Genomic DNA, 57218 nt, shown 5'->3' with positions numbered 1-57218 from the left:
GCGGCCCGATGGGCGTGAAGCCGTCCCCGCTCTTGGAGCGGACGTTCGAGCCCTTGTCGTTGGCCCGCAGGTCGTAGAGCCCCAGGTCGTTGGCGGCGGTGACCCACGCGACGTGGTCCCACGCGGTCTCGAGCGGCACGCGGCGGGCCGGGGCGCCGATGATGAGCGCGATCTCGCCCTCGAAGGCCAGCAGCTCGGTGCCGGCGGGGCGCTCCACCGTGCCACCGGAGGCGGCGACCGAGCTCGATGCCTTAAGGAAGTACGAGGGGGATGCCGGGCGGCGCCCGCGCTGTGCGGCGCGCGCGTCGTAGCTCAGGTGCACGGCGACGATCTTGCCGGGGCGGGCGGGCAGACCCGCGAAGCGGGCATCCGTCTCGGTCGGCTGGGTGCTGTCGGTGGTCATGAGCTCCCTCGCTCTTGCGTCGTATCTGAAATCGTATATGATCATCGGGAGGCGGGCAAGTGATCCTTCGATCCCGGTCCAGCCGCACCCCGACGAAGCCGTCGTCGCCCACTGACACTGGAGTCATGACATGAGCACACCTTCCGTCCGCGCCGGCGGGTTCACCCCGACCGGCACGATCGCCAGCCACACCGATCGTCGCCGCGTGGTCTTCGCCACGGTCGTCGGCACGACCGTCGAGTGGTACGACTTCTTCATCTACGCCACGGCCGTCGGCCTCGTCTTCGGCGAGCTGTTCTTCGCGCCGCTCGGCGCCAACAGCGCCCTCGTCGCTTTCGCGACCGTCGGCATCAGCTTCCTGTTCCGCCCGCTCGGCGCGTTCCTGGCCGGCCACCTCGGCGACAAGTACGGCCGCAAGCCGGTGCTGATGTGGACGCTCATCATGATGGGTGTCGCGACGGCGCTCATCGGTGTGCTGCCCACGTACGACGCCATCGGCATCGCCGCGCCCGTGCTGCTCGTGCTGCTGCGCATCGTGCAGGGGATCTCTGCCGGCGGCGAGTGGGGCGGCGCGGTGCTCATGGCCGTCGAGCACGCGCCCCGGCCCCGCCGCGGCGCCTTCGGCGCGTCGCCGCAGATCGGCGTGCCGCTGGGCCTGCTCCTCGCCTCCGGCGTCATGGCGCTCATGACGCTCCTCGCGCCCGGTGACCAGTTCCTCACGTGGGGCTGGCGCATTCCCTTCCTGCTGTCGGTCGTGCTCATCCTCGTCGGCTACTACGTGCGCCGCCGCGTCGAGGAGAGCCCCGTCTTCGCCGAGCTCGCCGAGCGCAAGGAGGAGACGAAGATGCCGATCGTGCAGCTGTTCCGTCGCCACGCGCTGCTCGTGATCATCGCCGCGCTCGTGTTCGCCGGCAACAACGCCGTCGGCTACATGACCACCGGCGGCTACATCCAGGGCTATGCGACGAATCCCGAAGGGCCGCTCGCCCTCGAGCGCGGTCCGGTGCTGTGGGCCGTGACCGGCTCCGCCGTCACGTGGCTGCTGTCGACGCTCGCCGCCGGATTCATCTCCGACCGCATCGGCCGCCGCACGACCTACATCATCGGGTGGATCCTGCAGCTGGTCGGTGTGTTCACCCTCTTCCCGCTCGTGAACACCGGCGACATCGGGCTGCTGTTCCTGGGACTCGCGATCCTCACGATCGGCCTCGGCTTCACCTACGGACCGCAGGCGGCGCTGTATGCGGAGCTGTTCCCGGCATCCATCCGTTTCTCGGGCGTCTCCATCTCGTACGCGATCGGGGCGATCCTCGGCGGTGCGTTCGCCCCCACCATCGCGACGGCGCTCGTGCAGGCCACCGGAACGACGATGTCGGTGACGTGGTACCTCGCCGGCATGACCGTGCTCGGCCTCATCGCGACGCTGCTGCTGCGTGACCGCAGCGGCATCCCCCTCGGCCCCGACCACGAGGCCGAGCAGTCGGTGAGCCCCATCCGGGGCATGGCCAAGGCCTGAGCCGGTCACCGCGAAGGAGTCGACGACGATGCAGTTCCACCACCACGGCTACGTGTCCGCAGACCCGCGCATCCAGCCGGCCGCCGGCACCGGGATCGACCGGCCGACGGAGGTTCCCGACGAGGTCGACGTGCTCATCGTCGGGTCGGGACCGGCGGGGATGCTGCTGGCGGCGCAGCTGTCGCAGTACCCCGACGTCACGACGCGGCTCATCGAGAAGCGCGAGGGGCGGCTCGTGCTCGGGCAGGCCGACGGCATCCAGCCGCGGAGCGTCGAGACCTTCCAGGCTTTCGGGTTCGCGGAGCGCATCGTCGCCGAGGCGTACAACATCGGCTGGATGAACTTCTGGGGGCCCGATCCGGCCGACCCGACGCGGATCGTGCGGCGCTCTCGGACCGCTGACTACGCGTACGACATCAGCGAGTTCCCGCACCTCATCGTCAACCAGGCGCGCGTGCTCGACTACTTCGCCGAGGCGGCAGCGCACGGCCCGGGCCGCATTGCGCCGGACTACGGCGTGGAGTTCCTCGGGCTCACCGTGCCGGGCGACGACGCCCTCCCGGTCGACGTGCGCCTGAGGGATGCCACGGGCGCCGAGCGCACCGTCCGCGCCCGCTACGTCGTGGGCTGCGACGGCGCGCGCAGTCGCGTGCGTGCGGAGATCGGACGCGTGCACGTCGGCGACATCTCGCAGCATGCGTGGGGCGTCATGGACGTCCTGGTGGAGACCGACTTCCCCGACTGGCGCATCAAGTGCGCCATCAACGCGGAGGCGGGGAACATCCTGCACATCCCGCGCGAAGGCGGCTACCTCAGCCGGGTCTACGTCGATCTCGGCGCGGTCGCCGCCGATGACGACCACCGCGTGCGGCAGACGCCGATCGAGGAGATCATCCGCCGCGCGAACGAGATCCTCCACCCGTACACGCTCGACGTGCAGAAGGTCGCCTGGCACAGTGTCTACGAGGTCGGGCACCGCGTGACCGATGGCTTCGACGACGCGCACGGAACCGACCGCGCGCCGCGGGTGTTCCTCACCGGCGACGCCTGCCACACGCACAGCGCCAAGGCCGGTCAGGGCATGAACGTCTCGATGCAGGACGGCTTCAACCTGGGCTGGAAGCTCGGGTCGGTGCTGACCGGGTTGAGCCCGGCATCCCTCCTGTCGACCTACGGCACCGAGCGGCGCCCCGTCGCGCAGCAGCTGATCGACTTCGACAAGGAGTGGTCCTCGCTCATGGCGCGCAAGCCCGAGGAGATCAGCGACCCGGGCGATCTCGCGACCTATTACCTCGCGACGGCCGAGTTCCCGTCGGGGTTCATGACGCAGTACGAGCCCGGCACGGGCGTCGTCGCGCGCGACGCGCACCAGGAGCTCGCGACCGGGTTCCCGCTCGGCAAGCGGTTCAAGAGTGCGCCGGTGACCCTCGCCGCCGACGGCAACGTCGTGCACCTCGGTCACCACGCGAAGGCCGACGGGCGGTGGCGGATCTACGCCTTCGCCGATGCTGCGGGGCTCGCGCCCGGCTCGGCGCTGACCCGTTTCGCCGAGTGGCTTGGCGCGGCGCCCGACTCGCCGGTGCGTCGCTACACGCCGGCGGATGCCGACGTCGACGCCGTCTTCGACGTGAAGGCGATCGTGCAGGGCGGCTACGACGAGGTCGACGTCACGAGTGTGCCGGAGATCTTCCGGCCCGAGAGTGGGCCGCTGGGCCTGATGGACTGGGAGAAGGTCTTCGCTGCGGCGCCCACGCGCTGGAACGAGACCGACATCTTCGACGCGCGCGGTCTGTCTCGGGGTGGTGTCGTCGTGGTGGTGCGCGCCGACCAGTACGTCGCGCACATCCTGCCGTTGGACGCCACCGACGCGCTCGCCGCGTTCTTCGACCGCTGGATGCTGCCGCAGCGCTGACGCGTCAGTCGAGCTGCTCGATGCCGCTCAGCCGCATCTCTTCGAGGTCGAGGTGGGCCTCGATGCGGCGCACGACGAGGTCGTCGATCGTGCCCTCGCGCCGCATCCGGTGCAGGACGGCGCGCTTGCGATCCAGCAGGGCGAGCCTGAGGCGCGTCGCCTCCTCGTACTTCTGGATGGGCGAGCGCTGCGTGAGGTCGATCCCGTCGCTCGTCGCGAGCATCTGCAGAGCGGATGCCGCGGCCGTGCCGCCGCCCGCGGACCCGACCGTTGTGGTGCGCGGCGGTACCTCGCCGATCTCCGGGACGGGGCCCGTGTCGGCGGCATCCGGTTCATCGAGCATCGTCTCGAGCTCGGCGATGTGCGCGTCGTCGGTCTGCCGCTGCCGCGCGTAGGCGCGTGCGTTGGCGAGCTCGAGCATCTCGTAGCCCTCGCGCCGAGCGCGGTCGCGCACATCGGCGCTGATGCCGTGCTCGGCGGCGATGTCGTCGAGCGCCGCGAGCGCCGCACCTGAGATCGCCCGCTGGGCGAGCTCGTACTCTTCCTCCGCGGCGGCGTCTTCGGGCAGACGCGCCCAGCGTACGATCGCGGGGAGCAGCGGCCCCTGCACGAGCAGGCTCAGCAGGATCACCCCGGCCGTCACGAACACGATCGCGTCGCGACCCGACAGGTCGCCCGGCCCGTTGACGGTCACGGGCACCGACAGGGCGATCGCGAGCGAGACGGCTCCGCGGAAGCCGGCCATCGTGTTCACGATGCGCGCCCGGTTGTCACCGAACAGCTGACCTCCGGCGGGACGCGAGAACGGCGCGAACAACAGCAAGAACAGGTAGCGCACGACGATCAGTGCGATCCACGCCGCGACCGAGACGAGCAGCAGGGTGCCGATGAGCCGCCCCGGGATGTCGTTGACGACGTACTGCACTTCGAGGCCGATGAGCACGAACAGGGCCCCGTTGAGCAGGTAGACCCCGAACGGCCACGCCGCGTTGGCCTGACGGCGCGAGGCGGCCGTCGTGATGCGCGAGTGCGTCCACGCGACGATGAGTCCGGCGAAGACGACCGCGAGAACGCCCGAGGCTTCCACCAACTCGGCCAGCAGGAACGCCAGGAACGGCACGATCAGCAGGGTGATGTTGATGACGAGCGTCGAGCGGGTGCTGCGCAGTGCGAGATAGGCGAGGGCCGCGACGGCGATGCCGGCGGCCGCGCCGCCGAGGTACGAGATCAGCACGCTCGCCGTGATCGACCACCCGGTGACGTTCTCGCCGAGCGCGAGCGACAGGGCGATCGCGTAGACGACGAGCGCGGTGCCGTCATTGGTGAGGCTCTCGGCCTTGAGCTTCATGAACATCCGCTGGGGCAGCAGGTGCCCGAGGGCGGCGACGGCGGTCGCGTCGGGCGGGGCGACGGCGGCGCCCAGCAGCAGGCCCGTCTGCCACGGCATCCCGAACAGTGTCGCGATCCACGCGACGCCGAAGGCCGACGCGACGACCAGCAGTGTGCTCATCGGCACGATGTAGCGCAGGGCAAGGCGGATCGTGCGCAACGACGTCGTGAGGCTCTCCCAGAAGAGCATGACGGGCAGGAACAGCAGCAGCACCGTCTCGGGCGGCAACTGGATCTCGCGCAGCTGCGGCACCAAGCCGAGCGCGAGGCCGATGATGACCAGGAGCAACGGTGTTGCGATCCGCAGCTTCGGCGCGAGCGCCGTGCCGGCGAGTATCGCGAGCCCGAGCAGGACCGTGACTTCGAGACCTTCCATGGCATCCTCCTCGCGCTCTCGCACTCAGTGTGCGCTGAGGTTCCAGCGCGGCGCCAGGCCCTGGCATTCCCTGTCTCGCGCCGACCCCGGGGCCGCGAGTTCGCCGGTTCGTTCGTGAGTTCGCCGGTTCGTGCGCGAGTTCGCCGGCGAACTCGGCGGGGAAGTGGCGAACTCGGCGGGGAAGTGGCGAACTCGGCGGGGAAGTGGCGAACTCGGCGGGGAAGTGGCGAACTCGGCGGATGGGGGTCAGGAGTTCACGCGGATGATCTCGTGCTGGTACGGCGCGATGATGTCGCCCGAGATGCGGCAGTCGAGCAGCAGGAACGGGCGAGCGGATGCCGGGGTGCGCGCCCACTCCGCCAGCGCGTCGAGGTCGGCGAGTTCGCGGACGACGACGCCGCGCGCACCGACCGATGCCGCCAGCCCCGCGAAATCGACCTCGGGGATGAGCATCGGCTCGTGGGCGAGGCCCTGCAGGCCGTACAGGTTGACCTCCGCCCCATACGCGGCGTCGTTCCAGACCACCGCGAGGCCGCGGCCCGCGGCGACCCGCACGGCGGATTCGAGATCGGCGAGGGCCATGAGGCCGCCGCCGTCGCCGGTCGAGAGCACGACCGTGGCATCCGGCTTCGCGAGGGCGGCGCCCGGCACCGAGGGGAAGCCGAGGCCGATCGACTGGTACGCCGTGCCGACCATCATCATGCGGTCGGGTGAGGCGACGGGCCAGTACATGTTCGCCCACCCGAGGAAGTGACCGCCGTCGGTCACGACGACCCGGTCGCGCGTCGAGGGCGCGCTTTCGAGCATCTCGGCGATGCGGATCGCCACCGCACGCGGGTCGAGACGTCCGTCCGGGGCGAGTTCGTCGCCCGCGTCTCGGGCACACAGCGCGGCGATGTCCACGTGCTCGCGCCAGCCGCTCGGGCGCGCCCCGGCATCCGTCAGTTCTGCGAGCTCGGCGAGGAGCGCCTCGGCGACCAGCCGCGCGTCGCCGCGGATGAAGCCGCTCACATGCGGGTGGGTGGCCGCCGGGGCGATGTCGACCTGCACGACGCGCGTGCCGGGGGAGAAGAGCGAGCCGAAGCGCATCGTGAACTGGTTGAGGCCCGCGCCGAAGACGACAGCGACGTCGGCCGTGCCGATGAGCTCCATCGCCGCTTCGGCGCCGAACCCGCCGGTGACGCCGAGGTCGAACTCCGCGCGCGGGAAGACGCCGCGGCCGAGCGCGGTCGTCGCGGTCACGGCCCCCGTCGCGTCGGCGAGGCGGCCGAGGGCGTCACCCGCGCCGGCGAGCCAGGCACCGCGGCCGGCCAGCAGCACGGGGCGTTCGGCCTCGGCGAGGGCGCGGGCGAGGTCGGCGATCGCCGCCCGGGCGAAGGGGGATGCCGGTTCCAGCGGTCCGGGCAGGGTGGGCTGCGGTGCGGCGGGGACGGGCCCGGCCTCGAGCTTCGCGACGTCGTACGGGATCGCGAGCACGGTCGGCACGCGGTACGACAGGGCGTGCTCGATCGCGATGACGGTCGTGGCCGCGGCATCCGCCCGCCCGACCGTGTACGTGCGGGCGCCGACGGCGGAGGCGAGGGCGATCTGGTCGACGTCCCACGGGCGCGGGCCGCTCGTCGGCTCGTCGCCGACGACGAGGATGAGCGGGACGTGCGCCTGGACGGACTCGGCGAGGGCCGTCAGCGTGTTGGTGAACCCGGCGCCGTAGGTCGCGGTGGCGGCGGCGAGCCGTCCGCTCGCCCGGTGATAGGCGTCGGCGGCGACGACGCCGCCCGCCTCGTGCCGGACGGCCGTGTAGTGCACCTGGGTCGAGCGCTCGAGCGCATCGAGGAAGTAGGCGTTGCCGTTGCCCATGACCCCGAAGACGTGGTCGATGTGGTGGGCGAGGGTCTGGGCGACGTGGGCGGAGACGGTGGGCATGACGATGCCTTTCGAGACGGGACGGAGGAAGGCCGTATGTGTCTCGCGTGCCCCTTTTTCGAGCACCGGCTCGCGTCATCGCGTGCCGGACGAGTCGATTATACGGGCGCCGGATGCCGCGGCCCGCGGTCCCGCCAGGCTTCTCGGGCGCTCGGTGTCCGCCGAGCAGGGTCACGGCAGCGAGCGATCGTATACGATTGCTGGAGAGATGTCATGCCGCATCCGACGACGAAGGAGTCCCCATGAGCGCTGAGCGTGAGACCGAACTGCTGGACCGCGTACCCGACGGCCTGTTCATCGGCGGGAGCTGGCGCGGCGCCGAGAACGGCGCGACGCTGACGGTCGCCGACCCCGCGACCGGCGACGTCGTCAAGACGATCGCGAGCGCCTCGGTCGCCGACGGCATCGCCGCCCTCGACGCGGCGGTCGCGGCGCAGGACGCGTGGGCGGCGACGCCCGCCCGCGAGCGCGCCGAGCTGCTGCGCCGCGCGTTCGACCTGCTGCAGGAGCGCAAGGAGGACTTCGCCCTGCTCATGACGATCGAGATGGGCAAGCCCCTCGCCGAGGCCCGCGGCGAGGTCGCGTACGGCGGCGAGTTCCTCCGCTGGTTCAGTGAGGAGACCGCCCACCTGCAGGGTCGCTATGGCGCGAACCCCGAAGGCACCGGCCGGATGATCGTCACGCACCACCCGGTCGGGCCGTGCTTCCTCATCACGCCGTGGAACTTCCCGCTCGCGATGGCCACCCGCAAGATCGCTCCGGCGCTCGCCGCCGGCTGCACCGTCGTCGTCAAGCCCGCTGCGCTGACGCCGCTGACGACGCTCGCGTTCGCCCAGCTGCTGCAGGACGCGGGACTGCCCGACGGTGTCGTGAACGTCATCACCACCTCGACGTCGGGGCCGGTCTCCGACGCCATCATCGCCGACCCGCGGCTGCGGAAGCTCTCCTTCACCGGGTCCACCCCGGTCGGCCAGCAGCTGCTGCAGAAGGCCGCGGCCGGGGTGCTGCGCACCTCGATGGAGCTCGGCGGCAACGCGCCCTTCGTCGTGTTCGACGACGCCGACCTCGACAAGGCCGTCGACGGCGCCATCGCTGCGAAGTTCCGCAACATCGGCCAGGCGTGCACCGCGGCCAACCGGTTCATCGTGCACCGCGACGTCGCCGACGAGTTCGCGCGCCGTGTCACCGAGCGCGTCGAGGCGTTCCGCACCGGACGCGGCACCGAGGAGGGCGTCACGATCGGCCCGCTCATCGACGACAAGGCGGTCGCGAAGGCCGATGAGCTCGTGCGAGACGCGGTGACCCGCGGCGCGACGTTGCGCACCGGCGGATCCGCGATCGAGGGCGCGGGATCGTTCTACCAGGCGACGGTGCTCAGCGACGTGCAGGCGGGAAGCGACATCCTCCGCGAGGAGATCTTCGGGCCCGTGCTCGCCATCGTCCCGTTCGACGACGAGGACGACGCGGTCCGCCTCGCCAACGACACCGAGTACGGCCTCGTCTCCTACGTCTACACCGAATCGCTCAGCCGCGGGCAGCGGATGATCGAGCGGCTGGCGACGGGCATGATGGGCCTCAACGTCGGCGTCGTCTCCAACGCCGCCGCCCCGTTCGGCGGCTGGAAGCTCTCCGGTCTCGGCCGCGAGGGTGGCGCCGAGGGCATCCACGAGTACCTGCAGACGAAGTACACGCTCACCGCGAACCCGTTCGGGTAGCAGGCACCGCGGGCGGATGCCGCGGCATCCGCCCGCGGTCGAAAAGCACACGGCAGGATGGCCCCATGGACATCCTCCGGCTGCGCGCCGAGCGGCTGCGCTCGCACCGTCTGAGCGCGCCCGCGGCGACCATCGCCGATGCCGCCTCGCACATGATGGCGACCCAGGGTCAGGAGTTCTGCACCGTGCCGTGCGCGCCGGAGTTCCTCGCGGCGATCGGGCCCACCGCGAACGGCATCGTGCGGCCGATCCTCGTCGCGGGCGGGGAGATCATCGGCGTGTGGTCGCACTCGGTCGCCGTCGGCAAACACCACCTCCTCCCGCAGCACGAGGTGTTCGACGCGGCTGTCGATCCGGCATCCGTCGACGCCGCCCTCGCCCGCTACGCGCGCTTCATCCGCGGCTGAGCCCGCGGCGGCGGTGCGGCCGGAGCCGTCGCGCGTTCCGAAAGCAGGCTGAATCGACCCGCGGAGCGCGATTCGGCCCCGCCGGGGTCAGTTCAGCCTGCTTTCGCGACGCCGAACCGGCCATCCCGCCGCCACGCCCACGCCGCCGCCCACGCCGACGCCGAACCGGCCGCACCTGCACCGCACCCGCGCCGATCACCCGCACCCCGCGCCGACCCCGCCGCCGCGCCGCGCCCCGCCTCAGGTCACGACTCGGCGTGACGGTCCAGGAACGCGTACACCTCGCCGTCGTCGACACCCGGGAAGGCCCCCCGCGGCAGGGGCGAGAACATCTGCATGTGCACGCGCGCGCTCGGCCAGGCCTTGCCCTGCCAGCGGCCGGTCAACTCGGCATCCGGCCGACGGCAGCACGACTCGTCCGGGCAGGTCGAGGTCGCGCGCTTCTGCGTCTCGCGGCCACGGAACCAGCGCGCATCGTCGAACGGCACGCCGACGGTGATGGAGAACTCGCCGTCGGAGGTCCGCCCGGTCTGACTCGAGCACCAGAACGTTCCGGCGGGGGTGTCGGTGTACTGGTAGTGCTCGACGGTGCGGTTCTGCTCCGAGAAGGCGGCACGCGCCGCGAAGCGGCGGCACACCACCTGCCCCTCGACCGACCCCGTGACGTCCATCGGCAGCGGCAGGTCGTCGTTCTCGTACGCGCGCGTGATCGCGCCCGCGCCGTCCACGCGCAGGAAGTGCAGGCGGATGCCGATGTGCTGCGTCAGCAGGTTCGTCAGCCGCATCCCCGCCGCCTCGTGCGTCACACCGAACGCGTCACGGAAGTCCTCGACGGCGAGATTCCGGTCCTTCTTCGCCTGCGCGAGAAACGCGACCGATGCCGTCTCGGGCATGAGGCAGCACGCCGCGTAGTAGTTGATCTCCAGCCGCTGCTGCAGGAAGTCGGCGTAGTCGGTCGGCGGCGTGTGGCCGAGGAGCCGGTGCGCCATGGCCTGTAGTGCCATCGACCGCAGTCCGTGCCCGCCGGGGATGGATGCCGGGGGGAGATAGATCCGGCCGTTCTCCAGATCGGTGACCGAGCGCGCCGAGTGCGGTAGATCGTCGACGTAGATCAGCTCGAACCCGAGTTGCGCGGCCATGATGCTCACGGTCCGGTGGGTGAGGGCGCCGGAGGTGTGCCCCGCCGCCTTCAGCTGCTTCTCCGCCAGCTTCTCGATGTCGGGCAGGTAGTTGCCCTTCTCGCGCATGAGCAGCCGCAGCTCGGTGTTCGCCCGGCGCGCCTCCTCCGGCGTCGCGATGGCTTCGCGCTCGCGACGCTGCAGTTCGTGATGCAGGCCCAGGATCGACTCGATGGTCTCGTCGCTCGTCGCCTTCGTGACCCGCACCGGAGGGATGCCGAGGCGCCGGAACACGGGTGAGGTCTGGGCGCGCTCGAGTTCGAGCTCGAGCGCGGCACGGCGGTTGGGGGGTTCGGAGGAGAGGAGGTCGGTGACGTCGGTTCCGGTCGCGCTGGCGATCGCCTGCAGCAGCGACAGCTTCGGCTCGCGCTTGCCGTTCTCGATCAGGCTCAGCTGGCTGCCGGCGACGCCGACCTTCGCCCCCAGTTCGTCCAGCGTCAACCCGTGGGAGACGCGCTGATGACGGATGCGGTGGCCCAGTGTGGACAGCTCGAGGGACGATGCCATTCCTTGAGCATATCGAAAGAAATCCAGTTCTTGACGCGGAGATCCTTGGCAAGCGCGGCGATTCACGACGCAGAGTGGAAGAGCAGCACAACAACGCCGCATCCGCTGAAGGAGCTGACATGGCCATCGCCGACCTCTTCACCCGCCCGACCGCCGTCGCAGCCCCGGGCGGTTCCGCCCCGGCATCCCGCGCCTTCGGCTCTCGCCCGGTCCTCGCCGGCACCGGCCTCGAGGAGCTGTTCGCCTGGGTCGACGAGATTGCCGCCCTGACGAAGCCCGACCGCATCCACTGGGTCGACGGCTCGCGCGCCGAGAACGAGGCGCTGCTGCGCGAGCAGGTCGCCGAGGGCAAGCTCATCAAGCTCAACCCGGAGTGGCGTCCGGGCTCCTACCTCGCCCGCTCGCATCCGAGCGATGTCGCCCGCACCGAGGCGCGCACGTTCATCGCGTCGGAGCGCGAAGCGGATGCCGGCCCCACCAACAACTGGGCACAGCCCGACCAGATCCGCGCCACGATCACGCCGCTGTTCGAGGGCTCCATGCGGGGCCGCACGATGTACGTCGTGCCGTTCTCAATGGGTGCCGTGGGCGGTCCCCTCTCGCACATCGGCGTGCAGGTGACCGACTCGGCCTACGCCGTCACCTCGATCGGCATCATGACCCGCGTCGGCACCTCGGTGCTCGAGCAGATCGCCGCCGGCAAGCCGTGGGTCAAGACCGTGCACTCGGTCGGCGCCCCGCTCGAGCCGGGACAGGCCGACGTCGCATGGCCCTGCAACGACGAGAAGTACATCGTCCACTTCCCCGAGACGCTCGAGGTGTGGTCGTACGGCTCGGGCTACGGCGGCAACGCGATCCTCGCGAAGAAGTGCTTCGCGCTGCGCATCGCCTCGGTCATCGGGCGCGATGAGGGCTGGCTCGCCGAGCACATGCTCCTCATCCGCGTCGTCTCGCCGGAGGGGCGGAAGTTCCACCTCGCGGCCGCGTTCCCGTCGGCGTGCGGCAAGACCAACCTCGCGATGCTGCGCCCCACGATCCCCGGCTGGCGCGTCGAGACCCTCGGCGACGACATCGCATGGCTCCGCCCCGGCGACGACGGGCGGCTGTGGGCGATCAACCCCGAGGCGGGGTTCTTCGGGGTGGCCCCCGGCACCGGCGAGTCGACCAACGTGGCCGCCGTGGAGACGCTGTGGGGCAACACGATCTTCACGAACGTGGCGCTGCGCCCCGACGGCGACGTCTGGTGGGAGGGGCTCACCGACGAGGTCCCCGCCGAGCTCACCGACTGGGAGGGCAAGCCGTGGACCCCGGCCTCCGGTCGCCCCGCGGCGCACCCCAACTCGCGCTTCACCGTGAGCGCCGCGCAGTGCCCGCAGATCGCCCCGGACTGGGACGCGCCCGAGGGTGTGCCGCTGGACGGCATCCTCTTCGGCGGTCGTCGCGCGACGAACGTCCCGCTCGTCGTCGAGGCGACCGACTGGACGCACGGCGTCTTCCTCGGCTCGAACATCTCGTCCGAGCGGACGGCCGCCGCCGAGGGCACCGTCGGGGAGCTGCGTCGCGACCCGTTCGCGATGCTGCCGTTCTGCGGATACAACATGGCCGACTACTTCGGCCACTGGCTGCAGGTCGGGCAGAAGCTGCGCTTCGACCGCGCGCCGCGCATCTTCCAGGTGAACTGGTTCCGCAAGGGCTCGGACGGCCGGTTCCTGTGGCCGGGCTTCGGTGACAACGCGCGCGTGATCGACTGGATCATCCGCCGCATCGAGGGCGCCGTTCCGGCCGTCGACAGCGCGATCGGTCGGCTGCCCGAGACGTCGGACCTCAACCTCGACGGCATCGAGGTCCCGGCATCCGACCTCGACGCGCTCTTCGAGGTCGACCCGGACCTCTGGCTGCAGGAGGCCGCCCTCACGGAGGAGTTCTACCGCACCTTCGACGGCAAGGTCCCTGCCGCGCTCTACGCCGAGCTCGCCGCCCTCCGCTACCGCCTGAAGCTCGCCCAGCGGGCCTGAGCCGCGTGTCGTCTCGCTCTGCTCGCTCAACGACCAGCGGGGAGTCCGGCCCCATGACCGGTCGCCCCGCGAGGGAGCGCCAGCGACCGAGACGAAACGCCCGAAACGACCGGACGAGCCTCCACCGGGCGACGCGCACTCAGACGAGCAGCTGATGCCGCGCGAGGTCCCGGTACAGCGGCACGGTTTCGACGAGCTCGGCGTGCGTCCCCTGCCCGACGACCTCGCCGCGGTCGAGGACGACGATGAGGTCGCTGTCGACGACGGTCGACAGCCGGTGGGCGATCACGACGAGGGTGCGGCCGGCGGCGACCGCGTCGATCGCCTCCCGCATCCGCTGCTCGTTGAGGCCGTCGAGCGATGACGTCGACTCGTCCAGCAGCAGGATCGGGGGAGCGGCCAGCAGCGCCCGCGCGATCGCGAGGCGCTGGCGTTCGCCGCCCGACAGCATCACGCCGGCTTCGCCGACCGGCGCCTGAAGGCCGAGTGGTGACCGCTCGAGCACGTCGCCGAGGTTCACGGCCCGCAGCACCCGCTCGCAGGCGGCGTCGGATGCCGTGGGCGAGGCGAGCCGCAGATTGTCGGCGATCGTTCCCGCGAGGGTCGGCGCGTCCTGCTCGACGTACCCGAGTTGCGCGCGCAGCCGCGTGCGGTCGATCGCGCGGACATCGACTCCGTCGAGGAGAATGGCCCCGGCCGTCGGGTCGTAGAACCGCTCGATGAGGGCCAGGGTCGTGGACTTTCCGGCTCCCGACGGGCCGACCAGCGCGACCCGCGCCCCGCGCGGAACCCGGAACGACACCCCGCGCAGCACCTCCCCCTCCGCGTCGGCGACCGCGACGGTGTCGGCGTGCGCCTCGGCGAGGAGCGCCGCCGCCTCGGTCTCCGTGCGGCGCCGCGCCTGCACGACGGCATCCGGATACGCGAAGTGCACGTCGCGGAACTCGATGGCGGCGGCATCCTGAGCCGCGGCATCCGTCACCGCGATGGGGGAGGTCGCCGGGGCGAGGGATGCCGCGACCTCCGCGTCGCACGCCGTCTCGGTCCGCAGGTCCAGCACCTCCTGGATGCGTCCCAGGGCGCCGAGGGCCTGGTTCACCGAGGTGATGGCGCCGAAGAACGACCCGAGCGGCTGCACGAGGAAGAACAGGAACATCACGAACGTCACGAGCTGCGCGATCGTGATCGCCCCCGAGGCGACGCGGAACCCGCCGACGCCGAGCACGACCAGCAGCGACAGCTGCAGCGCGATGCCGGCGATCGGCACGATGAACGCCGACGCCTTCGCGACCTGCACGCCCGCGTCGTAGGCACCGCGCGCGGTGGCCTCGATCGCGGTGCGCTCGCGGTCGGCGGCGCCCGCGGCGCGGATGGTCCGGATCGACCCGACGGCGCGCTCGACACCGGAGGCCAGTTCGCCCACGCGTTCCTGCTGCAGCGTGGTGGCGCGGCGGATCCGGCCGCTGAGCGCGCCCACGACGGCGATCGAAGCGCCCACGACCACGAGGATCAGCAGCAGCAGGACGGGGTCGATGAGGAGCATCGCGACGACGGCGCCGACGAAGATCAGCGCGTTGCCGATCGAGTCGGCGAGGCCCTGCGTCAGCACGGCGTACAGCAGCGTGGTGTCGGTCCCGACGCGCGAGACGAGGTCGCCGGTGCGCCGCGCGTCGTACTCCCGCACCGGCAGGTGCAGCAGCTGGGCGATCAGCCGGCGGCGGCTCGAATACACGACCGCGGTTCCCATGCGCTGCAGCAGGAAGTGCTGGATTCCGCTGATCACCGATCCCACCACGACGAGACCCACGAGCAGCCAGATGAGGATGCCGAGGGGAGCGCTCGTCTGCACCCGCTCGATCAGCTGCCCCACGACGAGGGGCTGGGCGAGGGTGAACGCCGCGGCGAGGATGCTCAGGATCGCGACGACGAGGAGCACGCCCTTCTGCTCGAACACGAACGGGAGCAGCTGGCGGAGGCTCGCGCGGGGGCCGTCGTCCTTGTGACTCCTGCCGGGGCGGGCGGGGCGGCGCGAAGGGGTGCGCGGTGTGGACATGGTGGTGCGTCCTCGTGATTCGGGTTCGGAGGCGACGATGCCGCTTCTATCTTCGTCCGTATTTCTTGTGCACAGCCTGACGGCTGACGCCCAGGGCGTCGGCGATCGCGACCCACGAGAAGCCGAGGGCGCGCGCGCGGCGCACCTGCTCGGCTTCGGCGCGCGCGAGGTCGGCGTGCAGCGCGCGCAGCCGGCGGAGTTCGGGGAGGGGGTCGCCGCCGTCGGCCGCGGCGATCGCGGTGCGGATCTGATCGCTCATGCCGTCAACCGTAGTTGACGTCACGGCATCCTGTCAATCAAGGTTGACACTGGTCGCGTTCCTGCGGAGATCTGCACTTCTGCGGACCGATCTCCGCCCTGGCCTCCGAAGAACGGCAGATCTCCGCAGAAGTGGGGGGACGGTCCGCGGATGCCCGGGGTGCCGATGTCCCTGCCCCGCGCTAGTGTGAACCGGTGCCCGCTCCTGTGATCGCCGCCCAGAGCCTCGTGAAGACGTACAAGGTCAAGGGCAAGCCTGACTTCGTGGCTGTCGACGGGCTGAGCTTCGAGGTCGCGCCGGGCGAGTCGTTCGGCCTCCTCGGCCCGAACGGCGCCGGCAAGTCCACGACCATGAAGATGATCGGCGCGGTGTCGACCCGCAGCGGCGGCGACCTGCAGATCCTCGGCCTCGATCCTGACCGGTACGGCCCCGAGATCCGCTCGCGCCTCGGCGTCGTGCCGCAGCAGGACAACCTCGACGGAGAGCTCAACGCCCGCGAGAACCTCTACATCTACGGTCGGTACTTCGGCCTCCCCGGCAAGGTCTGCCACCGCAAGGCCGACGAGCTCCTCGCCTTCGCCCAGCTCGAGGACAAGGCGACGAGCAAGGTCGACCAGCTCTCCGGCGGCATGAAACGGCGTCTGACGATCGCGCGGGGCCTCATCAACGATCCGCGCATCCTGCTCCTCGATGAGCCCACGACCGGTCTCGATCCGCAGGCGCGCCACGTGCTGTGGGATCGGCTGTTCCGCCTCAAGGAGCGCGGCACGACCCTCGTCCTCACGACGCATTACATGGACGAGGCCGAGCAGCTGTGCGACCGGCTCATCGTCGTCGACAAGGGCCGCATCATGGCCGAGGGCACCCCGGCATCCCTCATCCGCGAGCATTCCAGCCGTGAGGTGCTCGAGGTGCGCTTCGGCTCCGACCGCAACGCGCAGGTCGCCGAGCGCCTGCAGGGCATCGGCGATCGCCTCGAGGTGCTGCCCGACCGCATCCTCATCTACACGCACGACGGCGAGACGGCGCTCGAGCGCATCACGGCCGCGGGGCTCGAGCCGATCACCTCGCTCGTGCGGCGCTCGTCGCTCGAGGACGTCTTCCTGCGCCTGACCGGACGGTCGCTGATCGAATGACCCTTCGACAGGCTCAGGGACCGGGCGATCAGGGAGCGGATGCCGGGACCCACCCCACCCTCGACGAGCTGCGCGCCGAGGCGATGGCGTGGGGACGCAAGCCCCGCCGCCGCGGCAGCTGGTACGTCACCGAGCACATGGTGCGGGCCATGCGCGCCTACGGGTGGACCATCATCGTGGGCGCGGTCGGGCAGCCGATCCTCTACCTGCTGGGCCTCGCGGTGGGCCTCGCGGCCCTCATCACGGTTCCGATCGTCGATCACGGGCAGGAGGTCAGCTACCTCATGTTCGTCGCGCCGGCGCTCCTCGCGACAGCGACGATCTCGGTCGCGAGCGAGGAGATGACCTACCCGGTCATGGCGGGCTTCAAGTGGCGCCGCTACTTCTACGGCTTCAACGCGTCGCCGCTGTCGAGCCCGCAGATCGCCAACGGCGTCATCGCCGGCGCGACGGCGCGCATGCTCCTCGCCTCCGCGGCGTACTACCTCATCGTGTGGCTGCTGCCGTTCGGCGCGGTCCCGCATCCCGAGACCGGGTGGCTCGCGATCTTCGCCGGCGTGCTCGCGGGCGTGGCGTTCGGCATCCCGCTGATGGCCTACGCCGGGTCGATCGAGGACGACAAGGGGCAGTTCGCGCTCGTGCAGCGGTTCATCTTCATGCCGATGTTCCTCTTCTCCGGCACGTTCTATCCGCTCGACACCCTGCCATGGTGGCTGCAGTGGATCGGCTGGATCTCCCCGCTGTGGCACGGCGCCGAACTCGGCCGGGTCGCCACCTACGGGGCGCAGATCCCGCCCGCGATGATCGCCGTGCACCTCGCGTACCTCGTCGTCCTCTCCGCGGTCGGCTACCTGTGGGGCCGGCGCGTCTTCAGCGAGAGGCTCGCGCGATGACCGTTCGACAGGCTCAGGGACCGCGACCGGAGGCCGAGACGCCGACGGTCGCGCGCCGCGGCGGCGTCCGCGCGCTGTGGGCGGGCAATCCCGGCGCCGTCGTGCAGCGCGGCCTCATCGCGGCGCGCTCGTCGAGCTGGGTGGTCGTGCTGTCGGGCTTCTTCGAGCCGGTGTTCTTCCTGCTGTCGATGGGCATCGGGCTCGGCGCCTTCATCGGCGACGTGCAGGTCACGCAGGGCGTGACGGTGCCCTACGCCGCGTTCATCGCGCCGGCGCTGCTGGCGGTCTCGGCGATGAACGGCGCGATCTACGACTCGACGTGGAACGTCTTCTTCAAGCTGAACTACGGCAAGCTCTACGAGGGGATGCTGTCGACCTCGCTCGGTCCGCTCGACGTCGCCCTCGGCGAGATCCTCTACGCGCTGCTGCGCGGCCTCGCCTACGCCACCGGCTTCATGATCGTCATGCAGCTGATCGGGCTGAATCTGTCGTGGACGGCGCTGCTGGCCCTTCCCGCGGTCGTCCTGATCGCCTTCGGGTTCGCGAGCCTCGGGATGGCGATCACGAGCTACATGAAGACGTTCCAGCAGATGGACTGGATCAACTTCGTCATGCTCCCGATGTTCCTCTTCTCGGCGACGTTCTACCCGATCTCGGTCTACCCCGGCTGGGTGCAGCAGATCGTGATGGCGCTCCCGCTCTGGCATGGCGTCGAGCTCATCCGCGGGCTCACCACCGGCATTCTCTCTGCGGGCATGCTCTGGCACGTCCTCTACTACGTCGTCATGATCGCGGTCGGCCTCGTCTTCACGACCAAGCGGCTGCGGGCGCTGTTCCTGGACTGACCCCGCAGAACGACGGATGCCGCGGAGCAGCGCCCCGCGGCATCCGTCGTTCTCGGTGATTACAGCGAGGCGGTCTCGCCGAGCCCGATGTTGGTGTCGTAGTCGACGTCCTTCGTCTCCTTCGACAGCCACAGCGCGATGAGCGTGAGGACCGCCGAGCCGGTGAGGTAGACGCCGACGAGCCACGGCGATCCGCCGGCGGCAGCCCACAGCGCCGTCGCGACGATGGGCGCGAGCGCTGCGCCGAGGATCGACGACACGTTGTACGAGACGGCCGAGCCGGTGTAGCGGACGTTCGTCGGGAAGAGCTCCGGCAGGAGCGCCCCCATCGGGCCGAACGTCGCGCCCATGAGCATGAAGCCGAACACGAGGAACGCCTGCGTGAGCGCGCCGGTGAACTTCGGGTCGGCCTGCGGCAGCAGGAACACGTTGAACAGCAGGCCGAACACACCGATGCCGACCGTGATCCAGATGAGCAGCTTCCGGCGTCCGACGGAGTCGGCGACGGGGCCCGAGAGCAGCGTGAAGATGCCGAAGAACACGACGCCGACGATCTGCATGATGACGAAGTCGGTGTAGCCGAACCCGAGGCCGGGCACGGGGGCATCCGCCGCCTTCGTGCCGTACGCGAGGGTGAAGCTCGTCATGAGGTAGAACAGCACGTACGTCGCCAGCATGATGAACGTGCCGAGGATGAGGTTCTTCCAGTTGCTGCGGATGACCTCGCCCAGCGGGAAGCGGCGCAGCGCGCCCTTCTTCTCGGCGGCCGAGAAGGTCTCCGACTCGACGAGCTTCAGCCGCACCCACAGACCGACGATGACCATGACGGCCGAGAAGAGGAACGGCACGCGCCATCCCCACGCGAGGAAGGCCTCGGACTGCAGGCCCGCGCCGTCCGGGTGCGGCAGCGCGAAGTAGATCACGAGGAACACCGTGTTGGCGATGATGAAGCCGATCGGGGCGCCCAGCTGCGGGAACGTGCCGTACCAGGCGCGCTTGCCCTTCGGGGCGTTCTCGGTGGCCACGAGCGCCGCGCCCGACCACTCCCCGCCGAGGGCGAAGCCCTGGAACAGGCGCAGGATCAACAGCAGCAGCGCCGCCCACCAGCCGATGTCGTGGAAGGTCGGGAGGCAGCCGATGAGGAAGGTCGCGACGCCCATCGTGAGCAATGACCCGACGAGGGTCGCCTTGCGACCGAAGCGGTCACCGAAGTGGCCGAAGATGACGGCGCCGATCGGGCGGGCGACCATCGCGGCGCCGAAGACGGCGAACGACGACAGCAGCGACGTGGTGTCGTTGCCGGTCGGGAAGAACAGGACGGGGAAGACGAGGACAGCGGCGGTCGCGTAGACGTAGAAGTCGTAGAACTCGATCGTCGTGCCGATGAGGCTCGCGGTGATGACGCGCGAGCGGGGGTTGGCGGGGGCGGTGGGAGCCGCGGATGCTGTGGACATAGGGGGAGGGGCTGCCTGTCGATGAATCGTCGAGGGTCCTCGTGGGACGCGCCGGTGGGCGGCGTCCGGGGCAGGGGTTGTGCGACGGGCGCCACGGCTGTGGGGGCACCGGGGGCGCCGGCGGTGTCCCGGCGCACAACCGTCTACTCTACGCCCGCGACGGGGGCGCCGGCGGCGTCGGGGTGACGCCGGGGTGGCGATGAGCGGCGCCGGGGTGGCGCGGTTGCGGCGCCGGGGTGGCGCTGTTCAGCGCCACAGCACCGCGAGTGCCGCGTTCAGCAGGGTCAGGATGCCGATGAGCCAGAAGATCGCGGGAGCCACCGTGCCGCTCTTGCGCTGACGTGCCGAGCCGATGCCGAGCAGGGCGCCGATGATGAGCAGCACGACGAGCTTCACACCGATCTTGGTGTAGTTCAGGTCGTACGAGATCCCCCACGGCGCGGCCAGCGCGAGGCCCGCGACGGCGGCGATGACCATGCCCAGCGTCTGCAGACGCGTGATGCGCCGCTGGCCGACGGCTTCGACGACCCACGCCCCGAACAGGATCGCGAATCCGACGAGGTGGACGAGCAGGACGGCGTGGCGCAGGATCTCCATGCCTTCAGCCTACCTGATGGTGACCGAGACGGCGAGACGGCGGTGGCGGATGCCGAGACGCGGTCTGTGCACCGAGACACGGGTGCACCGCCGTGGTCTCGGTGCACGATCCGTGTCTCGCTGTGGGCCCGGCCGGCCGCCGTACGGGGTCAGGCGCGCAGGCGGGGGCCGGTCGGGCGGCGGACGCCGTGACGGGGTCAGGCGCGCAGGCGGCGAAGGAGCAGGGCGGTGCGCAGGGCCGCGTCGGCGGCCTCGGCGCCCTTGTCCTCCTTCGAGCCGGCGAGCCCGGCGCGGTCGAGGCCCTGCTGCTCGTCGTCGAGGGTCAGCACGCCGAAGCCGACCGGCTTGCCGGTGTCGAGAGCCACCCGGGTGAGGCCATCGGTGGCGGCGGAGGAGACGAACTCGAAGTGCGGCGTGCCGCCGCGGATGATGACACCGAGGGCCACGACGGCGTCGGCGCCGGCATCCAGCGCCGCCTTCGCGGCGACGGGCAGCTCGAACGACCCCGGCACGCGCTCGAGCCGCCACGAAGCGCCGGAGGCGTCGAGCACGCGCTGCGCGCCGGCGATGAGGCCGTCGGTGATCACGTCGTGCCACGAGCCCGCGACGACGACGACCTGCAGGCCGGCGGCGTCGATCGGCTCGGTCTGGGGGGCTCCGTGGCCGCTCATGCGTGCTCCTCCGGGTGGGTGCTGTGGGCGAGGGCTTCCTCGAGTTCGTCGGCGCCGATGATGTGGCCCATGCGGTCGCGCTTGGTGGCCAGGTACTGGTGGTTGTTCGCGCCGACGCCGACCAGCAGCGGCACCTGCTCGACGATGTCGAGGCCGAGCGATCGCAGCTGGGCGACCTTGTCGGTGTTGTTGGTGAGCAGGCGCAGCTTGTCGACGCCGAGGTCGGCGAGGATGCCGGCCGCCGCCGCGTAGTCGCGGGCATCCGCCGGGAGGCCCAGGGCCAGGTTCGCGTCGACGGTGTCCAGGCCCCGCTCCTGCAGGCTGTAGGCCCGCAGCTTGTTGATGAGCCCGATGCCGCGGCCCTCGTGCCCGCGCATGTAGACGACGACGCCGCCGTCCTGCTCGATGGCGTCCAGCGCGGCGTCCAGCTGCGGACCGCACTCGCACTTGAGCGACCCGAAGGCCTCGCCGGTGAGGCACTCCGAGTGCACCCGCACGAGCGGCGCCTCCTCGGTGAGATCGCCCGAGACGACGGCGATGTGGTCGGTGCCGGTCACGCGGTCCTTGTACGCGAGGAACCGGAAGGTGCCGTGCGAGGTCGGCACCTGCGCCTCGGCGCGCAGGCTCACGCGGCGGCGCGGCGCGTGCTCGGAGGTCGCCGCCGCGGGGGCCTGACCGTCCAGGTGCGCGATGAGCTGCTCGATCGTGATGACCGGGATGCCCTCGCGCTCGCCCATCTCGAGCAGCCCCGGCATCCGCATCATCGAGCCGTCTTCCGCGACGACCTCGCCGATCGCGGCGACCGGCTGCAGGCCCGCGAGCTTCATGAGCTCGACGCCCGCCTCGGTGTGCCCGGCGCGCTCGCGCACGCCGCCGTCGACGGCGCGGAGCGGCAGGATGTGTCCCGGTCGGATGACCGAGGAGGGGGTGGATGCCGGGTCGGCCAGCACGTTCAGGGTGTGCGACCGGTCGGCGGCGCTGATGCCCGTGGAGACGCGGTCGGCGGCATCCACACTCACGGTGTACGCGGTGCCGCGGGAGTCCTCGTTGACGGCGACCATCGGCGGCAGGTCGAGCCGATCGGCCCATTCGGCGGGCATGGGCGCGCACAGGAATCCGCTGGACCAGCGGATGGTCCACGCGAGCCACTCGGGCGTCGCGAGCTCGGCGGACAGGATGATGTCGCCCTCGTTCTCTCGGTTCTCATCGTCCGCGACGATGACGGGCCGCCCGGCGCGCAGTGCGTCGAGGGCGTCGGGGATGGTGGAAAGGCTCATCGGGAGCCTCCTTCGGTGGTGGGGGTCTGCGGGGCGGTGAAGGCGAGCAGTCGCTGCACGTGGCGCGCGAGGATGTCGGTCTCGAGGTTCACGCGGTCGCCGACCGTGCGGGCGCCGAGGGTCGTGACCTGGAGGGTCTCGGGGATGAGCGACACCTCGAACCACGGGTCGGCCTCGTCGGCGGCGGACACCGCGCTGACGGTGAGGGAGACGCCCTCGACCGTGATCGAGCCCTTGTCCACGACGAGGGGAGCAAGCTCACGCGGCATCCGGAACCGGATCACCTGCCACTGCGCACCGGGCCGCACCTCGAGCACCTCGCCGGTGCCGTCGACGTGCCCCTGCACGATGTGGCCGCCGAGCCGGGTGTGCGTCGCGACGGCGCGTTCGAGGTTGACCGGGGATCCCGGCGTCAGCGCGCCGAGCGTCGACATGTCCAGCGACTGGCGCATGACGTCGGCGGTGAACCAGTCCTCGCCCTGGTCGACGACGGTGAGGCACACGCCGCTGACGGCGATCGAGTCGCCCTGGTGCGCGTCGGAGACGACGAGCGGTCCCTGCACGGTGAGGCGGACCCCGTCGCCCGAGGGCGCGACGGCGGTGACGGTGCCGCGTTCTTCGATGATTCCGGTGAACATGTCAGGGTGTCCCTTCCGGGGTGGCGACGACGAGGAGATCCTCGCCCAGTCGCTCGATCGTGGTGATGGTCAGGCGCCGCTGGTCGGTGATCGTCGCGACGCCGAGGTCGCCGGTCGCCAGGCGCGGGCCGCCGAGCAGGGTCGGCGCGAGGTAGACGAGCAGTTCGTCGGCGAGGCCGGCGCGGACGAACGACGACGCCAGGGTCGGTCCGCCTTCGACGAACACGCGGTGGGCGCCGAGCTCCCGCAGTCGGTCGAGCAGATCGGGCAGGTCATCGCCCTCGTCCTGCAGGAACGGCAGCGGATGCCGTCGGATCCGCGCTTCCTGCGGCGTCGCCCGCGTGCCGATGACGACCGGGCGCGGCTGGTGCTCGTAGAGCGTCCCGTCCGGCCGGCGCGCGGTCAGCGCTGGGTCGTCGGCGAGGAGGGTCCCGGTGCCCACGACGATCGCGTCGGCGTCGCTGCGACGGCGGTGCACGTCGGCGCGTGCGTCCGGTCCGGTGATCCACTGGCTGGTGCCGTCGGATGCCGCGGCGCGCCCGTCGAGTGACTGCGCCCACTTGACGGTGACGTGCGGGCGCCCGAGGCGCTGGACGGTGAGCCACGAGTCGAGCAGCTCCTCGCCCTCCGCAGCGAGGACACCGCCAACGACGTCGACGCCAGCGCTGCGCAAGCGCTCCGCGCCACCCGCCGACAGAGCGCCGGGATCGGCGACGGCGTAGACGACGCGCGCGACGCCGGCGGCGATGAGCGCTTCGCTGCACGGCCCCGTGCGCCCCGTGTGGTTGCATGGCTCGAGGGTGACCACGGCGGTCGCGCCGACCGCGGCATCCGCCCCCTTCTCCTCGGCCAGCCGGGTCAGCGCGTCGACCTCGGCGTGCGCCGTGCCGGCGCCGCGGTGCCAGCCCTCGGCCAGGGTCTCGCCGGTGGGGGACAGCAGGACGGCGCCGACCTGCGGATTGACTCCGCGGGGGCCGCGACGGGCGAGGAGCAGCGCCTGGCGCATCGCCTGCGCTTCGCGATCTGTCGCGGCCATCGGGTCGTCCTCCGTCGAGGCTCCGGGGGCGCGGATGCGCGGGAGAATTCACCGGCGGCGCCCATCGCGGGACGTCGTCGTGTGCTGCCTCCCATCCGGACTAGCGCGCGCCTCCCTGGGGAGGAACGTCGCATCACCGTCGGTTCCGGATTTCCACCGGATCAACCCTCGACCAAGGTCTCAGGCTCGCGGACTGTCACCGCCGGTTCGGATTCTCACCGACCCCGGAGCACGTTTCTGCTCACGATCCTACTCAACGCGCCCGAGCCGGTTTCATTCCGTGACGCCCGGGTCCGCACGAGACGCGTGAATGATCCCGAATCGCGCGGATGGAGAGCCTTTTGCGCTTCGCGCACCTGCGGGCGCCTAGCCTGGAGTCGGGAGAGCATCATGACCGACACTGCACGCCGAACGACCCAGACCCTCGCGGAGCGCCCCTACGCGGACGTGCTGATCATCGGCGGCGGCATCAACGGGCTCGCGACGCTGCGCGACCTGGCGCTGCAGGGCGTCGATGTCGCCCTCGTCGAGCGGGGCGATTTCGTCAGTGGGGCATCGGCGGCGTCGAGCCACATGATCCACGGCGGCATCCGCTACCTGGAGAACGGCGAGTTCCGGCTCGTGCACGAAGCGGTGACCGAGCGCAACGCCCTGCTGAAGACCGCGCCGCACTACGTCCGCCCGCTGCAGACGACGATCCCGATCTACTCGACGTTCTCGGGCGTGCTCTCGGCGCCGTTGCGCTTCCTGCGTCACAGTGCGGGACAGCACCGCGAGCGCGGCGCCGCGCTCATCAAGATCGGCCTCGTGATCTACGACTCCTTCTCCCGCGGCGGCGGACTGCTCGGCAAGGGCACGGTGCCGCGCCACGCGTTCCACGGTCGCAAGAGGTCGCTCGAGCAGCTGCCGCAGCTGAACCCGGGCGTGCGGTACACCGCGACGTACTGGGACGCCTCCCTGCGCGACCCGGAGCGTCTGGCGCTCGACGTCCTCCGCGACGGCCTCGCCGCCGGCGGCGACCGCGCCCGCGCCGCCAACTACACCGAGGCCGTCGGCGCGGACGGGGGCAAGGTGACGCTGCGCGACGGCGTCACCGGCGAGGAGTTCGCGTTCACGGCATCCGTCGTCGTCAATGCCTCCGGGCCGTGGACCGACCTCACCAACCTCGCCCTCGGCGACCCGACCCACTACATGGGCGGCACGAAGGGATCGCACATCGTGCTCGAGCACGAGGAGCTGCTGGCGGCCACCGGCGGGTGTGAGCTGTTCTTCGAACACTCCGACGGCCGCATCGTGCTCATCTATCCGCTGAAGGGCCGCGTGCTCGTGGGCACCACCGACCTCGAGCACGACATGCGCGAGCCCATCGTGTGCACCGAGGCCGAGATCGACTACTTCTTCGAGCTCATCGCGCACGTCTTCCCGGGCATCGCCGTCGACCGTTCGCAGATCGTCTACCGCTTCGCGGGCGTGCGCCCGCTGCCGGGCCACGGCGACCTCGCCCCCGGATTCGTCTCGCGCGACTATCGCATCGAGGCCGAGCGGCTGCCCGGCGCCGACGCGCCCACCGTGCTGAGCCTCGTCGGGGGCAAGTGGACGACGTTCCGCGCGTCGGCGGCGCACCTCACCGACCGCGTCCTGGAGTTGCTGGCGCGCCCGCGCCTGCGCAGCACGAAGGGGCTGCCGATCGGCGGCGGTGCGGGCTTCCCGACCTCCGAGCGAGCGCGACGGCAGTGGGTCGCCGCGCACGCCGATCGGGTCGGGTTCGACCGTGCCGCCGTGCTGCTCGACCGCTACGGCACGGGAGCCGCCGAGGTCATCGCCGCGATCGGCGACGACGACACGCCGCTGCGCACCGTGCCGAGCTACAGCCGCGACGAGCTGCGCCACCTCGCCGCCACCGAGCTCGTCGTGCACCTGGCCGACGTTCTCCTGCGCCGCACCGCGATCGCGTTCCTCGGGGCGGCGACCCGCGAGGCGGCCGTCGAGGTCGCCGAGGTGATCGCCCCCGTGCTCGGGTGGGATGCCGGTGCCCAGGCCGCCGAGGTCGACCAGGCCCTGGCCGCCGTGCACGCGGCCGACCCCGCGTCCGGTCCCGCGACCGCGCCCGCCGACGCGGGCGCGCCGAGCCCGGCGCGGTAGCGTGAGAGGCAGGCAGCTCGAGGAGGAGACGACGTGCCAGACCATGTGATCGCGCTCGATCAGGGGACCACGTCCACCCGGGCGATCGTGTTCGACCGCACCGGTGCGAGCGTCGGCTCCGCCCAGCAGGAGCACCAGCAGATCTTCCCCCGTGCCGGCCGGGTCGAGCACGACGCCGCCGAGATCTGGCAGAACACGCGGCACGTCCTCGAGGCGGCGCTGGAATCGTCGGGTCAGGATGCCGCGGCCATCGCCGCGGTGGGCGTCACCAACCAGCGTGAGACCGTGATCGTCTGGGACCGTCGCACCGGGGAGCCGGTGCACAACGCCCTGGTCTGGCAGGACACCCGCACCCAGCCGCGCATCGACCGTCTCATCGCGCAGCGCGGCGTCGACGCCTTCGCCGAACAGACCGGTCTGCCGCTGGCCACCTACTTCTCGGCGTCGAAGATCGCCTGGATCCTCGACAACGTCGAGGGTGCCCGCGAGCGGGCCGCACAGGGCGAGCTGCTGTTCGGCACCCCCGACACCTGGGTCGTCTGGAATCTGACCGGCGGGGCGGACGGCGGCATCCACATCACCGACGTCACCAACGCCAGCCGCACTCTGCTGATGGACCTGCGGACCCTCGACTGGGCCGACGAGCTGCTCGAGGTGTGGAACATCCCGCGGGCGATGCTGCCGGAGATCCGCTCCTCCTCCGAGGTGTTCGGCGAGGTGCGCGAGCCGGCGGCGCTGGCGGGCGTGCCGATCGCGGGGATCCTCGGTGACCAGCAGGCGGCGACGTTCGGTCAGACCGCGTTCGACGCGGGGGAGTCGAAGAACACCTACGGCACCGGCAACTTCCTGCTGGTCGGCACCGGCACCGAGATCGTCCGCTCGCGCGCCGGACTCATCACCACCGTCGCCTATCGCTGCGGCGACGAGCCGCCCCGGTACGCCCTGGAGGGCTCGATCGCCGTCACCGGCTCGCTCATCCAGTGGCTGCGCGACAACCTCGGCATCATCGGCTCCTCGGAAGAGGTCGAGGAACTCGCGGCATCCGTCGACGACAACGGCGGCGCCTACTTCGTGCCCGCCTTCTCCGGACTGTTCGCGCCGTACTGGCGGCCCGAGGCGCGCGGCACCCTCGTGGGGCTCACGCGCTACGTGACGAAGGCGCACATCGCCCGCTCCGCGCTGGAGGCGACGGCCTTCCAGAGCCGGGACGTCATCGAGGCCGTCGTCGCCGACGCCGGGCGCCCCCTGACCGAACTGCGCGTAGACGGCGGCATGACGCGCAACGACCTGCTCATGCAGTTCCAGGCCGACATCCTCGGGATCCCCGTCGTGCGGCCGAAGGTCGTCGAGACGACGGCGCTCGGCGCGGCGTATGCGGCGGGACTCGCCGTCGGACTCTGGTCGGGGCTGGACGAGCTGCGCGGGCACTGGCAGGAGGATGTGCGCTTCGAGCCCCGCATGGGCGCCGACGAGCGCACTCGCCGCTATCGGCAGTGGAAGAAGGCGGTCGGCAAGTCGATCGACTGGGTGGATGACGACGCCCGCATCCTCATGGGCACCGAGGATCCGCCTCCGGTGGTCGAGTAGCCGGAGCGCCAGCGGAGGCGTACCGAGACCAGCCCGCCCTCGGGAACCGGGCGCGCAGCTACTTCAACAGGCGGCTCAGCCGCCGGTCGGCGAGGAGCTTCCCGCCGGTCTGACATGTCGGGCAGTACTCCAGCGAATTGTCGGCGAAGAAGACGCTGCGCACCTCGTCCCCGCACACCGGGCAGGCCTGCCCGCGCCGGCCGTGCACCGCCATGCCGCGGCGTTTGGCGTCCTTGAGGTCTGCCGGAGGCTTGCCAGATGCCGCGGCCACGGCATCCGTGAGCGTCGCCCGCATGGCGTCGTAGAGGTGGGTCACCTCGCCATCGTCGAGACTCGCCGCCAGCGCGTACGGCGACATCCGCGCCGCATGCAGGATCTCGTCGGAGTAGGCGTTGCCGATCCCCGCGATGATCGATTGGTCGCGCAGGACGCCCTTGATCTGCGTGCGGCGGCCGGCGAGCAGCTGCGCGAACTGGTCGCGGGTGAAGGTCGGATCGAGCGGATCGGGGCCGAGCCGGGCGATGCCGGGCACGTCCTGCGGGTCGCGCACGGCGTAGCAGGCCAGAGACTTCTTCGTCCCGGCCTCGGTGAGGTCGAATCCGGAGCCGTCGCCGAAGCCGACACGCAGCGCGATCGGCGTCTTGCCCGGGCGGATGACCGTGGCGGGAAGCTGGTCGTACCAGCGCAGCCAGCCGGCCTTGGCGAGGTGGAAGACGAGGTGGATGCCGGCATCCGCCCCCTGGCTCGACGTCGCCAGGTCGACGAACTTGCCGCGCCGACTCGCGCCGACCCCGGTGGTGCCGGTGAGCGCGTCGATCGGCGGGTCGTAGGTCTTCAGGACGGCGATGCTGGCGACGGTGACCTTCGTGATCTCCAGGCCCGCCGCCCGCCCCGCGAGGAAGTCGACGAGCCCCTGCACCTCCGGCATCTCGGGCATGCCCTCATCCTGTCACGGGGCTCCGACAGCGCGTCAGGGGGTGGCGGGATCCGGCCACGGCTGCGGAGTGCGGTCGTCGTCGGCGAGCAGCCCGGCGACGAGGCCGTCGGCGCGGGCGCCGGCGCCGTTGACCAGCGCGGACCGCAGCCGACCCTCGTACCGGAAGCCCAACCGCTGCGCCACGCGATGCGACGCGGGATTGCCGACCACCGCGCGCCACTCGACGCGCGCCAGGCCGAGCCCCTCGGGGGAGAAGCCCCAGTCGATCACGGCGCGAGCCGCCTCCCCGACGAGCCCCCGCCCGCGCGCCGCCGGCGCCATCCAGTACCCGAGCTCTCCGGAGCCCTTGCCGAGACCGTGAAGCCCGATCATCCCCGCGAGCGTCCCGTCGTGGCGCACCGCCCAGGTGGTTTCCGTCCCGGCATCCCACCATTCGGCGGCTTTCGCGACGAACCCCTCGGCGTGCGACTTCTCGTACGGTGACGGCACCGTCGTGAAGCGCTGGATCAGCTCATCCTGGCAGGCCTCGAAGATCGCCTCGACGTCGCTGTCGCGCGGCGGCGAGAGCTCCAGCCGCGCGGTCCGCAGGGTCACCGGTTCCATCCCCCGACCCTATCCGCCCCTGCCCTTCGCCCCCTGCCCGTGCCCCTGCCCGTGCCCGTGCCCTTCGCCCCCGCCCCGTGCCCGCGCCTGTGCCCTTCGCCCCCGCCCCGTGCCTGCCTGTGCGCAACGCCTGTGCTGTGCCCGTGTGCCTAACTCAGTCTCCCTGCGCTCCGCAGAGCGGGCGCACCGCGCCGTGGCGCGGACTCTGCGGTGAGGGCAGCGCGGGCGGACTGAGTTATGCCCGCGGGCGAGGCCGCCCCACGCCGCGCCGCCCCTGTCCCTGCGCCTCCCGGTGCCCGCGCCTGTGCGCAACGCCTGTGCGTGCGCCCGTGTGCCTAACTCAGTCTCCCTGCGCTCCCCACCGCGGGCGCGCCGCGCTGTGACGCCGTCTGTGCGGTGGGGGCAGCGCGGGCGGACTGAGTTGCGCCCGCGGCGACTGCCCCACGACGCGTCGCCGCCTCCTCCACAATCGGGGGTGACGTCCCCTGGGGTGGTGGGTTTTCCGGCAGGGTCGTCGGCGTCGTAGACGTTGGTGAGCCATCGTGCGATGGTCAGTGAGTACCGATCAAAGTCACTCACAGGAAGACACAAACGCACGATGGCTCTTAACCAGTCTGCCCTCCTCGAGCTCCTCGGGGAACTGAAACTCACCGATGTCACCGACCGGATCCGAGTCGCGACCGAGACGCTCTATCAGGAGCTGATCGACGCGGAAGCGGCGGCGTTCATCGGCGCCGCCCCGTATGAGCGCACCGAGGGCCGCGTCGCGGTCCGCAACGGCTCCAGGCCCCGCACCCTGTCGACGACAGCCGGGGATCTGGAGCTGCGGATCCCGAAGCTGCGGGCCGGGTCCTTCTTCCCGTCGCTGCTGGAACGCCGCCGGAGGGTCGATCAGGCGTTGTTCGCGGTCGTGATGGAGGCCTACGTCCACGGCGTCTCGACCCGCAAGGTCGACGACCTCGTCAAGGCGCTGGGCGCGGACACCGGCATCTCCAAGTCGGAGGTGTCGCGGATCTGCGGCAACCTCGACGAGGACGTCGCGGCGTTCCGGGACCGGCCCCTCGCCGACAGCGCCTACCCGTACGTGTTCCTCGACGCGACCTATTGCAAGGCCCGGGTCGGCCGGCGGGTGGTCTCGCAGGCGGTCGTCGTTGCCGTGGGAGTCGCGGCCGACGGGCGGCGGGAGGTGCTCGGCTTCGAGGTCGGAGACACCGAGTCGCAGCCGTTCTGGACCACGTTCCTGCGCTCGTTGAAGGCGCGTGGGCTGGACGGGGTGAAGCTCGTGATCAGCGACGCGCACACCGGGCTGATCGCAGCGATCGAGACCGTGTTCGTCGGCTCCGCCTGGCAACGCTGCCGAGTGCATTTCATGCGGAACGTGCTCGCCAACGTCCCGAAGACGGCTGGCCCGATGGTCGCGTCGATCATCCGCACGATCTTCGCGCAGCCGGACACGGAGCACGTGTTCGCGCAGTTCCACGAGGTCGTCCGCATGCTCGCCAGGTCGCATCCGAAGGTCGCGGACATGCTCGAGGACGCCAAGAACGACATCCTCGCGTTCTGCGGATTCCCGCAGCAGCACTGGCGGCAGATCTGGTCCACGAACCCGCTCGAACGCGTCAACAAGGAGATCAAACGCCGCACCGACGTCGTCGGAACCTTCCCCAACCCCGCCGCGCTACTGCGCCTGGCCGGGCACGTCCTCATCGAGCAACACGACGAATGGGACGGCGCCGACCGCCGCTACTTCAGCGAACACTCCATGAAGCTCCTGCAAGTCGAAGCAGAGGAGGTCGCGATCCCCGAACTCGCTGCGGCATAATCACAGAAGCTGACCCGCACGGTGTCGAGAAACTCCACCAACCAGCGGGACGTCACCCAATCGGGAGATTTCGCGAGCTGTCCACAATTCGGCCCGGCCGCCATCCGCGACGCACGCGGACCGGTGAGTGTCGAGCCATGTGGGACATATGGACGCGGGCAGAACTGCTCGCCACGGGGATGACGAAGCGGGCGCTGGCAGCCGCTGTACAGCAGGGCGAGCTGGTGCGCGCACGGCGCGACAACTATTTGAGTCGGGACGCGCCGCCGTCCCTCATCCAGGCAGTACGTGTCGGCGGACGCCTCGGCTGCCTGTCGCTGCTCGCGGTGCTCGGCGTCTTCGTGTTCGAGGACACCGGTCTTCACGTGCACATGGAGCGCGGCGACAGCCGGATGCGGTCGGCCGAGTCTCGGCGTCGCCCTCTGCCCGGCCGCGCGGGGCGGAAGCGTCTCGTGCTCCATTGGCATCGGTTCATCGCAGAGCCGGGGCGAGGAACGGTGGCCGTCATCGACGCCCTCGTGCAGGCCGTGCGGTGCCAGCAGCCGCGGCACGCGATCGCGACGCTCGACAGTGCCGTGCAGAAGCGGGTCATTGCGCGGGAACAGTTGGCGGAGGTATTCGCCGCGCTCCCGCAGCGCTTCGCCGTGCTGCGGGAGCTCGTCGATGAGCGCGCGCAGTCGGGTCCCGAGACCCTGGTGCGACTGATGCTTGCGAGGCTCGGCTGCGATGTCGACCTCCAGGTCTTCTTCGCGGGGGTCGGATACGTCGACCTGCTGGTCGATGGCTGGCTCGTCATCGAGTGCGACAGCAGGCTCCACCACGGCAGCTGGACGCAGCAGCTGAAGGACTACCGCAGAGACCGCGCGCTGGCGAAGCTCGGCTACTGCGTGCTGCGGCTCGCGGCCGAGGACACCCTCTACGACGAGGATGAGGTCTTCGCCACTCTGCGCACGCTCATGCACTCGCCGAGATGGCGCCGCTGACGGGCGTAACTCAGTCTGCGCCGCGCGCAGCGCGCGGTCGCCTGGCGGAAAGTCGCGGGTAGGCGCGCAGGTGCGGCCGAAGGAGACTGAGTTACGCCCGCGGACAGCTCCCCACCGGTCGGGGCGGGCAGCCCGAACCGGGATCCCCGGGCTCAGCTGCGGCGCAGCAGCCCGACCCGGTCGTACACGTCGGCGAGCGTCGCGTCGGCGACCTCGGCGGCGCGGTCGGCGTTGGCCGCGAGCACCCGGTCGAGTTCGGCCGGGTCATCCAGCAGCTCGAGCGCGCGCTGACGCACGGGGCCGAACTCGTTCACGACGACCTCGGCGAGCCCCTTCTTGAAGTCGCCGTAGCCACGTCCGGCGTACTCGTCCTCGATGGCCGGGATCTGCCGCCCCGTCAGCGCCGCGTAGATCACCAGCAGGTTCGACACCCCGGGCTTGTTCTCGCGGTCGTAGCGCACCGCGCCCTCGCTGTCGGTGACAGCGCGCATGATCTTCTTCGCCGAGACGGCAGGGTCATCCAGCAACCACAGCACACCGGCGTCCGACTCGGCGGACTTGCTCATCTTCGCCGTCGGGTTCTGCAGGTCGTAGATCCGCGCAGTCTCCTTCTGGATGACCGGCATCGGCACGGTGAACGCGGTGCCGTAGCGCGAGTTGAACCGCTCGGCGAGGTCGCGGGTCAGCTCGACGTGCTGCTTCTGGTCGTCGCCGACCGGCACGATGTCGGTCTGGTACAGCAAGATGTCGGCGGCCATGAGCACCGGGTAGGTGAACAGGCCCACGTTCGTCGCGTCGGCGCCGTACCGGGCGGACTTGTCCTTGAACTGCGTCATGCGGCCGGCCTCGCCGAACCCGGTGATCGTCGACAGGACCCACGCGAGCTCGGCGTGCGCGCGCACGTGCGACTGGACATAGAGCGTGGACTTGGACGGCTCGATCCCGGCCGCGATGTACTGCGCCGCGGTGCGGCGGGTCTTCTCGCGCAACTCCGCCGGGTCGTTCGGCTGCGTCAGCGCGTGCAGGTCGACCACGGAGAAGAACGCCTCGTACGCCTCTTGCAGGTCACGCCACTGGAGCAGAGCACCGATGTAGTTGCCGACCTGGAGGGAGTCGGCGGAGGGCTGCATTCCGGAGTAGAGGCGGGGCCTGGTCATCCCTCAAGTCTATTGACCGGATGCCGGGCGTTTCGTCTCGCTGCGCTCGCTCAACGACCGGGTGCTGCGCTCGCTCAACGACCGGGTGCTGCGCTCGCTCAACGACCGGATGCCGGGTCAGAACGCGTAGTCGGCCACCACGGGCGCGTGATCGCTCCAGCGGGTGTCCCACGACGGTGCCCGCACGACCCGGTAGTCCACGACGCGCTCGGCCATCGACGGGGTCGCGAGGTGGTAGTCGATGCGCCAGCCGGTGTCGGTGTCGAACGCCTTGCCGCGGTTGGACCACCACGAGTACGGTCCGTCGACCTCACCCGCCCAGCGCCGCCCGACATCCACCCAGCCGAGCCCCGTGCCGCGGGTGCCGTCGACGCAGGTGACCTCGGTGCCCGCCGGCCCGGTGAACCGGTCGAAGTAGGCACGCTCGCGGGGGAGGAACCCGGCCTTCTTCACGTTGCCCTTCCAGTTGCGGATGTCGAGTTCGCGGTGCCCGACATTGAGGTCGCCCGTGATCACGGCCAGCGGGCCGAGCTGCGGCATCCGCGCTTCCATTGCGTCGAGGAACGCGTACTTGGCGACCTGCTTGTCGGTGTCGGCCTCGCCGGTGAACACGTAGGCGCTGACGACCGTGACCGGAACCCCCTCGACGTCGAGGTCGGCCTCGACCCAGCGCCCGCGCGAGTCGAGCGTGTCGTCGCCGAGCTCGATCCGCCAGATGTCGATCGGCTCGCGCGCCGCGATCGCGACGCCGGCGCGGCCTTTGGCGAGCGCTTCGTCGTTCACGACATGCCAGCCGGGCAGCGCGTCGGCGAGGTGTGCGGACTCGCCGCGCACCTCCTGCAGCGTGAGGACATCGACCGCCGATGCATCCAGCCACTCGCCCATGCCCTTGCGGACGGCGGCGCGGATGCCGTTGACGTTGACGGAGGCGATGCGAAGGCGGCGGGGGGTTCCAGAAGGCACCCGACCACCCTAGCCAGCCCCGCCGACACGGTACCCGGTGTCAGTCCAGAAGTCCCCGCCGCGGCGGCGGAGGAGGGGCGGACGCCTGGACTCGGGCGAGCTCGTCCTCGGCGCGCCGTACGTCTGCCCGCGCCGTCCACGCCTGCCACCAGGCGGCATGGGCGCGTGCGTCGCGGGCGTCGCGCAGCCGCACCTGCGCCGCCAGCAGCAGCGCCTGATACTCGGCGCGCCGGCGGTCGTCCTCGCTCTGCTCGATGATCGGGACGTCGGCATCCGTCGCGGTCAACGCGACCCACGAGGCGGCGACGAGGATCACGATCCCCACGAGGCGGAACCACAGCAGGAACCCGATGACGACGGAGAATGTCGCCAGCAGTGGATTGGACGGCGAGTAGTACAGCAGGAGGCCGGCACCGAACTGCAGCACGATCATCGCGCCGCCGCCGAGGGCGGCGCCGGGCAGGATCAGCCGCCACTGCAGCGATGTGCCGGTGAGGAAGCGGATGAGGCCGGCGAGGGCGGCCGTGTTCAGCGCGAAGGCGACGAGGATCGAGGCGATGCGGCTGACGATCCACACCCAGCCCGACGAGCCCTCGAGCCCCAGCAGGTCGAAGATCAGCTCCACGGCGCCGCCGGCGATCCACGAGAGGGCGGCGCCGAGCACCAGGGCGAGCCCGAACAGCGCCGCGGCGACGAAGTCGCGCGCCTTCAGCAGCACGTAGTTGCGGGAGTCGAACGGCAGGCCGAAGATGTCGCGCACCGCGCGGCGCGTGAAGGTGACGAAGCCGATCGCGGTCCACAGCGCGACGAGGAACGCCACGGCACCGGTGATGGCCAGGACGCTCGCGGACTGCTGCGCGATCGCCGCGACATCGGCGCGTGTGACCAGCCCCTGCCCCGGCGCCTCGCCGATGATGCCCGGGATGTAGGAGTTGACGATCGAGATCAGGGCGTCGATCGCGGGCTGACTGCCGCCGAGCCACACGCCGACGATCGCGAACGCCGTATACAGCACGGCGAAGATCGCGAACAGCGACTGATAGCTGATGGCGGCGGACAGCAGGAATCCGTTGTGCTGCAGGAACTGCCGCCACACGCGGATGGGGAACCAGGCGAGCGTCCGCCGCGTGATCGCGGTGGCCCGCTCGATGGGCTCGTCGAACCGCTCCCGCAGTTCATCGCGCCACCGGTCGTTGCTCACGGCTCACACCCTATCGAGGGCGACGTTGCGGTCATCGATCCGGTGCGCGCGGTACCCGGGCCAGGTCCGGGCGGGATCCGGGCGGGATCCGCCCCGGATCCGCCCGGGACCAGAGCGCCGGTGATCCGGGCAGAAGCCCGCAGCTCAGGCGCCGCCGCGGAGGATCGCCCGCTTGACCTCGGCGATCGCCTTGGTGACCTCGATGCCGCGCGGGCACGCCTCGGTGCAGTTGAAGGTCGTGCGGCAGCGCCACACGCCCTCCTTGTCGTTGAGGATGTCCAGGCGCACGTCGCCCGCGTCGTCGCGCGAGTCGAAGATGAAGCGGTGCGCGTTGACGATCGCGGCGGGGCCGAAGTACTGGCCATCGGTCCAGAACACCGGGCACGAGGACGTGCACGCGGCGCAGAGGATGCACTTGGTGGTGTCGTCGAAGATCGCGCGGTCGGCGATCGACTGGATGCGCTCCTTGCCGGGCTCGGGCTTCGAGTTCGCGATGAGGAACGGCTGCACCTCGCGGTAGGAGGCGAAGAACGGCTCCATGTCGACGATGAGGTCCTTCTCCAGCGGCAGGCCCTTGATGGCCTCCACGTAGATGGGCTTCGAGATGTCGAGGTCCTTGATGAGGGTCTTGCAGGCGAGCCGGTTGCGCCCGTTGATGCGCATTGCGTCGGAGCCGCAGATGCCGTGGGCGCACGAGCGGCGGAAGCTCAGCGAGCCGTCGACCTCCCACTTGATCTTGTGCAGCGCGTCGAGCACCCGGTCGGTGGGGTATAGCTCGACGTCGTAGTCGACCCAGCGCGGCTCGGCGTCGGTCTCCGGATCGAAGCGACGGATGATGAAGGTGACGAGGTACGACTGGATGCCGGTGTCCTCCGCGGCGGTGGGCGCTTCGGTGACGAGGGTCATCAGTACTTCCTCTCCATCGGCGGGTAGTTCAACTCGCCCGCCTCGTTCTTCGTGAAGACGACCGGCTTCCAGTCCAGGCGGATGTGGTCCTCGGGGTCGGGCGAGTGCGGGTCGCCGGTGAGGTAGGCCATCGTGTGCTGCATGTACTGCGCGTCGTCGCGGTCGGGGTAGTCCTCGCGCATGTGACCGCCGCGGCTCTCCTTGCGGTTGCGGGCGGCGTAGGCGACGATCTCGGCCAGGTCGAGCAGGAACCCGAGCTCGACGGCTTCGAGCAGGTCGGTGTTGTAGCGCTTGCCCTTGTCGTCGACGTGGATGTTCTTGTAGCGCTGGCGCAGGTCGTGGATCGTCCCCATGACGTTCGTCAGGGTCTCCTCGGTGCGGAAGACCTGGGCGTTGGCGTCCATCTCCTCCTGCAGCGTCTTGCGCAGCACCGCGATGCGCTCGGAGCCGGGGTTGTTGCGCAGGCCCTCGATCATCTCGCGGACCCCCTTCGCGGGGTCGTCGGGAAGCGGCACGAACTCGGCGGTCTTGACGTACTCGACGGCGTTGCGGCCGCTGCGCTTGCCGAAGACGTTGATGTCCAGCAGCGAGTTGGTGCCGAGGCGGTTGGCGCCGTGCACCGACACGCACGCGCACTCGCCGGCGGCGTACAGACCCGGCACGACGGTGTCGTTGTTCTGCAGCACCTCACCGTTGTTGTTAGTGGGAATGCCGCCCATCGCATAGTGGGCGGTCGGCATGACCGGCACGGGCTCGGTGACGGGGTCGACGCCGAGGTAGGTGCGGGCGAACTCGGTGATGTCGGGGAGCTTGGTCTCCAGCACCTCCGCACCCAGGTGCGTGCAGTCGAGGTACACGTAGTCCTTGTGGGGTCCGGCGCCGCGTCCCTCGAGCACCTCCTTGACCATGCAGCGTGCGACGATGTCGCGCGGCGCGAGGTCCTTGATCGTGGGGGCGTAGCGCTCCATGAACCGTTCGCCGGAGGCGTTGCGGAGGATCGCGCCCTCGCCGCGGGCACCCTCGGTGAGAAGGATGCCGAGGCCGGCGAGCCCGGTCGGGTGGAACTGGAAGAACTCGATGTCCTCCAGCGGCAGACCCTTGCGCCAGATGATCCCCACGCCGTCGCCGGTGAGGGTGTGGGCGTTGGAGGTCGTCTTGTAGATCTTGCCGAAACCGCCGGTGGCGAAGATGACGGCCTTGGAGTGGAAGACGTGCAGGTCGCCGGTCGCGAGCTCGTAGGCGACGACACCGGCGATCTGGGTGTTGCCGTCGGCATCGGTCACCGTGATGAGGTCGAGCGCGTAGTACTCGTTGAAGAAGTTGATGCCGAGCTTGACGCAGTTCTGGAACAGCGTCTGCAGGATCATGTGTCCGGTGCGGTCGGCGGCGTAGCAGGCGCGGCGCACCGGGGTCTTGCCGTGGTCGGCGGTGTGCCCGCCGAAGCGGCGCTGGTCGATCTTGCCCTCGGGGGTGCGGTTGAACGGCAGCCCCATGTTCTCGAGGTCGATGACGGCGTCGATGGCCTCCTTGGCGAGGATCTCCGCGGCATCCTGATCGACGAGGTAGTCGCCGCCCTTGACGGTGTCGAAGGTGTGCCACTCCCACGAGTCCTCTTCGACGTTCGCGAGCGCCGCCGCCATACCGCCCTGGGCCGCGCCGGTGTGCGAACGGGTCGGATAGAGCTTGGTGATGACCGCGGTGCGGGCGCCCGGGCCCGCCTCGATCGCCGCGCGCATGCCGGCGCCGCCGGCCCCGACGATGACGATGTCGAACTCGTGGTAGTACACGCCGTCACGCAGGACGGCTTCAGGATGCTGGGTGCTCACGTCAGGAATGCCTCTTCGTTTCGTCTCGTCGTCTCGGGTGGTGCCGCGCTCAGAGCGCCTGGCACGCTTCCCAGAACACGCTGTCGCTGGTGACGCCGTTGCACGGATCGAACGCGAACACGACGAGCGTGCCGAGGACGATGAGCAGGCCCGCCGCGACGAACACGGCCCACACCAAGGTCTTGCGCACCTTCTCGCCGGTCACGTAGTCGTTGACGATCGTGCGCATGCCGTTGGCGCCGTGGATGAGCGCGAGCCACAGCATGAGGATGTCCCACCACTGCCAGAACGGGTTCGCCAGCTTGCCCGCGACGAAGCCCCAGTCGAGGGCGTGGATGCCGTCGCCGACCATGAGGTTGGTGAACAGGTGACCGAAGATCAGCACGACGAGCAGCACGCCCGAGACGCGCATGTACACCCAGCCGACCTTCTCGAGGTTGACGCCCTTCTTGCGGATCTGCGGCGACCGCGGGGCGGCGAGGTCCGGAGTCGTGGTGGCGGACATCAGTGACCCCCTCCCACGTTGGCGAAGACGTTCATGAGGTGGCGCGGCGCGAACCCGGCGAGGGTCACGGCCCAGATGCCGATGACGCCCCACCACAGCTGGCGCTGGTGACGCGTCGCCCACGGCCACAGGTCGACCGCGATGATGCGCAGGCCGTTGTAGGCGTGGTAGGCGACGGCCGCGACGAGGAAGACCTCGCCGATGCCCATGATCGGGTTCTTGTACGTGCCGATGACGGCGTCGTACGCCTCGGGGGAGACGCGGATCAGCGCGGTGTCGAGCACGTGCACGAGCAGGAAGAAGAAGATGGCGATGCCGGTGATGCGGTGCAGCACCCACGACCACATGCCCTCGTTGCCGCGGTACAGGGTGCCGCGAGGGGTCTTCGACGTGGTCTGGGCTACCGACGGTGTGACGCGTGCTGGTGCAGACACGGTCGTCCTCCCTTGGTGTGATCGGACGCTACGCTGCGGCGGGGCCTGATCGGCTGCGGGGCCAGAGCCCTCTCGTCGCACACGGGCGCACTCTTATCCTAAGTCGCGCCCTTCCGCCCCGGCGAGGAAGGGGAGCCTAAGTTCTCTGGATATCGAGAGAACTGCACGAAAAGGCATTCTTTCGGAGGGGGACGGCCGAGGCGATAGCCTCGAAGCCATGGCCCGACCTATCGACGACTTCTACGCCGTGATCCCCGCCGGAGGTGTCGGCAGCAGGCTGTGGCCTCTCTCGCGGGCCGATGCGCCGAAGTTCCTGCACGATCTGACGGGGTCGGGTCATTCGCTGCTGCGGGACACCTGGGACCGGCTCGCACCGCTGTCGGGCGAGGACCGGATCGCGGTCGTGACCGGCCGCGCGCATCGCGCCGCCGTGGAGGAGCAGCTTCCCGGCATTCCGGATCAGAACGTGTTCCTGGAATCCGAGCCGCGCGACTCGGCGGCCGCGATCGGCCTGGCCGCGGCGATCCTGCACCGCCGGGAGCCGGACGTGATCATCGGGTCGTTCGCCGCGGACCACGTGATCCGCGGAACGCGCGTGTTCGAGTTCGCCGTGCGGGATGCCGTCGAGGTCGCCCGTGAGGGCTACATCTGCACCGTGGGGATCGCACCGAGCGAGCCCGCCGTGGGCTTCGGCTACATCAAGCGCGGCGGCGAGCTGATCGTCGACGGCGCGCGCGACGTGTCGCTCGTGGACAGCTTCGTCGAGAAGCCGGATCTGGAGACGGCCAAGCAGTACGTGGCCGACCGCGACTACCTGTGGAACGCGGGCATGTTCATCTCGCGCGCCGACGTGCTGTTGACGGAGATCGAGGCGAACAACCCCGAGTTGCACGCGGGCCTGCTCGAACTCGCCGAGGCGTGGGACGACCGCGACCGGCGGGGACCGGTGGTGGACCGGGTGTGGCCGAAGCTGCCGAAGATCGCGATCGACTATGTCGTCGCCGAGCCCGCCGCCCAGAAGGGGCGGCTCGCGGTCGTGCCGGGGCACTTCGACTGGGATGACGTGGGGGATTTCGCCAGTCTCGCCAAGCTCAACTCCGGCGGACGCAAGAACGATCTCGCGATCCTCGGCGAGAACGCCCGCATCCTCTCCGACGCCGCCAGCGGCATCGTCGTCAGCCACACCACGCGCGTCATCAGTCTCATCGGTGTCAAGGACATCGTCGTCGTCGACACCCCCGACGCCCTCCTGGTCACCACGAGCGAGAACGCGCAGCGCGTGAAGGGCGTCGTCGACGCGCTGAAGCTCACCGGCCGCGGCGACGTCCTGTAACCGGATGATTGCGTCTTTGTAACCATTCGCACCGACCTCTGCCTGACGGGTGCAAGTCCCGCGTCACAGTGGGTAACTTCGATGCGTGCGCCCGCGAGATCCGCGGGTCTATCAATGTGGAGGCTGCATTGACCATCTCGACCACCAAGAAGCTCGCCGGCATCACTGCCGCGGCCGGGCTCCTCATCGCCCTGGCCGGCTGCGGCTCGGCCCCCGAAGCGAACCCGACCGGTTCGGGTGACGCCGGCGCTGCCGACTTCCTGCCCTGCCTGATCTCCGACGCGGGCGGCTGGAACGACAAGTCGTTCAACGAGTCCGCCAAGGACGGCATGGACAAGGCCGCGAGCGAGTTGGGCGTCACCCCGCTCGAGTTCGAGTCGACGAACGACAACGACTACGCGCCGAACATGGAGCAGGCCGTCGCCGAGGGCTGCTCGCTGATCATCTCGGTCGGCTTCAAGCTCAGCGCCGCGACGGTCGAGGCGGCCAACGCCAATCCCGACCTGAACTTCGCGATCATCGACGACTACGCCGACACGGACTTCGACGGCAAGACCGACGCGCCGAACATCAAGCCGCTCGTCTTCAACACCGCCGAAGCCGCGTACCTCGGCGGCTACGCCGCGGCGGCATGGTCGGCCCAGGCGGGCGTGAACAAGGTCGGCACCTTCGGCGGCATGCAGATCCCGTCGGTCGCCGTGTTCATGGACGGCTACCAGCTCGGCGTCGAGAAGTACAACGAGGACAAGGGCGCCGACGTCCAGGTCTTCGGCTGGGACGTCGCGACGCAGGAGGGCTCGTTCACCGGCGGCTTCGACGCCAACGACACCGCCAAGCAGACCGCGCAGGGCGTGCTCGACCAGGGTGTCGACGTGCTGCTGCCCGTCGGCGGCCCGATCTACAAGAGCGCGGCCGCGGCCATCGCCGACAGCGGCAAGGACACGCTGATCCTCGGCGTGGACAAAGACCTCGCCGTCGCCGACCCCTCGGTCACCGACATCACGCTGGTCTCGATCATGAAGGCGATCGACGTCGCCGTCTACGACGCGACCATGGCCGCCTCCAAGGGCGAGTTCGACCCGACCCCGTACGTGGGCACGCTGAAGAACGAGGGTGTCAAGCTCTCGAGCTTCCACGACTTCGAGTCGAAGCTGCCGGCGGGTCTCACGGACGAGCTGGCCGCACTGCAGGAGCAGATCATCTCGGGCGAGATCACGGTGGAGTCGGCGAACTCGCCGGCCACCTCCTGATCCTCTCCGATCCGCACTCGGGGCGGGCAGCCGCGCGCTGCTCGCCCCGAGTGCCGTCCTGCCGACCCCCGTGCGGCTCCGCCGCGCGGGGGTGCCCACCTGAAAACCATCCGGATAGGGTGCTGATATGAAGCTCGAGCTCCGCGGGATCACGAAGAGATTCGGCAGCCTCGTCGCCAACGACCACATCGATCTCGTGGTCGAACCGGGGGAGATCCACGCTCTTCTCGGGGAGAACGGCGCGGGCAAATCCACGCTCATGAACGTGCTGTACGGTCTGTATCGCGCCGACGAGGGCGAGATCCTGCTGGACGATGCGCCGCAGCACTTCCGCGGCCCCGGCGACGCGATGGCCGCCGGCATCGGCATGGTGCACCAGCACTTCATGCTGATCCCCGTGTTCACCGTCGCCGAGAACGTCATGCTCGGCCACGAGGAGACCAAGGGCTTCGGCCGCCTCGACCTCGCCAAGGCGCGTCAGCACGTGCGCGACGTCGCCGACCGGTTCGGATTCGAGATCGACCCCGACGCCGTCGTCGGGGACCTTCCCGTCGGCGTGCAGCAGCGGGTCGAGATCATCAAGGCGCTCTCCCGCGATGCGAAGGTGCTCGTGTTCGACGAGCCCACCGCGGTGCTCACCCCGCAGGAGACCGACGAGCTCATGGCGATCATGCGCCAGCTGCGCGACGAGGGCACCTCCATCGTCTTCATCACCCACAAGCTGCGCGAAGTGCGCGAGGTCGCCGACCGCATCACCGTCATCCGTCTCGGCAAGGTCGTCGGCGAGGCCTCGCCCACTGCGACGAACGCCGAGCTGGCCTCGCTCATGGTCGGCCGCGCCGTCGAGCTCACCGTCCACAAGGACCCGCCGCAGGTGCGCGAGGGCGGCCTTCGCGTGCAGGGCCTGCGCGTGCTCACGGCCACCGGCGCGATCGTCGTGGACGGCGTCGACTTCGAGGTGCGCCCCGGCGAAGTGCTCGCCGTGGCCGGCGTGCAGGGCAACGGCCAGACGGAGCTCGTCGAGGCTATCGTCGGCCTCGCCCCGCGCGTCGAGGGCTCGATCGTCCTCGACGGCACCGAACTGGTCGGCAAGAGCGTCCGCGCCATCCTCGACGAAGGCGTCGGGTTCGTGCCGGAGGACCGCAAGAAGGACGGCCTCGTCGGCGGGTTCTCCGTCGCCGAGAACCTCATCCTCGACCGGTCGTCGGACCCCGAGTTCGCGCAGTGGGGGACCATCCGCCGCGGTGCGCTCGACGCGTTCGCGCGCGACCGCATCCGCGAGTACGACATCCGCACCCAGGGGCCCGAGACGGCCGCGGGGACGCTCTCCGGCGGCAACCAGCAGAAGGTCGTCATCGCCCGCGAGATGAGCCGCGACCTGCGGCTGCTGGTCGTGGCCCAGCCGACGCGCGGCGTCGACGTCGGGTCGATCGAGTTCATCCACAAGCGCATCATCGAGACGCGGGATGCCGGCATCCCGATCATCGTCGTGTCCACCGAGCTCGACGAGGTCACCGCCCTCGCCGACCGCATCGCGGTGATGTACCGCGGCACGGTCGTCGGGATCGTGCCCGGCGACACGGCGCGCGACGTCCTCGGACTCATGATGGCCGGAGCAAGCGATTCGGAGGCCGCGGCATGAGCGGAATCACACCCGGCGCCCCCGACGCGGCGCACACGCCCGCGGACGACGAGCAGCTGCCGCGCGCGAGCGGGCCGCTCACGGGGGAGGACCCCGCGCCGACCCGCTCCGGGATCTTCCTGCGCGAGCTGATGCGCGGCAGCGCGATGACCACCGTGCTCGCCATCGTTCTGGCGATGATCGTCGGCGGAGTGCTGATCGCATCGACCAACAAGGAGGTGCAGGCCGCGGCCGGCTACTTCTTCGCGCGTCCCGGCGACACGCTCGTCGCGATCTGGAACGCGGTCATCGGCGGCTACGAAGCACTGTTCCGGGGCGCGGTGTTCAACCCGCGAGGGAACGACTTCGCCGCCCAGATCCGGCCGCTGACGAACTCGCTCGGGTTCGCGGCGCCGCTCATCGCCGCCGGACTCGGCGTCGCGCTGGCCTTCCGCACCGGCCTGTTCAACATCGGCGCGCGCGGACAGATGCTCATCGCGGCGATGTTCGCCGGACTGTTCGCCTTCAACCTCGACCTGCCGATGTGGATCCACCTGCCGCTCACCCTCGTGATCGGCATCGCCGGTGGCGCGCTGTGGGGCGGGCTCGTGGGGCTGCTGAAGGCCAAGACCGGCGCGCACGAGGTGATCCTGACGATCATGCTCAACTACGTCGCGTACTACCTGCTGCTGTGGATGCTGCGGACGCCCGGCCTGCTGCAGATGCCCGGCAACAACCAGCCGCAGACCGCGCCCACCCCGGCCAGTGCGCAGTTCCCCGACCTCCTCGGCCCGCGCTTCCCTGCGCTGGACTGGGGCTTCGTCGTCGTCGTCGTCGCGACCGTCGTGGTCTGGTGGGTCATCGAGCGCTCAAGCCTCGGTCTGCGCCTGCGGGCCGTGGGAGAGAACCCGCACGCGGCGCGCGCCGCCGGCATCAGCGTCCAGCGCATCTACCTCTACGCGATGCTGTTCGCGGGGGGTCTGGCGGGCCTTGCGGCCATGAACCAGATCCAGGGCAACGTCACGACCGGCTTCGGCGCGACGATCGACGCCGGCATCGGCTTCGACGCGATCACCGTGGCCCTCCTCGGCCGCAGCCGCGCCTGGGGCACCTTCGCCGCCGGCATCCTGTTCGGGGCGCTCAAGGCGGGCTCGTTCTCGATGCAGGCTCAGGGCATCCCGGTCGACATCGTGCTGGTCGTGCAGTCGCTGATCGTGCTGTTCATCGCCGCGCCGCCGCTGCTGCGCGCGGTCTTCTTCCTGCCCAAGACCGACGCCGAGAAGGCCGCCAAGGCGCGCGCCAAGGCGGCGAAGAAGGCGGTGACCGCATGAGCACCTCGCTCCCCGACGCGACGCAGGTCGAGCGCAGCGACGGCACGATCCAGCTCGCCGTCGTCAAGGAGCGCCACTTCAAGGCGCCCATCGTCCTGGCCGTGCTCACGGTGCTGCTGGGGGCGATCGTGCTGTTCGTCCCGCGCGATGGCACGTCGACGTTCCGGCTCGGCGATCCCTCGCAGTCCTTCGCGCTGCCCAACGTGGCGCTCCCCACCGCGGTGACCTGCTGGGTGCTGCTGGCGGTTCTCGCGCTGCTCACGGTGTGGGCGTTCTGGCTCGCGTGGTCGTACCGCCGCCAGCCGCTGTGGCTCACGATCGCCTTCGGCATCCTGGGCGTGTTCGCGTTCCTGGTGTGGGCCGCCGCCGACGGCCTCGTGCCCGTGTCGAGCCTGCTGTTCGGCGCGGTGTCGCTGTCGGTGCCGCTCGTCTTCGGTGCGCTCGGCGGCGTCATCGGCGAGCGGGTCGGCGTCGTCAACGTCGCCATCGAGGGTCAGCTGCTGCTCGGCGCTTTCTCGGCGGCGCTGCTGTCGAGCATCACCGGCAACCCGTTCGTCGGCCTCATCGGCGCCATGGTCGGCGGCGTGCTGGTGGCCTTCGTGCTCGCCGCGTTTGCGATCAAGTACCTCGTCGACCAGGTCATCGTCGGTGTCGTGCTGAACGTCCTCGTGACAGGCCTCACCGGCTTCCTCTACGGCGCGCTGCTCGTCCCCAACGAACAGCAGCTGAACCAGCCGGAACGCTTCGGCCGCATCCAGATCCCGCTCCTCAGCGAGATCCCCATCGTCGGGCCGGTGCTGTTCAACCAGACCTTCATCGTCTACCTCATGTTCATCGCCGTCGCGCTCGTCGCCTGGGGGCTGTACCGCACCCGCTGGGGACTGCGCCTGCGCGCCGTCGGCGAGCACCCCCAGGCCGCCGACACCGTCGGCATCAAGGTCAACACGTCGCGGTTCTGGAACGTCACGCTCGCCGGTGCGATCGCCGGCATCGGCGGCGCCTACTTCACGCTCGTGTCGGTGCCGCAGTTCGGCAAGGACATGACGGCCGGGCTCGGCTTCATCGCCCTCGCCGCCGTCATCTTCGGTCGCTGGGACCCGATCCGCGCGACCTTCGCCGCTCTGCTGTTCGGATTCGCCACCAACCTGCAGAACCTGCTGACGGTGCTGAAGACGCCGGTGCCGAGCGAGTTCATGCTCATGCTGCCGTACGTCGTGACGATCCTCGCCGTGGCCGGCTTCGCCGGCCAGATCCGCGGGCCCGCGGCATCCGGCAAGCCGTATATCAAGGAGTGAACGCCAGATGACCGACATCGACTGGGACGAGCTGCGCGCCGTCGCCACCGACGCCATGCAGCGTGCGTACGCGCCGTACTCGCGCTACCGCGTCGGGGCTGCCGCGCTCGTCAGCGACGGCCGAATCGTGTCGGGCTGCAACGTCGAGAACGCCTCGTACGGCGTCGGCCTGTGCGCGGAATGCGCGCTCGTCGGCGACCTGCACATGTCCGGCGGGGGCGAGCTCGTCGCCTTCGTCTGCGTGAACAACGACGGCCAGACGATCATGCCGTGCGGGCGCTGCCGTCAGCTGCTGTACGAGTTCGCCTTGCCGGGGATGCTGCTCGAGACCGTCTCCGGCATCCGCACGATCGACGAGGTGCTGCCGGACGCCTTCGGCCCGCGCGATCTGGAGGCGGCGCGATGACCTCCGTCGAAGCGTTCGACGCGGTCGACGTCATCCGCATCAAGCGCGACAAGGGCGAGGTGCCCGAAGAGGCGCTGCGTTGGATGATCGACGCCTACACCCGCGAGTACGTCGCCGATTCGCAGATGGCGGCGTTCGCCATGGCGGTGCTGCTGAACGGCATGACCCGCGACGAGATCCGCGTCATGACCGACGCGATGATCGCGTCGGGGGAGCGGATGAGCTTCTCCTCGCTCGGCAAGCGCACCGTCGACAAGCACTCCACCGGCGGTGTCGGCGACAAGATCACCCTGCCGCTGGCGCCGCTCGTGGCCTCCTTCGGCGTCGCGGTCCCGCAGCTGTCCGGCCGCGGACTCGGACACACCGGCGGAACGCTCGACAAGCTCGAGTCCATTCCGGGGTGGCGTGCCGCGCTGTCCAACGAGGAGATGTTCGCGCAGCTGCAGGGGGTCGGCGCGGTCATCTGCGCGGCCGGATCGGGTCTCGCCCCGGCCGACAAGCGGTTGTATGCGCTCCGCGACGTCACCGGGACGGTCGAGGCGATCCCGCTGATCGCGTCGAGCATCATGTCGAAGAAGATCGCGGAGGGCACCGACGCGCTCGTCCTCGACGTGAAGTTCGGGTCCGGCGCGTTCATGCAGGACATCGACCGCGCCCGCGAGCTCGCCCGCACGATGGTCGCGCTCGGGACCGACTCGGGCGTCGCGACGACGGCGCTCCTCACCGACATGAACACCCCGCTGGGTCTCGCGATCGGCAACGCCAACGAGGTGCGTGAATCGGTCGAGGTGCTCGCCGGCGGCGGCCCCGCCGACGTCGTCGAGCTGACGGTCGCCCTCGCCCGCGAGATGCTCGCGCTCGCCGGGCAGCCCGATGCCGACGTCGAGGCCGCCCTGCAGGACGGCCGTGCGATGGACGCGTGGCGCGAGATGATCCGCGCGCAGGATGGCGACCCCGACGCGGCCCTGCCCACCCCGCGGGAGACCCACACGGTCACGGCCGCCGGCGACGGCATCCTGACCCGCATGGACGCGCTGCCATTCGGCGTCGCGGCGTGGCGGCTGGGCGCCGGGCGCGCCCGTGCGCAGGACCCGGTCGTGCACGCCGCGGGCATCGACCTGCACGTCAAGCCCGGTGCGGCCGTCACGGCCGGTCAGCCGCTGTTCACCCTGCTCGCCGATGATGACAAGCGCTTCGACCGTGCCCTCGACGCCCTCGAGGGTGCGTGGGAGATCGGGGCCGACGCCCCGGCATCCGCCCCGCTGGTGCGCGAGCGCATCACCGCCTGACCTGCATCCACCCCGCATCCACCTCGCATCCACCTGCATCCACCCGAGGAGCACCCCATGGCCATCGATCAGCACGGCGACGCGAAGCTCGACGGCGTCTCGATCCGCTCTCTGCCGAAGGTGTCGTTGCACGACCACCTCGACGGGGCACTGCGCCCGCAGACGATCCTCGAGCTCGCCGACGAGATCGGGCTGGAGGTGCCGGCGGAGACCGCCGACGACCTCGCGGACTGGTTCGAGGATCAGAGCGACTCGGGCTCGCTCGTGGAGTACCTGAAGACGTTCGATCTCACCACCGCGGTCATGCAGTCCGCCGACGGACTGCGCCGCGTCGCGAAGGAGTTCGTCGAGGACCTCGCCGCCGACGGCGTCATCTACGGGGAAGTGCGCTGGGCGCCCGAGCAGCACCTCGCCCGCGGACTGTCGCTGGAGGAGGCGGTCGAAGCCGTGCAGGAGGGCATCGAGGAGGGTGAAGACGCGGTCGACGGCACCGGGCGCGACATCCGCGTCGGCCAGCTCATCACGGCGATGCGCCACACCGACCGTTCGCTGGAGATCGCCGAGCTCGCCGTCGCGTACCGCGGTCGCGGCGCCGTCGGGTTCGACATCGCGGGGCCCGAGGACGGCTTCCCCGCCTCGAACCACCGCGTTGCGTTCGACTACCTCGCGACGCACTTCTTCCCCGTGACGGTGCACGCCGGCGAGGCGGCCGGGCTCGACAGCATCCGTTCCGCGCTCATCGACGGGCGCGCGCTGCGGCTCGGCCACGGTGTGCGCATCGCGGAGGACCTCGACGTCGTGCAGCAGAAGGGCGACGAGGTGCTCGTGACCTTCGGCGACCTGGCCCGCTGGGTGCGCGACCGGGAGATCCCGCTGGAACTCTCGCCGTCGTCGAACCTGCAGACCGGCGCCATCGCCCGGTGGGGCACCACGCTGGAGGACCACCCCTTCGACCTGCTGTACCAACTCGGCTTCGCCGTGACGGTCAACGTCGACAACCGCACGATGAGCCGGACCTCGCTCACCCGCGAGCTCGCCCTGCTGGCCGAGACGTTCGACTACCGGCTGGAGGACCTCGAGGCGTTCCAGCTGAACGCCGCCGCGGGCGCGTTCCTGTCGGTCGAGGAGCGCGAGGAGCTCATCGAGCTCATCGGCGAGGGCTTCGGCGGCTGACCGGCGGCTCGGCGGGGTCGTGGCCGCGTTTGCGCCGCCGAAACTCCACGGATCTGGTGCGAGAACGGCCCCAGGCGGCCGCTCCGGCCGGCCACGGGCACGGATCCGTGGAGTTTCGTCACCGACTGGAGGGGCGACCGTGGGCGAGGATCGCGGCGACGTCACGCACCACCTCACCCCGGTGGAACAGAATGTCCTCGGCGAGCGGCCGGACAGTCGTGTAGCCGCGCACGGCGGCCGCGAGATCGCGTCGGCGGTCGCGGCGCTGGATATCCCAGCCCTCGTGATGCGCGCGACTGTCGCACTCCACGATCAGCCAGCCGTCGACGACGAAGTCGACCCGTCCCACCCCATCGATCTGCACCTGAACCTGGATGTCCGCGCCCAGGGTTCGAAGGATGAGCCGCATCAGGGACTCGACTCCCGACTCGCTCCGCGCATCCAGGAGACCTCGCAACCCCTGGTAGCGCCGCGGCAGCAGCGCGAAGACCTCCGCGATGCCGGCTTCGTCCACCAGGCCGAGGTGCCAGGCACTGTCGAGCGTCGCGACCGCCTCGCGCGGCCCCTGGCACCTGCAGGCCTGTGCCAGCGCCGTCACGATGTCCGTCGTCAGAGCCTCCCGAGGAAGCGCGAGCTTGCGCCAATGTGCGTGCACGTGCCGAGGACGTGGCGGCAGCCGCGTCGTGCCCGGTTCGAACTGCAGGTGCACTCCGGCGCATTCGCTGACGAACACTCCCAGCGATGCGAGTAGCGACACACAGTCGAGCCTGCCTCCCCATCGGCCGGCGTCGATGAGCGGTGGCGGCGTCCCCTCAGGGACATACCGCCCGTTTCGGAGGCGAATGAGCGCGCCCGCCGCGACGAGCTGCCGTAATCGGTGCCCGGAAATGCCGCTCATCGCCAGGAGTGCGGTGGTGAGCGTGCTCGTCATCAGGATGGAGGTTGCGTCGGCCATGACACCATCGCAGCGGATGAGCGATCCGTGCGGACGCGGCGGTGGCCGATCGGTGGACAGTTCGGCGACGTCGCCGATTGGGGAGAGGGGGATGGCGTCGCAGAAACTCCACGGATCTGTGCCTGTTTCCGGTCCCCGGGCGCGGCGAAGCGCAGTTCTGGCGCGGTTCCGTGGAGTTTTCGCGGACCGTACCACCCCCGACGGGGCGGCTCAGCGGCGGGCGACGCCCGGGTGGGCGGCGAGGTAGGCCTCGAAGGCTTCGCGAGAGGTGAGCGCGGGGGTGTAGCCGAAGTCGCGCTTCAGCGCGGTGTTGTCGAGCACCGGCCGGTAGCGCAGGAACCGCACCTGCTCGGGGCCGTACGGCGTCAGGCGCAGCGCCCGACCGACCCGCAGCGCGAAACCCAGAACGGATGCCGGGACGCGCACCACCGGCTTGCCCAGGCGGGCCGCGATCTCGACGACCGTCACGCGTCCGTCGCCGGCGACGTTGTAGATACCCGCCGGCCCGTCGGTCGCCGCGCGCGCCATCGCGGCGGCGACGTCGTCCACCCACACGAAGACGAACGGCGAGTCCGCGCCGCGCACCGCCAGGATGCGGCGACCGTCCCACAGCGCCGTGATCTGGTTCTGCACGCTGGGCCCGAGGATCGTCCCGATGCGGAACACGACCTGCTCCAGGTTGGGATGCGCGCCGCGGTACTCCGCGAGCATCTCCTCCACGAGCCGCTTGTGCTTCGCATACGCGAACTCGTCGTTGCCGCGGACGGGGTCGCTCTCGCGCAGCCATTCCGGGTTGTCGGCGTGGTACCCGTATGCCGCGCCGGACGACGACACGAAGATCCGCCGTACGCCGGCCGCCACGCACGCCTCGAGCACGTGCCGCGACCCGTCGACGTCGACGCGGTACTCTCGCTCGTGGTCGCGGCCCGGGTTCACGATCGCCGCGAGGTGCACGACGACGTCGATCGCGTGCCGGCGCAGCAGCGGTTCGAGGGTGCTCGCCCGCGTGACGTCGCATTCCCCGTAGACGACGCCGGCGACCGGATGCCGGGGCGCGCGCACGTCGCCCGCGATGACGGCCTCGACGTCGTCGCGGGCGGCGAGGGCTACTGCGACGTGACCGCCGAGGAACCCCGCGCCGCCGGTGATCAGCACGCGACTCATGCCGGGGTGTCCGTCCGCGTCGTCCCGGATGCCGCCGGCGCCGCCGGCGCGTCCGCCACTGCCGCCGCCGCCCGGGCCGCCGCTGCCATCCCGCGTCGGCTGGCGTCGCCCTTGACCGACCCGGTGCGGCGCCTCGTGTGTCGGGCCCACAGTGCCGCCACGACGAGCCCCGCGATGATGTCCCCCACGCCCCACCAGCCGGCGACGATCGCCATGCCGCCGAGTCCTCCGAAGAACGTGAAGATCAGCCCGAGTCCGAGGCCGGCATTGCGGATGCCGACTTCGAACGTCATGGCCTTGCGTTCGCGCGTGCCGAGACCGCCGACGGTCGCGGTGGTCCAGCCGATCGCGAGGGCGACGGCGTCGTGGATCGTGACGGCAAGCACGATGAGCCCGAGGAAGGCGATGAAGTACTGCCAGTTGCCGGCGAGGGCCGCGACGATGAAGGCCAGCAGCGCGATGAGCGAGAACCACTTCACGAACGGCTGCACGCGCGCGGCGAGCCGAGGCAGGCGGTTCCGGACCGTGAGACCCACGACGAACGGAAGCCCGATGACCAGCAGGATCTCCAGCAGCATCTGCCAGCCATTGAGCGAGACGACGTGCAGCAGCGCCTTCGTGTCCGCCCGCAGCGAGCCCCAGAAGGCGACCGACAGGGGCAGCACGAAGATGTAGATGAGGTTCGAGACCGCCGTCATCGACACCGACAGGGCGACGTTGCCGCCGGAGCGATGCGTCAGCACCTGCGAGATGTTGCCCGGCGGACAGCCAGCGTGCCGGGGTTGAAGTTCAGGACGATCTCGTCGGGGTTCATCGCTGGGCTCCGAGACTGGTCCGCGCCTTCCGCACCGCACCGCGATACGCGTCTTTGTTGACGTAGTACGACATTCGGGCAAGGCCGAGGTACCGGTAGCCGCCGGTGAGGTCGGGCCAGGGCTCGTCGGCGACCCGGCGGCGGAACGCCGCCTGCGCCGCGGCATCCGCCGTCAGGTACGTCGCGATGAGCTCGGCCTGCTCGTACCGACCCTGCCAGCCGATGCCGGACGCCTCGATCATGCCCATCACGTACAGGCCGTTGAACGACGGCGGGAAGATGTTGAGGTACAGCTTCGGCGCCGTGCCGGTCCAGTTGAGGGCCGCGCGGTCGACGAACGGGTAGTCCAGCGTGTAGCCGGTCGCCAGCAGCACCGTGTCGTACTCTCCGCTCGTCCCGTCGCGGAAGTGCACCGTCTGTCCGTCGAAGCGGTCGATGTCGCTGCGGATGCCGATGTCGCCCTGACCGAGGTGGTTCAGCACGAGCGTGTTGACGATCGGGTGCGACTCGTAGATCCGGTAGTCGGGCTTCGGAAAGCCGAAGCGCACCGGGTCGCCGGTGAACGCGCGCAGCACGCGCGTGTCGACGAACTGCTTGATCCGCGCCGGGAGCGGACGCCCCTGGTTGAGGGTGTCGGAGGGTCGGCCGAACAGGTATCGCGGCACGAAGTAGTACCCGCGCCGCACGCTCATGTCGACGGATGCCGCGTGGTGGACGGCATCGACGGCGATGTCGCACCCGGAGTTTCCTGCCCCGACGATGAGCACCCGCCTGCCGTCGAGCTGGCGCGCGCTCTTGTACGTCGAGGTGTGGAAGATCTCGCCGGTGAAGGTCCCCGGGAAGGTGGGGACGGCGGGCTCCGCGAGCGTGCCGTTGGCGAGGATCACGGCGTCGAATCGCTCCGCGGTCTCGCCGTCCGGGCCGCTCGAGGCGACGAGCCACCCGCCGCCGTCGGCCGGCGTCACGGCCGTCACCTTCGTGTCGAAGCGGAACAGCTCGGTCAGCCCGAAATGGTCCGCGTAGTCCCGGAAGTACTCGATCAGCACCCGGTGGCTGGGGTAGTCGGCATCCGTCGCCATCGGGAACTCCGCGAACTGCGTCGTCGTGCGCGACGAGATGAGGTGGGCGGACTCGTACATCGTGGAGCGGGGGTTCTCGATGTCCCAGAGGCCGCCGACGCCGCGCGAGGCCTCGAAGCCGACGACCTCGAGCCCCGCCTTCTGCAGCGCGCGTGCCGCCGACAGGCCCGACGGTCCCGCGCCGATGACGGCGCAGCGATGTGTGTGCATCCCCAGATACTCCTTCGTACCCGGCGCGCGCGGCGCGCCAGCGACACGATGTTAGCGGCTGCTAACTGAAATCCGGAATCGGTGTCAGGACCACAGTGCCAGGATGCCGCGGACGAGCACCACTGTCGCACCCGCCCACGCGATCGCGAGCATCGCGCGGCGGGCGGTCGGGGCCGGGACGAACCTCACCAGAAGGCTTCCGACGACGATGCCGGCCGCCGTCGCGGCGACGAGGATCGTCACGTCGACGGACGGTAGCGCGGGGAGCCCGCGCAGCAGCACCGAGACGGCGCTGAACGCGACGAAGATCACCTGCACGCTCGCCGCGAACGATCGCTGCGGCCACCGGTCGCCGACGGCGTGCGCCGCCAGCGGCGGGCCCGACAGGCCGCTCGCGACGTGCATGAATCCGGCGGCGGCGCCCGCGGCGACGGCTCCCGAGCGTCCGGTGAGCGCCTGGGCCAGGGCGGGGAGGTGCCCGGCGACGAGCGCGAAGTAGGCCAGCGCCGCGATCATGAGCAGCAGCGCCGGGTCGGGGAGCACGCGGACGACGAACGCGCCGGCCGGAGCGGCGATCAGGCCCGGCCAGATGAGCCACCAGGAGCGCCGCCAGTCGACGTCGCGCCAGACGAGCGGCACGGCCGCGAGGGACGCGACGAGCGCCAGCAGCACGCCCAGCGTCACGCCCTCCCGCCCGCCGTAGAGCAGGACGACCGGTCCGATGAGCACGAGCACGAAGCCGAGACCCGTGATGCGCTGGATCACCGCGGCGACGAAGGCGGCGGATGCGGCGGCGAGGAGCACGAGGGCAGAGTTTACGGGGCGCAGGTGACGCGCCGGTGACGCGCCGGGGATCCGCCGTCGTGGGATCCCCGCCGGAAGCGTGCGACTGCAACGACCGGTGGGGTGCTGCCGCCGCGCGCCTTCCCGGTCGTTGAGCGAGCGAGGACGAGCGAGACGAAACGCGGTGAACGCGGGGGCGGGGCGCGCCGGTTACCCGGCGAGGGCGGCCTGGCGGGCGCGGACGACCTTCTCGACGGCGGCGAACAGGGGGTGCGCGGGTTCCAGCCCCGTTACCCCCGTCGTGAACGTCGCGGCATCCTCCTCGCGGAGGCGGCGCTGCAGCTCGACGGACTGTTCGTCCTCGGGCTCGTCGAACTCGAGGGCCGCGGCCATCGCCGCTACGAGCGCCGACGTCGCCAGTCCCCGCTCCGCGGCGGCTGCTGCCGGGCCGACGAAGCGCTCGTGGCGCGACAGCTTCCGCAGCGGCTGCCGTCCCACCCGCCCCACGGTGTCCGGCAGGGCAGGGTTGGCGAACCGGCGGAGGATCGTGGCGCGGTAGGCGGCGAGGTCCGCGGCGTCCAGCCCGTGAACGGCCTCGAGCAGCGTCGAGGTCTCCTCGAGTGTCGCGGCGACCTTCGCGGCGATCGCCGGGTCGGCGAGCGCGTCGGAGATCTTCTCGATCCCGGCCTGCGCGCCGAAGTACGCCGTCGTGGCGTGGCCGGTGTTGACGGTGAACAGCTTCCGCTCGATGTAGGGCGCGAGGTCGTCGACGAAGTGCGCGCCGGGGATGTGCGGCGGGTTGTCGCCGAACGGCCCGCGCTCGATCGCCCACTCGAAGAACGGCTCGACGGTGACATCGACGCCGGCGCCGGGCGCCTGCGCCGGGACGATGCGGTCGACGGCGGTGTTGGCGAACACGGCACGGTTCGCCACGGCATCCCACGCCTCGCCCGCCTGCGCGCGGATCTCCTCGCGCAGCAGATCGGTCGCTCCGATGGCGTTCTCGCATGCCATGACCTGCAGCGGCGGCAGCGCGGGGTCGCGCAGTGCCAGCCCGGCGAGGATGTGCGGCGCGACGAACTTCAGGATCGTGGGACCGACGGCCGTCGTGACGACGTCCGCGGTGGCGATCTCGTCGATCACGTCCTGCGGGTCGGTGGCGCTGTTGATCGCTCGGTATCCGGTGACGACCCGGTCCGTCCCGCCCTCGCCGACCTCGTGGACGGTGTAGCTGGACGTCGCGTTGATGGCGTCGACGAGGGATGCCGCGACATCCGAGAACACCAGCTCATAGCCCCCGTCGTGCAGCAGCAGACCGACGAAGCCGCGTCCGATGTTGCCGGCGCCGAAGTGGACGGCCTTCATGGCGCGCCTCAGCCGTTCACCGAGGCGAGCAGGGCGTAGAGCTCCTCGGGGGTCTGCGCCGCCTTCAGGCGGGCGACCTCGTCCTCCTCGGAGAAGATCAGAGCGATCTGCGACAGGATGTCGAGGTGCTCATCGCCCTTGCCGGCGATGCCGACGACGAAGGTGACGTGCTCGCCGTCCCAGTCGATGCCGCCGTCGTAGCGGACGAACGAGAGCGCCGAGTCGAGGATCGCCGACTTCGTCTCGTTGGTGCCGTGGGGGATCGCCAGCTCGTTGCCCATGTACGTGGACACCGTCGCCTCGCGCTGCTGCATGGCGTCGAAGTACGCGCTCGTGACCGCACCGGCGGCCTCCAGGATGTCGGCGGCCTCGCGCAGGGCATCCTCCTTCGACACCGACCCGGAGTGGATCCGCACCTGACCGACGTTCAGGACTTCGCGTGACATGTCATCCTCTTCTCGTTCGTGCTCTCGTGATCGATCTGGGCTCATCGTAGGCGCCGAGCCCATGACGGCGAGGGCCGCAGCCGGGGCATCGCGCATCCCGGCTCCGCGGCGGTCTGTGCTCAGCCGCGGTTCTTGTGCTGGTCGACGACCATGTCCACGACCTCGTCGTACTTCGGCGAGTTCATGAAGTTGTCGACGGACACGTGCAGCGCCTCGGGCGTGCGCCCGCGCGCCCGGTCGGTGAGCTGCTGCTGCGTGATCACGAGGTCCTCGCTGCCATCGAGGTTCGCGATCGCCTTGTTGGTGACCGAGACGTCGTCGACGCCGGCCTTCTTGATCTTGTTGCGCAGCACGCTCGCGCCCATGGCGGACGAGCCCATGCCGGCGTCGCACGCGAACACGATGGTCTTCACGGTCTTGGTGGCCCCCACCGCGCCCGTCGCGATCGAGTCCGCGGCCAGATCCGCCTGGACCGGGGCCTGCCCGCCGCCGACGCCGTGGTTGGACGCGGCACCGGCGCGCAGGTTCGCCAGGGTCTCCGACGACTTGCCCTTGTTCGCCTCGGTCTGCGCGATCGCGGCCTCGAAGGACGCGGAGGACTCGGCCTCCGCCGCGAGGTCGCGCCCCCGCGAAGCCCGGAGGATCACGCCCGTGATGAGGAAGGTCACGGCGGCCGCGAGGATCACGGAGAGGTAGACCACGAGCAGGTTGCCCACGCCGCCGGCCTCGGGCGTCAGCGCCGCAGCGGTGACCGCGATGATGCTGCCCGGGGCAGCGGGGAAGGACAGGCCGCCGCCGAAGATCATGTTCGTCGTCACACCGGTCGCGCCACCCGCGATGAGCGCGAGGATGGTCAGCGGCTTGCTGAGCGCGTACGGGAAGTAGATCTCGTGGATACCGCCGAGGAACTGGATGATCGCCGCGCCGGGAGCGGAGGCCTTCGCCGCGCCGACGCCGAAGAAGGTGAAGGCGAGGAGGAGGCCGAGACCGGGGCCGGGGTTGGCCTCGATGAGGAACAGGATCGACTTGCCCGCCTCGGTGGCCTGCTGGATGCCGAGGGGCGTGAACACACCGTGGTTGATGGCGTTGTTGAGGAACAGCACCTTCGCGGGCTCGACGATGATCGACAGGAGCGGCAGCAGCTTCGCGCCGACGAGCCATTCGACGATGCCACCGAGGAACTCGCTGATGCCGAGCATCACGGGGCCGAAGGCGAAGAAGCCGAAGATCGCGAGGAGCATGCCCAGGATGCCGGCGGAGAAGTTGTTCACCAGCATCTCGAAGCCGGGGCGGATCTTGCCGTCCCACAGCCGGTCCATGTGCTTGGTGACCCACGCCGCGAGCGGGCCCATGATCATCGCACCGAGGAACATCGGGATGTTCGTGCCGACGATGACGCCCATGGTCGCGATCGTGGCGACCACGCCGCCGCGCTCGC

General features: G+C 70.4%; 49 protein-coding genes and 1 riboswitch (2 of these 50 running past the window's edge). Of the genes, 20 read left to right on the top strand and 29 right to left on the bottom strand.

The genetic code is table 11. The annotated features are described in order from the left end of the window. On the bottom strand, positions 1-403 hold the 5' portion of the coding sequence (locus tag JOD60_RS15455; RefSeq protein WP_076691496.1) for a fumarylacetoacetate hydrolase family protein. 1142 nt of this gene lie to the left of the window's left edge; the window shows 403 of its 1545 coding nt (coding positions 1-403); its start codon is at positions 401-403; its stop codon lies beyond the left edge, outside the window. 130 nt (positions 404-533) lie between these two features. Between JOD60_RS15455 and JOD60_RS15450 the strand changes: the two genes are divergently transcribed. Beyond that, positions 534-1919 carry an MFS transporter gene (locus tag JOD60_RS15450; RefSeq protein ID WP_076691495.1) on the top strand — a complete coding sequence of 462 codons (1386 nt, stop codon included), beginning with the start codon at positions 534-536 and terminating at the stop codon, positions 1917-1919. 28 nt (positions 1920-1947) lie between these two features. Further along, positions 1948-3831: an FAD-dependent monooxygenase gene (locus tag JOD60_RS15445; RefSeq protein ID WP_076691494.1), complete on the top strand. Its 1884-nt coding sequence runs from the start codon at positions 1948-1950 to the stop codon at positions 3829-3831. A 4-nt stretch (positions 3832-3835) separates the two neighbouring features. Here the strand turns inward: JOD60_RS15445 and JOD60_RS15440 are convergent, their stop codons facing one another. Both JOD60_RS15440 and JOD60_RS15435 read right to left on the bottom strand, forming a co-directional pair. After that, on the bottom strand, positions 3836-5596 hold the full coding sequence (locus tag JOD60_RS15440; protein ID WP_076691493.1) for a Na+/H+ antiporter: 1761 nt from the start codon (positions 5594-5596) through the stop codon (positions 3836-3838). A 246-nt stretch (positions 5597-5842) separates the two neighbouring features. Further along, the gene (locus JOD60_RS15435; protein ID WP_076691492.1) at positions 5843-7519 is read right to left on the bottom strand and encodes a thiamine pyrophosphate-binding protein; all 1677 of its coding nucleotides are present in this window, start codon (positions 7517-7519) and stop codon (positions 5843-5845) included. A 242-nt stretch (positions 7520-7761) separates the two neighbouring features. Between JOD60_RS15435 and JOD60_RS15430 the strand changes: the two genes are divergently transcribed. Together JOD60_RS15430 and JOD60_RS15425 are read left to right on the top strand one after the other, a co-directional pair. Further along, positions 7762-9234, top strand: coding sequence for an NAD-dependent succinate-semialdehyde dehydrogenase (locus JOD60_RS15430; protein WP_076691491.1), 1473 nt, complete (start codon positions 7762-7764; stop codon positions 9232-9234). Between the two features lie 65 nt (positions 9235-9299). After that, positions 9300-9641: a hypothetical protein gene (locus JOD60_RS15425; protein WP_076691490.1), complete on the top strand. Its 342-nt coding sequence runs from the start codon at positions 9300-9302 to the stop codon at positions 9639-9641. A gap of 245 nt (positions 9642-9886) precedes the next feature. Here JOD60_RS15425 and JOD60_RS15420 read toward each other — a convergent pair whose 3' ends face one another. After that, positions 9887-11326, bottom strand: a complete 1440-nt coding sequence (locus tag JOD60_RS15420) for a helix-turn-helix transcriptional regulator (protein WP_076691489.1) — start codon at positions 11324-11326, stop codon at positions 9887-9889. A gap of 119 nt (positions 11327-11445) precedes the next feature. Between JOD60_RS15420 and JOD60_RS15415 the strand changes: the two genes are divergently transcribed. Continuing rightward, a complete protein-coding gene (locus JOD60_RS15415; protein ID WP_076691488.1) occupies positions 11446-13341 on the top strand; it encodes a phosphoenolpyruvate carboxykinase (GTP) in 1896 nt (631 codons plus the stop codon). A 139-nt stretch (positions 13342-13480) separates the two neighbouring features. Here the strand turns inward: JOD60_RS15415 and JOD60_RS15410 are convergent, their stop codons facing one another. After that, positions 13481-15394, bottom strand: coding sequence for an ABC transporter ATP-binding protein (locus tag JOD60_RS15410; protein WP_076691487.1), 1914 nt, complete (start codon positions 15392-15394; stop codon positions 13481-13483). Positions 15395-15440: 46 nt separating this feature from the next. After that, entirely contained in the window at positions 15441-15653 is a 213-nt protein-coding gene (locus JOD60_RS15405; RefSeq protein ID WP_076691486.1) for a transcriptional regulator, read from the bottom strand. A 194-nt stretch (positions 15654-15847) separates the two neighbouring features. On the opposite strand from JOD60_RS15405, the gene JOD60_RS15400 reads away from it, so the two are divergent. Genes JOD60_RS15400 through JOD60_RS15390 form a run of 3 tightly spaced genes read left to right on the top strand, consistent with a single transcriptional unit; the run spans position 15848 to position 18527 of the window. Further along, positions 15848-16789: an ABC transporter ATP-binding protein gene (locus JOD60_RS15400; RefSeq protein ID WP_076691485.1), complete on the top strand. Its 942-nt coding sequence runs from the start codon at positions 15848-15850 to the stop codon at positions 16787-16789. Continuing rightward, positions 16786-17682: an ABC transporter permease gene (locus JOD60_RS15395; RefSeq protein ID WP_076691484.1), complete on the top strand. Its 897-nt coding sequence runs from the start codon at positions 16786-16788 to the stop codon at positions 17680-17682. Before JOD60_RS15400 ends, JOD60_RS15395 begins: the two co-directional genes overlap by 4 nt. Beyond that, complete coding sequence (locus JOD60_RS15390) at positions 17679-18527, top strand: ABC transporter permease (RefSeq protein ID WP_076691483.1); 849 nt, start codon at positions 17679-17681, stop codon at positions 18525-18527. The genes JOD60_RS15395 and JOD60_RS15390 overlap by 4 nt, the downstream gene beginning before the upstream one ends. Positions 18528-18586: 59 nt before the next feature. Here JOD60_RS15390 and JOD60_RS15385 read toward each other — a convergent pair whose 3' ends face one another. From JOD60_RS15385 to ribD, 6 genes are all read right to left on the bottom strand, one after another. After that, positions 18587-19981, bottom strand: a complete 1395-nt coding sequence (locus JOD60_RS15385; protein WP_076691482.1) for an MFS transporter — start codon at positions 19979-19981, stop codon at positions 18587-18589. A gap of 246 nt (positions 19982-20227) precedes the next feature. Further along, positions 20228-20578 (bottom strand): Fe-S protein, encoded by a 351-nt coding sequence (locus JOD60_RS15380; RefSeq protein ID WP_076691481.1) that lies wholly within the window; start codon positions 20576-20578, stop codon positions 20228-20230. A gap of 197 nt (positions 20579-20775) precedes the next feature. Continuing rightward, positions 20776-21249 (bottom strand): 6,7-dimethyl-8-ribityllumazine synthase, encoded by a 474-nt coding sequence (ribH, locus tag JOD60_RS15375; RefSeq protein ID WP_076691480.1) that lies wholly within the window; start codon positions 21247-21249, stop codon positions 20776-20778. Continuing rightward, a complete protein-coding gene (locus JOD60_RS15370) occupies positions 21246-22526 on the bottom strand; it encodes a bifunctional 3,4-dihydroxy-2-butanone-4-phosphate synthase/GTP cyclohydrolase II (RefSeq protein WP_076691479.1) in 1281 nt (426 codons plus the stop codon). The genes ribH and JOD60_RS15370 overlap by 4 nt, the downstream gene beginning before the upstream one ends. Beyond that, the gene (locus JOD60_RS15365) at positions 22523-23164 is read right to left on the bottom strand and encodes a riboflavin synthase (RefSeq protein ID WP_076691478.1); all 642 of its coding nucleotides are present in this window, start codon (positions 23162-23164) and stop codon (positions 22523-22525) included. Before JOD60_RS15365 ends, JOD60_RS15370 begins: the two co-directional genes overlap by 4 nt. A gap of 1 nt (position 23165) precedes the next feature. Next, complete coding sequence (ribD, locus tag JOD60_RS15360) at positions 23166-24200, bottom strand: bifunctional diaminohydroxyphosphoribosylaminopyrimidine deaminase/5-amino-6-(5-phosphoribosylamino)uracil reductase RibD (RefSeq protein WP_076691477.1); 1035 nt, start codon at positions 24198-24200, stop codon at positions 23166-23168. 79 nt (positions 24201-24279) lie between these two features. Then, positions 24280-24435, bottom strand: a riboswitch (FMN riboswitch). 155 nt (positions 24436-24590) lie between these two features. Between ribD and JOD60_RS15355 the strand changes: the two genes are divergently transcribed. Beyond that, positions 24591-26342 carry a glycerol-3-phosphate dehydrogenase/oxidase gene (locus JOD60_RS15355; RefSeq protein ID WP_076691476.1) on the top strand — a complete coding sequence of 584 codons (1752 nt, stop codon included), beginning with the start codon at positions 24591-24593 and terminating at the stop codon, positions 26340-26342. Positions 26343-26375: 33 nt separating this feature from the next. Beyond that, the gene (gene glpK, locus JOD60_RS15350; RefSeq protein WP_076691475.1) at positions 26376-27929 is read left to right on the top strand and encodes a glycerol kinase GlpK; all 1554 of its coding nucleotides are present in this window, start codon (positions 26376-26378) and stop codon (positions 27927-27929) included. 58 nt (positions 27930-27987) lie between these two features. Here the strand turns inward: glpK and JOD60_RS15345 are convergent, their stop codons facing one another. Both JOD60_RS15345 and JOD60_RS15340 read right to left on the bottom strand, forming a co-directional pair. Continuing rightward, positions 27988-28866 (bottom strand): Fpg/Nei family DNA glycosylase, encoded by an 879-nt coding sequence (locus JOD60_RS15345; protein WP_076691474.1) that lies wholly within the window; start codon positions 28864-28866, stop codon positions 27988-27990. A gap of 33 nt (positions 28867-28899) precedes the next feature. Beyond that, positions 28900-29469 (bottom strand): GNAT family N-acetyltransferase, encoded by a 570-nt coding sequence (locus JOD60_RS15340; protein ID WP_076691473.1) that lies wholly within the window; start codon positions 29467-29469, stop codon positions 28900-28902. 598 nt (positions 29470-30067) lie between these two features. Here JOD60_RS15340 and JOD60_RS15335 point away from each other — a divergent pair. After that, positions 30068-31291 (top strand): IS256 family transposase, encoded by a 1224-nt coding sequence (locus JOD60_RS15335; RefSeq protein WP_076688550.1) that lies wholly within the window; start codon positions 30068-30070, stop codon positions 31289-31291. A gap of 137 nt (positions 31292-31428) precedes the next feature. After that, positions 31429-32274 carry an endonuclease domain-containing protein gene (locus tag JOD60_RS15330; RefSeq protein WP_076691472.1) on the top strand — a complete coding sequence of 282 codons (846 nt, stop codon included), beginning with the start codon at positions 31429-31431 and terminating at the stop codon, positions 32272-32274. 152 nt (positions 32275-32426) lie between these two features. On the opposite strand, the gene trpS is transcribed toward JOD60_RS15330, so the two are convergent. The 7 genes from trpS to sdhC form a co-directional block, all read right to left on the bottom strand. Then, positions 32427-33431 carry a tryptophan--tRNA ligase gene (trpS, locus tag JOD60_RS15325; RefSeq protein ID WP_076691471.1) on the bottom strand — a complete coding sequence of 335 codons (1005 nt, stop codon included), beginning with the start codon at positions 33429-33431 and terminating at the stop codon, positions 32427-32429. A 117-nt stretch (positions 33432-33548) separates the two neighbouring features. After that, a complete protein-coding gene (locus tag JOD60_RS15320; protein ID WP_076691470.1) occupies positions 33549-34394 on the bottom strand; it encodes an exodeoxyribonuclease III in 846 nt (281 codons plus the stop codon). Positions 34395-34434: 40 nt separating this feature from the next. Beyond that, the gene (locus tag JOD60_RS15315) at positions 34435-35595 is read right to left on the bottom strand and encodes a YihY/virulence factor BrkB family protein (RefSeq protein WP_076691469.1); all 1161 of its coding nucleotides are present in this window, start codon (positions 35593-35595) and stop codon (positions 34435-34437) included. A 144-nt stretch (positions 35596-35739) separates the two neighbouring features. Then, positions 35740-36501, bottom strand: a complete 762-nt coding sequence (locus JOD60_RS15310) for a succinate dehydrogenase iron-sulfur subunit (protein ID WP_076691468.1) — start codon at positions 36499-36501, stop codon at positions 35740-35742. Beyond that, positions 36501-38327: a succinate dehydrogenase flavoprotein subunit gene (sdhA, locus tag JOD60_RS15305; protein ID WP_076691467.1), complete on the bottom strand. Its 1827-nt coding sequence runs from the start codon at positions 38325-38327 to the stop codon at positions 36501-36503. The genes JOD60_RS15310 and sdhA overlap by 1 nt, the downstream gene beginning before the upstream one ends. Before the next feature lie 49 nt (positions 38328-38376). Further along, a complete protein-coding gene (locus tag JOD60_RS15300; RefSeq protein ID WP_076691466.1) occupies positions 38377-38832 on the bottom strand; it encodes a succinate dehydrogenase hydrophobic membrane anchor subunit in 456 nt (151 codons plus the stop codon). After that, positions 38832-39266 carry a succinate dehydrogenase, cytochrome b556 subunit gene (gene sdhC / locus JOD60_RS15295; protein WP_076691465.1) on the bottom strand — a complete coding sequence of 145 codons (435 nt, stop codon included), beginning with the start codon at positions 39264-39266 and terminating at the stop codon, positions 38832-38834. The genes JOD60_RS15300 and sdhC overlap by 1 nt, the downstream gene beginning before the upstream one ends. Before the next feature lie 217 nt (positions 39267-39483). Between sdhC and JOD60_RS15290 the strand changes: the two genes are divergently transcribed. The 8 genes from JOD60_RS15290 to JOD60_RS15255 all read left to right on the top strand — a co-directional run bounded on the left by JOD60_RS15290 (position 39484) and on the right by JOD60_RS15255 (position 48964). Beyond that, the gene (locus JOD60_RS15290; RefSeq protein WP_076691464.1) at positions 39484-40599 is read left to right on the top strand and encodes a mannose-1-phosphate guanylyltransferase; all 1116 of its coding nucleotides are present in this window, start codon (positions 39484-39486) and stop codon (positions 40597-40599) included. Between the two features lie 128 nt (positions 40600-40727). Next, complete coding sequence (locus JOD60_RS15285; RefSeq protein WP_076691463.1) at positions 40728-41849, top strand: BMP family lipoprotein; 1122 nt, start codon at positions 40728-40730, stop codon at positions 41847-41849. A gap of 127 nt (positions 41850-41976) precedes the next feature. After that, positions 41977-43491 carry an ABC transporter ATP-binding protein gene (locus JOD60_RS15280; RefSeq protein WP_076691462.1) on the top strand — a complete coding sequence of 505 codons (1515 nt, stop codon included), beginning with the start codon at positions 41977-41979 and terminating at the stop codon, positions 43489-43491. After that, positions 43488-44801, top strand: a complete 1314-nt coding sequence (locus tag JOD60_RS15275; protein WP_076691461.1) for an ABC transporter permease — start codon at positions 43488-43490, stop codon at positions 44799-44801. The genes JOD60_RS15280 and JOD60_RS15275 overlap by 4 nt, the downstream gene beginning before the upstream one ends. Next, a complete protein-coding gene (locus JOD60_RS15270) occupies positions 44798-46096 on the top strand; it encodes an ABC transporter permease (RefSeq protein ID WP_076691460.1) in 1299 nt (432 codons plus the stop codon). Before JOD60_RS15275 ends, JOD60_RS15270 begins: the two co-directional genes overlap by 4 nt. Before the next feature lie 7 nt (positions 46097-46103). Then, positions 46104-46502, top strand: a complete 399-nt coding sequence (locus tag JOD60_RS15265; RefSeq protein ID WP_076691459.1) for a cytidine deaminase — start codon at positions 46104-46106, stop codon at positions 46500-46502. Then, on the top strand, positions 46499-47791 hold the full coding sequence (locus JOD60_RS15260) for a thymidine phosphorylase (protein WP_076691458.1): 1293 nt from the start codon (positions 46499-46501) through the stop codon (positions 47789-47791). The genes JOD60_RS15265 and JOD60_RS15260 overlap by 4 nt, the downstream gene beginning before the upstream one ends. A 57-nt stretch (positions 47792-47848) precedes the next feature. Continuing rightward, entirely contained in the window at positions 47849-48964 is a 1116-nt protein-coding gene (locus JOD60_RS15255) for an adenosine deaminase (protein WP_076691457.1), read from the top strand. 118 nt (positions 48965-49082) lie between these two features. Here the strand turns inward: JOD60_RS15255 and JOD60_RS15250 are convergent, their stop codons facing one another. The 8 genes from JOD60_RS15250 to JOD60_RS15215 form a co-directional block, all read right to left on the bottom strand. After that, positions 49083-49919 (bottom strand): putative endonuclease domain-containing protein, encoded by an 837-nt coding sequence (locus JOD60_RS15250; protein WP_076691456.1) that lies wholly within the window; start codon positions 49917-49919, stop codon positions 49083-49085. A gap of 210 nt (positions 49920-50129) precedes the next feature. After that, a complete protein-coding gene (locus tag JOD60_RS15245; protein WP_076691455.1) occupies positions 50130-51083 on the bottom strand; it encodes an SDR family oxidoreductase in 954 nt (317 codons plus the stop codon). Beyond that, positions 51080-51826: a bile acid:sodium symporter family protein gene (locus JOD60_RS15240; protein ID WP_232321634.1), complete on the bottom strand. Its 747-nt coding sequence runs from the start codon at positions 51824-51826 to the stop codon at positions 51080-51082. The genes JOD60_RS15245 and JOD60_RS15240 overlap by 4 nt, the downstream gene beginning before the upstream one ends. Before the next feature lie 67 nt (positions 51827-51893). Next, a complete protein-coding gene (locus tag JOD60_RS15235; RefSeq protein ID WP_076691454.1) occupies positions 51894-53186 on the bottom strand; it encodes a flavin-containing monooxygenase in 1293 nt (430 codons plus the stop codon). A gap of 84 nt (positions 53187-53270) precedes the next feature. Next, positions 53271-53990, bottom strand: coding sequence for a TSUP family transporter (locus JOD60_RS15230; protein WP_076691453.1), 720 nt, complete (start codon positions 53988-53990; stop codon positions 53271-53273). A gap of 189 nt (positions 53991-54179) precedes the next feature. After that, the gene (locus JOD60_RS15225) at positions 54180-55334 is read right to left on the bottom strand and encodes a mannitol-1-phosphate 5-dehydrogenase (protein ID WP_076691452.1); all 1155 of its coding nucleotides are present in this window, start codon (positions 55332-55334) and stop codon (positions 54180-54182) included. An 8-nt stretch (positions 55335-55342) separates the two neighbouring features. Beyond that, a complete protein-coding gene (locus JOD60_RS15220) occupies positions 55343-55780 on the bottom strand; it encodes a PTS mannitol transporter subunit IIA (RefSeq protein ID WP_076691451.1) in 438 nt (145 codons plus the stop codon). Positions 55781-55899: 119 nt separating this feature from the next. Next, positions 55900-57218, bottom strand: the 3' portion of a protein-coding gene (locus JOD60_RS15215; protein WP_076691450.1) for a PTS mannitol transporter subunit IIBC. The gene runs 352 nt beyond the window's last position; only the last 1319 of its 1671 coding nucleotides appear in the window; its start codon lies off the right edge, out of view; it ends in the stop codon at positions 55900-55902.

Source organism: Microbacterium aurum (genome assembly GCF_016907815.1).
GTDB lineage: Bacteria > Actinomycetota > Actinomycetes > Actinomycetales > Microbacteriaceae > Microbacterium > Microbacterium aurum.
Note: the sequence above shows the minus strand (reverse complement) of the source record. Positions and strands in the feature narration are given on the sequence as shown.

Excerpts from the sequence above, each read along its gene's own strand:
- JOD60_RS15450 (WP_076691495.1), top strand. The coding sequence starts at position 534 with ATGAGCACACCTTCCGTCCGCGCCGGCGGGTTCACCCCGACCGGCACG.
- JOD60_RS15445 (WP_076691494.1), top strand. The coding sequence starts at position 1,948 with ATGCAGTTCCACCACCACGGCTACGTGTCCGCAGACCCGCGCATCCAG.
- JOD60_RS15440 (WP_076691493.1), bottom strand. The coding sequence starts at position 5,596 with ATGGAAGGTCTCGAAGTCACGGTCCTGCTCGGGCTCGCGATACTCGCC.
- JOD60_RS15435 (WP_076691492.1), bottom strand. The coding sequence starts at position 7,519 with ATGCCCACCGTCTCCGCCCACGTCGCCCAGACCCTCGCCCACCACATC.
- JOD60_RS15430 (WP_076691491.1), top strand. The coding sequence starts at position 7,762 with ATGAGCGCTGAGCGTGAGACCGAACTGCTGGACCGCGTACCCGACGGC.
- JOD60_RS15425 (WP_076691490.1), top strand. The coding sequence starts at position 9,300 with ATGGACATCCTCCGGCTGCGCGCCGAGCGGCTGCGCTCGCACCGTCTG.
- JOD60_RS15420 (WP_076691489.1), bottom strand. The coding sequence starts at position 11,326 with ATGGCATCGTCCCTCGAGCTGTCCACACTGGGCCACCGCATCCGTCAT.
- JOD60_RS15415 (WP_076691488.1), top strand. The coding sequence starts at position 11,446 with ATGGCCATCGCCGACCTCTTCACCCGCCCGACCGCCGTCGCAGCCCCG.
- JOD60_RS15410 (WP_076691487.1), bottom strand. The coding sequence starts at position 15,394 with ATGTCCACACCGCGCACCCCTTCGCGCCGCCCCGCCCGCCCCGGCAGG.
- JOD60_RS15405 (WP_076691486.1), bottom strand. The coding sequence starts at position 15,653 with ATGAGCGATCAGATCCGCACCGCGATCGCCGCGGCCGACGGCGGCGAC.
- JOD60_RS15395 (WP_076691484.1), top strand. The coding sequence starts at position 16,786 with ATGACCCTTCGACAGGCTCAGGGACCGGGCGATCAGGGAGCGGATGCC.
- JOD60_RS15390 (WP_076691483.1), top strand. The coding sequence starts at position 17,679 with ATGACCGTTCGACAGGCTCAGGGACCGCGACCGGAGGCCGAGACGCCG.
- JOD60_RS15385 (WP_076691482.1), bottom strand. The coding sequence starts at position 19,981 with ATGTCCACAGCATCCGCGGCTCCCACCGCCCCCGCCAACCCCCGCTCG.
- JOD60_RS15380 (WP_076691481.1), bottom strand. The coding sequence starts at position 20,578 with ATGGAGATCCTGCGCCACGCCGTCCTGCTCGTCCACCTCGTCGGATTC.
- ribH (WP_076691480.1), bottom strand. The coding sequence starts at position 21,249 with ATGAGCGGCCACGGAGCCCCCCAGACCGAGCCGATCGACGCCGCCGGC.
- JOD60_RS15370 (WP_076691479.1), bottom strand. The coding sequence starts at position 22,526 with ATGAGCCTTTCCACCATCCCCGACGCCCTCGACGCACTGCGCGCCGGG.
- JOD60_RS15365 (WP_076691478.1), bottom strand. The coding sequence starts at position 23,164 with ATGTTCACCGGAATCATCGAAGAACGCGGCACCGTCACCGCCGTCGCG.
- ribD (WP_076691477.1), bottom strand. The coding sequence starts at position 24,200 with ATGGCCGCGACAGATCGCGAAGCGCAGGCGATGCGCCAGGCGCTGCTC.
- JOD60_RS15355 (WP_076691476.1), top strand. The coding sequence starts at position 24,591 with ATGACCGACACTGCACGCCGAACGACCCAGACCCTCGCGGAGCGCCCC.
- JOD60_RS15345 (WP_076691474.1), bottom strand. The coding sequence starts at position 28,866 with ATGCCCGAGATGCCGGAGGTGCAGGGGCTCGTCGACTTCCTCGCGGGG.
- JOD60_RS15340 (WP_076691473.1), bottom strand. The coding sequence starts at position 29,469 with ATGGAACCGGTGACCCTGCGGACCGCGCGGCTGGAGCTCTCGCCGCCG.
- JOD60_RS15335 (WP_076688550.1), top strand. The coding sequence starts at position 30,068 with ATGGCTCTTAACCAGTCTGCCCTCCTCGAGCTCCTCGGGGAACTGAAA.
- JOD60_RS15330 (WP_076691472.1), top strand. The coding sequence starts at position 31,429 with ATGTGGGACATATGGACGCGGGCAGAACTGCTCGCCACGGGGATGACG.
- trpS (WP_076691471.1), bottom strand. The coding sequence starts at position 33,431 with ATGACCAGGCCCCGCCTCTACTCCGGAATGCAGCCCTCCGCCGACTCC.
- JOD60_RS15310 (WP_076691468.1), bottom strand. The coding sequence starts at position 36,501 with ATGACCCTCGTCACCGAAGCGCCCACCGCCGCGGAGGACACCGGCATC.
- JOD60_RS15300 (WP_076691466.1), bottom strand. The coding sequence starts at position 38,832 with ATGTCCGCCACCACGACTCCGGACCTCGCCGCCCCGCGGTCGCCGCAG.
- JOD60_RS15290 (WP_076691464.1), top strand. The coding sequence starts at position 39,484 with ATGGCCCGACCTATCGACGACTTCTACGCCGTGATCCCCGCCGGAGGT.
- JOD60_RS15280 (WP_076691462.1), top strand. The coding sequence starts at position 41,977 with ATGAAGCTCGAGCTCCGCGGGATCACGAAGAGATTCGGCAGCCTCGTC.
- JOD60_RS15275 (WP_076691461.1), top strand. The coding sequence starts at position 43,488 with ATGAGCGGAATCACACCCGGCGCCCCCGACGCGGCGCACACGCCCGCG.
- JOD60_RS15270 (WP_076691460.1), top strand. The coding sequence starts at position 44,798 with ATGAGCACCTCGCTCCCCGACGCGACGCAGGTCGAGCGCAGCGACGGC.
- JOD60_RS15265 (WP_076691459.1), top strand. The coding sequence starts at position 46,104 with ATGACCGACATCGACTGGGACGAGCTGCGCGCCGTCGCCACCGACGCC.
- JOD60_RS15260 (WP_076691458.1), top strand. The coding sequence starts at position 46,499 with ATGACCTCCGTCGAAGCGTTCGACGCGGTCGACGTCATCCGCATCAAG.
- JOD60_RS15255 (WP_076691457.1), top strand. The coding sequence starts at position 47,849 with ATGGCCATCGATCAGCACGGCGACGCGAAGCTCGACGGCGTCTCGATC.
- JOD60_RS15250 (WP_076691456.1), bottom strand. The coding sequence starts at position 49,919 with ATGGCCGACGCAACCTCCATCCTGATGACGAGCACGCTCACCACCGCA.
- JOD60_RS15245 (WP_076691455.1), bottom strand. The coding sequence starts at position 51,083 with ATGAGTCGCGTGCTGATCACCGGCGGCGCGGGGTTCCTCGGCGGTCAC.
- JOD60_RS15235 (WP_076691454.1), bottom strand. The coding sequence starts at position 53,186 with ATGCACACACATCGCTGCGCCGTCATCGGCGCGGGACCGTCGGGCCTG.
- JOD60_RS15225 (WP_076691452.1), bottom strand. The coding sequence starts at position 55,334 with ATGAAGGCCGTCCACTTCGGCGCCGGCAACATCGGACGCGGCTTCGTC.
- JOD60_RS15220 (WP_076691451.1), bottom strand. The coding sequence starts at position 55,780 with ATGTCACGCGAAGTCCTGAACGTCGGTCAGGTGCGGATCCACTCCGGG.